The following is a 52,585-nucleotide window of genomic DNA, read 5'->3' as shown; positions in this document are numbered from 1 at the left end:
TGTTACAGGTCATGTATTCTAACGAGCCTTTAATGGCCGTAACATTTGCTGATTTCAGTTTAATTTTTGCGTAAAAACAACCTCTTTTTCAAAGTAGCTTACATTCATTTTAAAAGCATCCTCATATTTGGTTACTGGCTTAGGCTCTATGGCTTTACCTACCAAAGTATAATCTTTTGATTTAGCAAAGGTAAACGATGTTTTAATAGGCCCGCCGTCTTTAACATTTTGCGAGTAGATGTGCCAGCCGGCATCAATCGTCGCTTTTAATAATACGGTTACTTCTGTAGCGCTGGTTTTTTTAGCCGCATACGCCCATTTAACCGGGGTTAAAACCTGCGCATAAGCGCCTGCTGTCAAAACCAGGGGCTATCGCCACTGCAAATACTTTTTCATGGATGTTATATTATTCTTTATTTAAAAATTCTATTTCTTTCAGGTTATAGGTTGTTTCTTCGCCGTTTTTATTGACTACAAGTAACCCGTTTTGTTTAACACCGGTAATAATACCGTTAAATATTTCGCCGGCTGCCTTAAAACGTTTGTTTTGATTAAACCAATATAGTCGGTCTAAATAGGTATTCCTTACAAAGTTTATTTTACCTGCTTTAAGTGCAAGATAATAAGCTTCAATGTGGTTGCAAATGTCTGCTAATATATTTCTTATATCGTAATCCTTCTGTAATATCTGTTTTACAGAGGTTGCATTAGTTGCGCCTTCGGGGAAGTTTTCCGGTTTATATTTATGCCTAGACCAATTATGGCGTTTTTTATAACGCTGCCCTGTAATAAGTTCTCAATCAGCATCCCGCCCAGCTTTTTATCGCCATAATAAATATCGTTGGGCCATTTTATTTTTAACTGATCGCCCAGTATCGGACACAGTGTATCATAAACGGCCAAACTTATGGCGCGTGTTAGATCAAACTGATCGGCAACGGCTAAAAAAGTTGGTTTTAACAACACACTGAACGTTAGGTTTTTGCCCGGCTCGGCATGCCATTGGTTGTTTTGTTGCCCGCGGCCGGCAAACTGGTGTTCTGCCATAATGACCGTTCCCTCTGGTACTGGCTTAGAATTTGACAATAACTTTTTAAGGAAATTGTTGGTCGAGTCAACTTCTTTTAATGTCAGTAAATTTTGTCCAACAAATAATCCTGAAAATATGTTATTTTGCAATGTTATATTTATAATAATGCTTAACTAAAAAACGTTCAAAACTAATTCTTTTTGATGGTAAAAAATAAAGCGACGAGTGAATCAGCTTATATTTCTGAATTAGCCATTCATGGCATACAGGAAAAAAAGGGTAACGACATTGTCAGGTTAGACCTGCGAAACCTTAACAGTTCGGTGACAGATTATTTTGTAATATGTCATGCCGACTCAACCACACAAGTTAAAGCAATTGCCAATAGTATTGAGGACGAGATCTTCAAAGCCGTTAAGCAGGAGCCCTGGCGTAAAGAGGGCCTTGAATATGGCGAATGGATATTATTAGATTATGTAAATGTGGTGATCCACGTTTTCCGTACAGACAAGCGTGAATATTATGGTGTAGAGGATCTGTGGGGCGATGCCGAAATAAAAACTACAAAAGCGCTTAACCGCCGGTAGTTTAATTAATTACAAGTGAGATAAAATAAAAATGGAAGATAAGAAATTGGATAAGCCAAAACCTATAAGAAAGATCCCTAATAAACGAATAGCCCCCAAACCTCCTAAGTTTAATTTCATGTGGTTATATGCTGTTGCTATAGCCGCCTTTGTTGGTGTGGCGCTTTATTCAAATAATAATGCTTCTACCCAAATTGATTTTAAGCAGTTTGAAAACGAAATGCTTAAGCCGGGTGATGTAGATTATGTAGAAGCTTACAAAACCGCTGATTATTTAATTGCGGAAGTACATATTAAAAAAGATAGCCTAAACAAACCGCGTTATGCCGATGTAAAAAAGCACAACAACGTTTTGGTTCAACCGGGAACGAAGCACAATATACTTTTACTGAAGGATCATACGAAAGCTTAAATCAAAAAATAGCTAACGCGCAAAAAGATGTCCCTGACAACCAAAAAGTAAGTGTTAAATATGTACCGCATGACAGCCTGCTGTCAAACGGCCTGGTGCAAAGCGTTATCATGATCATCCTGTTTGCTGCAGTGCTGATGTTCATTATGCGCCGCATGAGTGGTGGTGCAGGTGGCGGCCCCGGCGGCCAGATCTTCAACATAGGCAAATCAAAAGCTACTTTATTTGATAAGGAAGCACAGGTATCAGTAACGTTTAATGATGTTGCGGGCCTTGAAGAGGCTAAGCAGGAAGTTATGGAGATTGTTGATTTCCTTAAAAATCCTAAAAATATACTAACCTGGTGGTAAAATACCTAAAGGCGCGCTATTGGTAGGCTCGCCGGGTACAGGTAAAACCCTATTGGCCAAAGCAGTTGCCGGCGAGGCGCAGGTGCCTTTCTTCTCGTTATCAGGTTCTGATTTTGTGGAAATGTTTGTAGGTGTGGGTGCATCACGTGTGCGCGATCTGTTCCGCCAGGCAAAAGACAAAGCGCCTTGTATCATATTTATTGATGAGATTGATGCCATTGGCCGCGCCCGTGGTAAAAACAATATTGTAGGCGGTAACGATGAGCGCGAAAACACCCTGAACCAGCTATTGGTTGAGATGGATGGTTTCGGTACTGACTCAGGGATCATCATTCTTGCCGCAACTAACCGCCCTGATGTATTGGATTCGGCATTATTGCGTCCCGGACGTTTTGATCGCCAGTATCTATTGATAAACCTGATTTGATTGGTCGCGAGCAGATCTTTAAAGTACACTTAAAACCGGTTAAACTGGCCGAAGGTGTTGACGCCAAGAAATTATCAGCCCAAACTCCCGGCTTCGCCGGTGCAGAAATAGCTAACGTTTGTAATGAAGCAGCCCTTATTGCTGCCCGCCGTAACAAAGAGGCTGTTGATATGCAGGATTTTCAGGATGCTATTGATCGTGTAATTGGCGGCTTAGAGAAAAAGAATAAGATCATATCACCCGAAGAAAAACGCATCGTGGCTTACCACGAAGCCGGCCATGCTATTGCGGGCTGGTTCCCCGGAACATGCCGATCCGTTGGTTAAAGTATCTATTGTTCCGCGTGGTGTTGCAGCCTTAGGGTATGCGCAGTATCTGCCTAAAGAGCAGTTTTTATACACTATTGAGCAATTAGAAGATGGCATGTGTATGACCATGGGTGGCCGCGTTGCCGAGGATATTACTTTTGGTAAGATCTCTACCGGTGCACAAAATGACCTGAACGCATCACCAAACTATCATACGCCATGGTTACCATTTATGGTATGAATGAGAAAGTTGGTAATGTATCATTCAACGATACACAAGGCGAATACCAGTTTAACAAGCCATATTCTGAAAAAACATCAGAACTGATTGATAGCGAAGTACGTAACCAGATAAATGCTGTGTATGCCCGTACCAAACAGTTGCTGTTGGATAAACGCGAAGGCCTGATAAAACTGGCCGACAAGTTGTTGGAAAAAGAGATCCTGTTCCAATCGGATCTTGAAGAGATATTAGGCAAGCGCCCGTTTGAGCACCGCACTACTTATGATGAGTTTGTGAACGGCGCTGCTGAATCAAACCAGAGCCTGCCGCACAAGGCATAGCACATGAAGGTGTTGTTGACCACTCAGGAACGTTTAACCGTAATCCTGAAGAGAAAGAAGCAACAGGCGAATAATTTTTGAGTCCTATAGTCTATAGTCCGAAGTCTTTAGTCAGTTGATTTAAGATTTCGGACTTTTTTATTTATAATTGCCAAACACATTAGACTTAAGACTTCGGGCTTAAGGCTCCGGAATAAATGAGAGACATTACTACATCAAAAGAAAAGCTGCTTAAAAAGATCCGCCAGGCATTGCTGGAGAAAAGGGATAACCCTTACCCCAACCTCGGAGAATTTGCCGCATTATCCGCCGGCACCCGATCATTTGGATGTAATGTTTGCTGAAGAGTTTATGGCCGTAAAGGGCCAGTTTGCTTTTTGTGAGGATGAGGTTGAATTTATTGAAACCCTTTTAGAACTGGCCGAACAGCGCAACTGGCGCAAAATATACTGCTGGGAACCTGCCCTGCAGGAAATACTGGCCCGTTATGAATACCCTTATTTTGAGACCGACAAAGACTTTGAACAAGCCGAAGTAGGGTTTACCTTTTGCGAAGCTTTAATTGCGCGTAATGGCAGCATACTGCTGTCAAACGGCAATGCAGCGGGCCGTAGGCTAAGCATTTACCCCGGGGTGCATATTGTGTTGGCCTATACTTCGCAATTAGTGCCTGATTTGAAAGACGGCTTCGCGTTGATCAAGAAAAATATGGCGCAAATATCCCATCCATGATATCAAACGTTACCGGTCCAAGCCGTACTGCTGATATTGAAAAACACTGGTATTGGGCGCCCACGGGCCTAAAGAAGTGTTTGTGTTTTTGTTGGAGGGATAATACCGCCAAACCCATTAATTTCAAAATGCTTATCTTTGCGCCATGGAAATTTTGCCAGGCGACTTACAATCCTATCTTGATGACCATTGCGAACCCGAGCCCGGGGCGCTACAGTTTATAAACAGGGAAACCTATTTAAAGGTGCTAAAGCCCAATATGCTATCGGGCCATTACCGGGCAGGGTGTTGAGCATGCTAAGTAAAATGATGCAGCCAAAACGCATTTTGGAGATAGGCACTTTTACCGGCTATGCCACTATTTGTTTGGCCGAAGGGCTTGCCGAAGACGGAATAATCCATACCATTGAAGTTAACCACGAATTAGAAGAAATGCTTAAAAAGCACTTTTCGCTAACAGATGTGGAAAAAAAAATAAGGGTCCATTTTGGGCCTGCAGAGCATGTAATAGCCACTTTAAGCACCGAAATGTTTGATATTGTGTTTATTGATGCGGATAAAAAGAATAATTTACTTTATTTTGAGTTAATATTTGACAATGTCAGATCCGGAGGATTAATAATAATTGACAATGTTTTATGGAAAGGCAAAGTATACGGCGATGAAAAAGATGCCGATACGGAGAGTTTCAGAAAACTAAATGACAGGATAGCTGTTGACACACGAGTTGAAAAACTCATTTTACCAGTGCGCGACGGCATACTTATCATCAGAAAAAAATAATTATGAAGAAAACCTTACTGATTACAACGCTGCTAATATCATCTGTTACCGCGTTCGCCCAAAAGAACACTTCAAAATCTTACATCGAACAATTCAAAGATAATGCCATACAAATTATGCACGAAACGGGCATACCCGCCAGCATTATTTTAGGCATAGCTATGCATGAGTCGGGCAACGGCAACAGTGCAATCGCTAAAAATCTTAATAATCAATTTGGCTTTAAAGGCGGCAGTACTACTGTATACTATAAAAACAATAAGAAGGTAAAATCGGCCTATAAAAAGTACGATTCAATATTGGAGTCGTTCGACGATTTTGCACGCGTCATTACCCATCGCCGAATTGGGTCGCATATCAAGTGAATTAAGCCAGTACGATTACGAAAAGTGGGTTAAAGGTATCCAGCGCAGTGGCTATGCCAGCAGTAAAAAATGGGCATCGCAGGTATTAGGCATTATACGTAAATATCAGCTGAATGATCTTGATAAAACCCCAACCGAGCAAGCACAGACAGCGCAAGCAACACAAAGCGCTACAGAAAACCCGTATTTAAAGTAATAAAACCTAATTTGGCGTTATGATATATCCCGGGCAGCGCCCCTTGTTTTAAAAAGAAATATAATTTTTTTATTGATTGCTGCAGCTGCATTAACCTCATGCTCGGCACATAAAAAGGCAACTGTTTACAGGCCGCCAGTGCGTGCTGTCGTCCCCTTAATTTCTGATACAGAAGCTAAAAAAAATAATGAAAAGGTAGAGAAAGTGCGCAGCGTAGCTATTGCTGCTTTTGTGCCTTATACCGTTACAACGTATATTGACAGGTTTAAAAACATTGCCATCCAGAAATGAACACTTACGGTATACCCGCCAGTATAACTTTGGCACAGGGGCTGTTTGAATCGGGCTTTGGTAACAGCGATCTTTCAAAAATTGCAAACAATCATTTCGGCATAAAATGTACCAGCGACTGGAAAGGCAAAAGTTATTACAAAGATGACGACCAGGAAAACGATTGCTTTAGGGTATACGATAAGCCGGAAGACTCGTACCGAGATCATTCAGAATTTTTAAAAAGAAAACGTTACGCGCCATTGTTTGAGCTGGATAAAAACGATTACCAAGGCTGGGCGCAGGGTTTAAAAGACGCGGGCTATGCCACCAATCCAAAATATCCGCAATTATTGATAGGTGTTATCGAAAAATATCATCTTGACCAGTTTGATCGGCCCGAGGGCGAAGAGCAAAAAATTAAGCGCGAGGACCGTGTGCTTGCCCAGATTAACCAAAACATCGGCAAAGAAATAAAAGACTCATTGGTACAGGTTACCCCCACCAATAAATTATATACCATAAAAACCGGCGATACACTATACAACGTTTCTAAACGTTTTGGCTTAACTGTTGATGAGCTTAAGACATTAAATAGCATGGGCGATAACAATATTAAGATTGGCCAAAAGCTGATAATTGCTAAATAGGCCTGTTAATTATTGTTAAATATTATGCCGCAACGTAAGCAAACGTTTAGTTTTAGCTGTTAATGAAACCAGTACTAACTTTCTTTTTCTGTATACTAATAAGCATAAAGGCGCTTGCCCAGAAACCTCTGTGGCGGGTATCATCTTTGATAAGGATAGTAAGGACAGGTTATCGCGGGTTAATGTGATGAACTTAAATACCGGCGCAAGTACCTACAATAATATCAACGGTGTTTTCACCATAGATGCCAAACCAGGAGATAGGATCGTTTTTTCGCAGGTAGAGCATTTTGCAGATACCGTAACTATAAAAGACTATATCCCGCTGGCTATTTATCTGCGCCGGATAGCTATCCAGCTTAAACAGGTTAATATATATGATTCGTTGCCCGATCCGCAAAAACGACTGGCCGCCAGAAAACGGGATAACAGCAAGATCTTTAGCGGATCATTAGGAAACAAGGATATGTTTTCGCTTACGCCCGGCATTGGCGTAGGGCTAAGTATTGACGCCATATACAACGCCTTTAGCAAAGCCGGCCGTAATGCCGCTCATTTGCGCGAAACCATTGAGGCAGACTATAGGGACGATGTTGTTGATTACCGGTTTAACAAGGGCTTAGTAAGCCGCATTACGGGGCTGAAAGGCTTTGAGTTAACCGACTTTATGGCCAAATACCGGCCCGGTTACTATTTCCCCGGCAAATGCAAGCGAATATGAGTTTATAAATACCATTAGGAACAACTTAAAAAGGTACCGGCGAAACCCAGCTGCCCATAAAGTAATGCCCCCGGTTGAAACAAAAAAGAATAAAAGTTGTTGGTGTGATTAAACCAATGGCGACAGAATTAATCTGATTTAAAGGAAAAATGCGTTTCTTTGTCTATCTATGTTAAAAAACAGACCCGGATATATAGTTTTAGTTCTGTCAATGGTGGCTTTATCTGCATCCGCCCAAAAGTAGACTCTTTAAAAAAGAGGTTACAATTGATACCGCCGCTCTTAAAAAATATCACATAGATCCTCCTAAAAACTCCTTACCTGTACGTACAAAAATATTACAGATAAGGCAGGAAGCCGTGCCGGTTTCCATGCTTGATTATAATGTAAATTACTGGCGTAAATGGATAAGTATTGGGATAGGCTTTAGTCAGTCGGCAAATAGCAATCACTATAGTTCGGGCGGTGGATCAAGCTCTATTGCCTTAAATGGCGATTTTGACTATAAGACAGAGTATAATAAAGCACCTTTTGACTATGTAGGCGAACTAAGGTTACAATACGGAAGCTCAAAAAATAAAGATCAGGGCTCGCGCAAAACAGTCGACCGCATATTTCTTGATAACAAACTGGCTACACAATTGTCAAAATACTGGTTTTTCTTTGGGTCATTAACGTTTGAGTCGCAGTTTGATAAAGGATATATTTATAATAACAATAATGGCCCATCGCTTTTAATATCAAGGTTTATGGCTCCGGGTTACTTAACCGAGTCGGTGGGTTTTGAGTTCAAGCCATCCCGCTTTTTAGATGTAAGATTTGGTACAGGTACCGCACGCCAAACGTTTTTGATAGATACTACCCTCTACAAAAACAACCCGGCTAACTACAATGTAAAAAGAGGTAAAAAATTCAGGAACGACCTTGCTTTCCAGTTGGTAGCAACTTTTGTTAAGGATATTGCTAAAAACATGAACTTAAATACCCGTTATGCTTTATTCATCCCTTACGAAAAGCATATCTCATTTATAACCCACCGGGTTGATGCCACACTTGTAGCACAGGTTAACCGATTGGTTAAGGTATCAGTAGGTGGTACGTTTGTTTATGATAAAAGTATAAACGGTAAGCCACAGGGCACAGAGGGCATGGCACTGGGCATAGCGTATAGATTTCCTAATTAGCAATTAGCTTCACTTTTTTCTTTAGGTTCTGATAGTCGATATAATACAATATCTTGATGGAAAAGTTATTGTTTTTTGGCTGATTTAGCGTATTGTCGAAATTATTAAAATAACAATACCGCCGGGGCTGTGTTGTTTAGCGACGAACTTTTCCGGGCAACGCTGATTTCGCTTCCCGGGGAGAATTGCCATTGATAGATCATATCAATGTTCCACACATTATAATTTTGATAGTTATTTTTATTAAAGGCTGATGATGTTAGGTCGGCCAGCTCGCCATTTTGTGCCAGTCATAATAGTAAGTTCGAAAAAACGTTACATGGTTTTTGTTAAAGAGTAGTTAAGAAAAGTTAAAAGATGTGAAAGGATCTGGTATTCTTTAAGACATAATTGCCGTAAAATCATACCTTTGTAGCCTCAAAAAGATTAAATAAAGTACGACAACAATATGTTTGAAAATCTTTCGGATAAACTCGACAGGGCGTTTAAGGTCCTTAAAGGGCAAGGAACCATTACAGAAATAAACGTGGCCGAAACCATGAAGGAGATCCGTAAGGCACTCCCGGATGCCGACGTTAACTATAAAACAGCCAAATCATTTACAGACGATGTAAAGCAAAAGCTATTGGTGCCAACGTATTAACCGCGGTATCGCCGGGCCAGTTGTTAATCAAGCTGATGAACGACGAGTTGGCGGCCCTGATGGGTGGTACAACTGCCGAGCTTGATCTCGCTAAATCGCCAACAATTATTTTGATAGCGGGGTTGAACGGTGCGGGTAAAACAACCTTTACCGGCAAATTGGCTAACTTTTTAAAAACGCAGAAAAACAAAAAGCCTTTGTTGGTTGCCGATGATATTTACCGCCCGGCGGCTATAACCCAATTGCAGGTTTTAGGCGAGCAGATAGGTGTACCGGTATATGCCAATTTAGAGTCGAAGGACCCTATCGCGATAGCAAACGAAGGTATTGCTTATGCCAAACAACATGGCCATAACGTAGTAATTATTGATACCGCGGGCCGCTTGTCTATTGACGAGGCCATGATGGTGGAAATAGAGCAGGTAAAAGCCGCTGTTAATCCGCACGAGATCCTATTTGTGGTTGACGCCATGACCGGCCAGGATGCCGTTAACACTGCCAAAGTATTTAATGATCGTTTAGATTTCACCGGTGTTGTATTAACCAAGCTGGATGGCGATACCCGTGGTGGTGCCGCTTTATCTATCAAATCGGTGGTTAACAAACCGATCAAGTTTATTGGTACAGGCGAGAAAATGGAAGCGATTGACGTTTTCCACCCCGATCGTATGGCCAGCCGTATATTGGGGATGGGTGACGTAGTATCCCCGGTTGAGCGTGCGCAAATGCAGTTTGACGAGAAGGAAGCGGCCGAACTGCAAAAGAAGATCCGCAAAAATAAATTCGACTTTAACGACTTTTACAGCCAGATCCAGCAGATCAAAAAAATGGGTAACATGAAGGACCTGATGGGAATGATACCGGGTGGTAAAATGATGAAGGACGTAGAGATCCGAGGATGATGCCTTCAAAAACATTGAGGCCATTATCCAGTCGATGACGCCGGGAGAAAAAGAGAACCCCGATAGCATAAATCAAAGCCGCCGTAACCGTATAGCTAAGGGCTCGGGTACCGAACTGGCCGAAGTAAACAAACTGATCAAGCAGTTTGAGGATATGCGTAAGGTAATGAAGCAAATGAGCAACCCCGCCGCTATGGCAAGCATGATGAAAAGAATGCCGAGGTAGGAAAGACACTCCTCCCTCTCGCGTGTCATTTCGACCGAGGTACGAGGGAGAAATCTTATACGAGCGATATTAACCGACTTATTGGGACGTGACGTGGAACTATAACTTTTATGTTTATATCACAACAAACCCTGATAAGTCGGTTTTGTATGTAGGGGTTACCAATGACCTTAGTCGCCGTTTGTTTGAACACAATGAAAATAAGGGAAGCAAGCAAACTTTTGCAGGAAAGTACTTCTGTTATAACTTGGTTTACTACGAACATTTCACTCACATAGAATATGCCATTCAGCGGGAAAAGGAAATAAAAAAATGGCGTAGAGAAAAGAAGACTTTATTAATAGAGTCATTAAATCCAGAGTGGCGTTTCTTAAACGGGGATGTGAGTAGTTAGCTACCTGTCTGGTGTATAAGATTTCTCCCGTTGGTCGAAATGACAGTCGGTGTGTTTTTATTACAAACAAAATAGCTTATTATTACGTAAGATAATAAAGCTATGAACAAACTGAGATTATACTTTATTGCAGGATTAACATTGGCTACACTTGCTGCCAATGCCCAATCGCCCGGTGCGGTTATTGATGTACAGCATTATGGTTTCCATATTCAGCTAAGCGACGCTACTGATAATATTAAAGGTAAAGCAGACATCCTGGTTAAGTTTTTAGCCACGCCCGGATCATTTCATATCAATCTGGTAAAAAAGGAATTAACGGCAAAGGCATGACCGTTAGCCGGGTGTTGGAGAACGGCAAGGCTGTTCGCTTTCAACAGGATAGCGACGTTGTAAACATTCATACAAAAGCCGTAGCCAATGCTACCAAAACATATACCATTACCTACGAAGGCGTCCCGGCCGATGGCCTCATCATATCAACAAATAAATTTGGCCATCGTACTTTTTTGGCGATAACTGGCCCAACCGTGCGCATAACTGGATACCCTGCGTAGACGAGCCCGCCGATAAAGCGGCCGTTGATTTTACCGTTATCGCGCCGGACCATTACCAGGTTGTAGCCAACGGATTAAAAATCAGCGAAACAGCTTTACCCGGTCAGCTTAAAACAACCCATTGGCAGGAGACGGTGCCTTTATCAACTAAAATAATGGTTATTGGCGTTGCCGATTTTGCTATCGATCACCCTAAAGATGTAGATGATATCCCGGTTTATACTTATGTATTCCCGGAGAGCGCTAACGCCGGCTTTAAAAGTTATGCTGTAGCGGGTGAGATACTGCCGTTTTATATCAAACATATTGGCCCGTATAGTTATAAAAAATTGGCTAACGTACAATCAAAAACCATATTTGGCGGTATGGAAAATGCCGGGACCATATTTTACTTCGAAGACTCACCAGAAAGCAAAGGCATAGAAGAACTAATGGCGCACGAGATTGCTCACCAATGGTTCGGTGATTCTGCAAGCGAAACAGATTTCCATCACCTATGGTTAAGCGAGGGTTTTGCCACTTATCTAACCCATTATTACCTTGAAAATAAATATGGGATAGACACCCTGAAAAAACGTTTAAGTGATGACCGCACTCTGGTAATAAAATTTGAAAAGAAACGCTACACGCCCGTTGTTGATACTACCATAAAAGCAAATTATATGCCTTTGCTAAATCCCAATAGTTATCAAAAAGCCGGTTGGTTTTTGCACATGTTACGCCGCAAGCTTGGCGATGGCGCGTTTTGGAAAGGCATTAACACTTACTACCTGAAATACCAAAACAGCAATGCTAATACAACCGACTTTCGCGAAGTAATGGAACAGATAAGCGGGCAGGACCTGAAAGCATTCTTTAAACAATGGCTAAATACCGCCGGCCATCCGGACATAGCGGTTAGCTGGAAGTACGATACAAAAACTCATGTAGTTGATTTAAAGGTCGACCAAAAGCAGAAGGTACCATATGTGTTCCCATTAGAAGTTGCAATAGATGGTAAGACCTATACAGTTAATATGACTGCTCCATCTGCAACTATGCATATAGCCGCCGGCAAAAAAACGCCGGTTATTGAGGTGGACCCAAATGTTAATTTACTGGCAGGTTTTACGGTTACCGGGAATTAAATTAAAGACTAATTATATTCGGATAACAGTCAATAGCGTTTTTTCCTAAGGGATCGAACAACTTGTTTGTCTAATACATTATTTGGCCACGGCCTTCTCAACCCTTAACCCAACATCACTCACCTCTTTCAACGGGTTATCACGCATGTTTTGCTCTATCTGGAAAATATAAGTGCCCTTAGCGGGAAATTTATAGTTGGTTTTGAAAGGTGTTTGGAAACTATACAAGTTACCGGACCCATCACCCAGCCACTCGCCGTCTGGATTAGCCAGCTTAACTTCGTAACGGGTTGCTGCCGAATGCTTATTAGGGTTGATCTGCTGAATCAACACAAACATATTCGAATACTTATAATCGGCGGTAACCCTTAGGTTAAGGTATAGGTTATACGGAATTTGTTCGTCGTCTATCTTAACCTCAAATTTTACTTTGTTGGTATAGGCCCAATTATTATTGACGATTTCGATATTCTTATCAATAACAGCATTAGGGTCTGCACAACCCGACCATGACAACATAACAAAGGCCATCATAACGGGGAAGAGATATTTAAAACCGGGTTTCATTACTTACTCTTTTGGTGGTTCGCCACCGCCGCGGTTTCCATCAGGGCGTGGGCGGTTACGGTTATTCCTGTTCTTGTTGCGATCTCTGTTTGGATTACCTCCGCCGCCTTCCGGCCTCGGGCCTTGTGGACGGGGTTGTCCGCTATTGTTATTAGTCTGCCCACCTTCCGGTCTTGGGCCTTGCGGACGAGGCTGTGCGCCGTTATTATTGGTTTGTCTCGCAGCATTTGCCGGTCGCGGCTGGTTACCATTAGGATTTACGGTCGCGTTTGGATTATTAGGATTCGGCCTGTTTTTGTTCCGGTTTTTATTTTTCTTTTTGTTGTTATTGCGGTTGCGCTCATCCAAACGGGTAAGGCTATCCTGCCCAACAACGTTTTCGTAATCAAGGGCTTTTATTACCTCTTTTTCAACCTCAACAAATACCAAAAGATCATCGGGTAATACCCCATCCTTGTTCATTTGCTGGATCTCTTTAACCCGGGCCAATGGCACAGCTATCCAGCTTTCTTCGCGCGGGTAGCTAAACCACATTTGCTTTTTAAAGATGTCTGTCTTTTGCAAGCGGGCATCGCCTTTAAGCGTTTTAAGGTAATTTACATTATCAGGGATATGCTTAAGCGCATCCATATAAGTGTCCAGCTCATAATTTAAGCAGCACTTTAATTTACCACATTGCCCGGCCAGTTTTAATGTATTTAACGACAGATTTTGATACCTCGCTGCCGAAGTTGAAACAGTTTTAAAATCCGTTAACCGGTAGAGCAGCATAGTTCGCGGCCGCAAGAGCCTATACCGCCAAGGCGGCTTGCTTCCTGCCTCATCCCTATCTGGCGCATTTCTATCCGAATACGGAAGGTCTCGGCCATTTTCTTGATCAGCTCGCGGAAATCCACGCGACCCTCGGCCGTATAATAAAATGTCGCTTTACTTTTATCGGCCTGGTAATCAACATCGCTTAACTTCATTGATAAGTTAAGGCTAAGGGCCAGCTTGCGCGCGCTATGCATGGTTTCCCATTCCATATCTTTGGCGGCTTTCCATTTGTCTACATCAGCAGGCGTAGCCCGGCGATAGATCTTCTTTAAAACATCCTCTTCTTTAACACGGCGCTTTGTCATTTGCATGCGCACCAGTTCGCCGGTTAATGATATATGGCCAATATCGTAGCCGCCGGTTGTAGCTTCAACCACAACCAGGTCGCCGTTTTCCGTAAATATTATCGTTATTTAAGAAGAACTCCTTGCGTGAGCCTTTAAATTTTATCTCGACGATTGGAAACGGCTTATAATTTACCGGCATGTCCATATGCGACAGCCAGTCGTAAACATCTAATTTACTGCATCCGTTTGTGAGGCATGAGCCATTACTTTTGCAGCCTGCCGGCGAGCATCCGCCCCCCGTTGAGCAACTTCCACATCCCATAATTTAGTTCGCTATATATTGATTCCCTTGCGGGCTTGTCTTAAGCTTTAAAAAGCTTATAATTTGTAAAGATACATCTAAAAATAAAATTTTAGGGTTTGCATTTCTTTCTACGTGATAATGTGCCTTTTCCAGCTCGGTTATAATGGCGTTATTCATAGAAATATTCATTATCGCGCTTAGTTTTTGCGCGGTTTCCAGTTCGGCAGCAGGCAAATGTACCAGCTCGCCGGCACCGGCAATTAATAAACAGCACTCCCTTATAAAGCTTATGCCGTAACGTAAAAAATTCTTTTGGTTCTCCCGACCCATCTTTGACAGCTGGTCAACAAAACCCACTATCTCTGTCCCCTTATTGCCAAAACAAAGGCGCAGCCATTGCACAAATAAGGTATGATAGTTTTTATTGTCCTGCTGTAACATTAAAAGCGCATCAGTTAAATTTCCGTTGCTTAAATAGGCAACCTCGGCAGCGGCATGTTCTGTTTGATGATGATGCGTTATCAATTCGGATTTAATATCCTCGTACCCCAACGCCGGCACTTTTATTAGTTGCGTACGCGACAGTATAGTGTTCAATATCTGGTCCTGATTTTGGGCCACCAATAAAAATAGGGTATTAGGTTGCGGCTCCTCGATAATTTTTAGCAGGGCGTTACCTTCTTTATCCAGATATTCGGGCAACCAAAGAATCAACACTTTGTAGTCAGACTCAAACGGCTTAAAGCTTAATTTTTTTATGATCTGGTGGCACTCAGCAATGTTAATGTTGGCCTGCTTATTCTCCGCGTCTAAATATCCGCGCCAAATATCCAGGTTAATATAGGGCGATGACAGGAAAGCTTCGCGCCATTGCTCAATAAAAGTAATGGCAGTATCGTCTTTATGCTTTGCGAAGAACGGATATGAAAAATGCAGATCAGGATGTGTTAACTTTTGATACTTGCGGCATGATGAACATTCGCCGCAGGAATCGTCTTCCTGCTTATCTAAACATGACAAATACTGCGCGTAAGCTACCGCCAGCGCCAAACTTCCCGATCCCTCTGGCCCTAAAAACAGCTGCGCATGGCTAACCCGGTTCTCCTTCACCGAGTTGATCAGCCGCTGCTTTATAGCGGCCTGTCCTACTATTTGTTTAAACTGCATTGGTGCAAAATAGTAATTAGATATGAGATGTGAGATATGAGAAGTGTGACATATGGGCTTTTATGACAAAAATGTGTTCGGATAAAGGTTGGCGGAGCCGAGAAATCATGATTTAATTAACCCTATATTTGAAACTATGCATCTAATCTCATATCTCACATCTCATATCTCACATCTGCTATGAGAATTATGGCTTTTGATTACGGTACCAAACGCATTGGTATTGCGGTAACAGATCCAATGCAGATCATCGCGACCGGGCTGGATACGATACACCCGAACCTGATCATCGACTTTCTTAAAAAATATATGTTAACCGAGCAGGTGGAACGCTTTGTTGTAGGCGAACCCAAACAGATGGACAACACCCCATCGCAATCGGCTCCACATGTAAAAGGTTTTGTTAATTTACTGAAGCGGACCTTTCCGGAAACTCCCATCGAAATGCTTGATGAACGTTTCACCTCAAAAATGGCCACGGCAGCCATAATGCAAAGCGGGTTTAAGAAAACAGACAGGCAGAATAAAGAAAGGGTTGATACGATATCGGCTACGATACTGCTGCAGAGCTGGATGGAGCAACGGCGATTTTAAACATTGCACTATTGTATGCTAAAAAACAAGCTTAGCACAAAACGGCTAACGACGAAGATTAGTATGACAGCGTCAATTCCGCAACATTTTCACCTACCAGGCTCCCCATAGCAACCCCCATCCCATTACACCGCACCGCGCAAAAAACATTAGGTTGTATTTGTTTAACTATGGGGTTTATGTCCTCGCCAAAACCCATGATACCGCTCCACCAGTAATCTATTTCGACATGTTGATTAGGTAGGATCATTTTATTAAGATAAGTTACCAGTTGTTGTTTAACACTCTCGGTATTACCAAAATCATAACTCTCTTCAGCCTTAAAGTTAATATTACGGCCGCCACCAAAAAGCACGCGATCATCAATATTGCGAAAATAATAATAGCCCTCGTTAAAATGATAAGTACCATTCAGCTTTAAGTTAGCGATGGGTTTGGTAACCAGCATCTGCCCACGACCGGGGATAACTTCCAATTCCGGATATAATTGTGACGCAAACGCGTTGGTCGCCAATATCACTTTTGTGGCCTTTAAATCACCATGCGAGGTGATAAGCTGTACATTACTACCTTCCGGCTTAAGTTGGTTTACGCTGCAATCATTTAAAACCAACACCCCTGCATTATAAACCTTTTGCAATAGCACCCGCATCATCTTCCCGGTATTTAACTGGCCCTCAAAGCGGTTAACTATCATTCGGCTCACCCCGGCCAAGCCAAAATCTGCAATTTTATCATTGGCGACTGCATAAATGTCAGGTTCGCCAATAGCTTGCTTTAGTAAATTGTTAAAATATGTTAATTGATCAAGGGCTTCTTCGGCTTGCTTTTGTTGGTGGTTGCCGAACAATTCATACCCACCGTTTTGCTGAAAATCAATTGCGGAATCGCCCGGTTTTGGCGCAGTAGTTGCAGTCCGCGCCATTTATAATCAACCATGCCCAATACTTCGGCTTCTGATGATCGCCCCGGGTAGCTTATTTGTTCTGAAATAGTGCCAAAGCAGGCAAATCCGGCATTTTTTGTGCTTGCGCCGCTGGGTAAAAATCCGCGCTCCAATACCAGCACTTTCAGCGTAGGTTGTTGCTTTTTCAGATGCAGCGCAGCACTTAACCCCACAATGCCGCTGCCAATGATAATTACATCAGCACTATATACAAATTCGGTTTGCTCCCAATAGGAATAGTTGTGTGGCATGGTTAATCAAAAGTAAAAATTCAAAGTCAAAACAGGGCTTTTTACTTTTGAATTTCACCTTTGACTTGACAACTGGAATGCTTTTGAAATACCTGTTTCATACAATTTAACATTCATTTTAAACAAGATAAGAACATGGGATCAGCACGGTTATTAATGATCGTAATATTTATAGTAAGCTTAATTGTGCAATGGCGCTTTAAGAGCAAGTTCAAACAATATTCGGAAATTGGTTTACAATCCGGTATGTCGGGGCAGGAAGTGGCCGAACGGATGCTGCGCGATAACGGCATTTACGATGTGCAGGTAATATCGGTAGAAGGCCAGTTAACCGACCACTACAACCCCGAAAATAAAACCGTAAACTTAAGCCCTGATGTTTTTACAGCCGCAGTGTTGCTTCGGCAGCAGTAGCAGCGCATGAGTGCGGGCACGCGGTACAACATGCACGGGCCTATAGCTGGTTAAACCTGCGCAGTACTTTGGTGCCGGTAACTAATGTAGCATCAACCATAGTCCAGTTTACGTTGTTTATTGGAGTAATGCTGTTAGCGTTTGCGCATAATCCTTTGGTGCTGCTTATCGGAGTAGCCGGGTTGGCAGTAATAACGGTGTTTGCCTTTATTACCCTACCGGTAGAGTTTGATGCCAGCAACCGCGCTTTAGCCTGGTTAAATAACAACTACACCGTAATGCAAACCAGCGAAGAGCATCAGCAAGCCAAAGATGCCCTATGGTGGGCCGCTATGACTTATGTGGTTGCTGCATTAGGCTCGTTAGCTACGTTGTTGTATTATGCGTCGATGTTGAACAGGCGTGATTAAGAGTTAAGAAGCAAGAGTCGAGAATAAAGACTTAATCATAAAAGCAAAAGCCAGTTTGAAATTCAAACTGGCTTCTTTATATCTTATTTCTTGGCTCTTAATTCCTAATTCTACCAAGCCTAATTCAACCTATAAGGCGCTATCAAATAAAACTCGGGAATTTGTACATCAAACCTGGCGTTATCCATCAGGCGCATCATTTGGTATTCGCCTTTCATGCTGCCCATATCTGTTTTTAGGTTACAGCCTGACACATACTCGTGCGAGCTACCCGGCTCAATTACCGGCTGCAAGCCAACTACACCTTCTCCCTCAACCTCGCGCTTGGCACCGTTCGAATCAAAAATATACCAGTGGCGGCTCATCAGGCGTACTGCGTAGCTGCTCATGTTTTCAATATTTACTTTATAAGCAAACATAAAATGGTCGTTCCCCGGGTTTGAGTACTCCGGCTGATAAATAGTTTCGACAGAAACTTTGACCCCTTCTGTTATAAATGTAACCATATTAATAGTGTCGTTTAATCAATATAAACCCTGCTACTTCAAAAACTAAGCCATATTAATGGCATAATTTTCAGCAATATATATCTTTTAATGAAAAAGAAAAAAAATTGAAATGTTAAATTTCTATAGCAGATACGGAATTTTCGAACCTTGGGTTGTGTTCGATCTCATGTAATATGTCTTCCAACTCCTCAAAAGTGCCTGCTGTTACCAGCTTCATACGGTATTCTTTAAAGTTATCAATCCCCTTAAAATAGTTAGAATAATGCCTGCGCATCTCAAAAACGCCCGTTTTTGGGCCTTTCCATTCTATTGATTTTACCGGTGGGTACGGCAGGCGTCGATCCGCTCGGCAAAAGTTGGTTTGTCGGTGTTCGCCGGTTTTAAAGTAATGTTTTATCTCTCTGAAAATCCATGGGTAACCAATAGCAGCTCTGCCAATCATCATGCCATCTACGCCATATTCAAGGCGCCAGGCTGCCGCTTTTTCAGGCGAGTCGATATCACCATTGCCAAAAATAGGGATCTGGATCTGAGGGTTCCTTTTAATCTCGCGGATCAGGGACCAGTCGGCCGAGCCTTTATACATCTGCGCGCGGGTGCGGCCATGTATGGTTAAGGCTTTTATGCCAACATCCTGCAAACGCATGGCAACTTCCTGCACGTTTTTGGTGTTATCATCCCAGCCCGGCGCGGTTTTAACTGTTACGGGTAGGTGGGTGGCTTCCACAACCGCTTTGGTCATGGCTACCATTTTATCAATATCCTGCAGCAAGCTTGCCCCTGCACCGCGACAAGCCACATTTTTAACCGGGCAACCATAGTTGATATCGATCAGATCAGGACCTGCCTGCGATGAGATTTCGGACGCTTCACGCATATGCTCAATATCGCTGCCGAAGATCTGGATGCCTATAGGACGCTCATACTCAAAAATATCAAGTTTCTTGCGGCTTTTGGCAGCGTCACGAATCAACCCTTCAGACGAGATAAACTCGGTGTACATCATATCCGCGCCATGCTGTTTACATACGTAACGGAAAGGCGGATCGCTCACATCTTCCATCGGTGCCAGCAGCAGCGGGAACTCTCCTAAATCAATATTTCCTATTTGTACAGACATGGCTTATCTTTAACCGCTGCAAAAATACGAATTTAAAGCCAAATGATAAAAAACACTACTGCACAGGCACATCCATCCTTACAATTTGTAATATTTATAGGTATAACCATAGGCATTATTGGTGTCGGTTATTTAGCAGGGGCGGCTATCGTTATAGGGTTATATGGGATTGACACCTTATTAGCCATCTCCAAATTAAACTTCACTAATCCAAACGTAGCCAATGCGTTATGGATAATACAGATACTAAGTACCACCCTTCCTATTTTTGTTGCGTCGGTTGTTTTTGCCTATTTTATTGTAAAAAACCCAAAGAGTATTTAAAACCAACTTCCAATATACCCGGCTTATTATGGTTAGTTGTTTTTTGCGTGATGGTGATATCAACGCCGTTAATTGAGTGTTTAAGCAACTTTAACCAACGGCTGCAATTACCCCATTTTTTAGATGGTGTGCAGCGATGGATGCGCGAAACCGAGGACCCGGGGCCAAAAGCTTACAGCCGTATTGCTGAAAATGAAAACCATCTCAAGTATGATATTTAAACTAATAGTTGTTGGTTTGCTAACAGCTATTGTTGAAGAATGTATGTTTAGGGGTTGCATACAAACGATATTTACCAAGTGGACAAAAAACTATCACGCTGCTATTTGGGTAACCGCGGCTTTGTTTAGCGCCTTCCATATGGAGTTTTTTGGCTTTTTACCAAGGATGATGCTGGGTGTACTGTTTGGCTATTTTGTAGTTTGGAGCGGCAGTATCTGGACAGCCGTTTGGGGCCATTTTATAAATAATGGCACTGCTGTTGTGGCAAGTTATATGTACCAAAATAAAATGGTAAAGATAAATCCTGAAGATCAGCATATATTTAATTGGGGCAGCTATCTGTTTAGCCTGATAATTGTATTATTTTTGCTGTACCTGTACCGTTACATCGCTACGGGCAAGGTAAAAACACCCGTGGTTTAAATGGAGAAAAACTGGATCAAAATTTTTTCGTCGGCTGATTTTTACAGATCGGAGATCATAAAGCAGGTGCTTTGTGAGCACCAGATTGATGCGGTATTATTAAACAAGCAGGCTTCTTCTCACCGCGATTTTGGTGATGTCGAGGTTTATATACACCAACAGGATTTTAGTCACGCCATTGAGGTGATGATCCTGAACCAGATTTAAATATGAGAATACGCGCCATAACGGGCTTCTTTTTTATTATTGTGATGCTCGGTTCTTTACTACTGGATCATGATGTATTCGGAGCATTTTACTTATTGTTAAGCAGCTATTGTTTATGGGAGTTTTACGGGCTGATAAAAAAGGCCGGCTTTAAGCCCAATTTAACAACCGGCCTGTTAAACGGCGCTTTTATATATATCGTGTTTGCGTTGATAACTTACCCGGGCGAGAATGATTACCATAAGCTGCTATTCCTGTTGCCTGTTACGCTTAGCACCATATTTATACAAGAGCTGTTTACCAAACATACCGCGCCCTTTACCAATATTGCATACACATATTTGGGATTGATATTTACTATTATCCCTTTTACCTTCTTCCACGCGCTGGCTTATGTTGGCGGTACATTTAACTTCCATTACCCTATGGCGTTTTTATTAATGCTTTGGGCCAATGATACCGGGGCATATTTAGTGGGCAGCAAACTGGGTAAAACCAAATTGTTTGAGCGCCACTCGCCTAAAAAAACACGGGAGGGCTTAATTGGGGGTATCCTCATTACGGCATTAGCCGCACGGGGTATCAGCCAGTACTTTGCTGATGTAGCTTTAGCGCATTGGATCTGGATAGGCCTGCTCATAAGCTGTTTTGGCACTACCGGCGATTTGATAGAATCTATGTTTAAACGGAGCATCGATGTTAAAGACTCGGGCGGGATACTACCCGGCCATGGTGGCTTGCTGGATAGGTTCGACGGATTATTAATTGCCGCACCAATTGTTTATACCTATTTATACTTCATTGTAAATTCGTAATTTTGCTTATATGAAAAAAATGACTTTCCACAAAGAGGGGTATACATCGCTTGCATTATGTATCTTATTCATCTTTGTTTTAAATGCTGTTATACAGTTTTATGACCTGCCTGCGGCTGTACGATGGATAGGTTATATCCTGTCATTTGTACTGTTTGTTATTATCGTTCAATTTTTTCGCAACCCGCATTTTGATATTTCGCAGGATGATAAAGTTGTATTATGCCCTGCTGATGGAAAAGTTGTTGTAATTGAAGAAACTACCGAAACCGAGTTTTTAAAAGATAAGCGCATCCAGTTATCTGTTTTCATGTCGCCGGTAAATGTGCATGTTAACCGCCACCCTATAAGCGGCGTTATTAAATATTTTAAATATCACCCCGGTAAATATTTGGTTGCCTGGCACCCAAAATCCTCTACCGAAAATGAGCGCACCACTGTTGTTACCGAAAATAAAGTCGGCACACAGGTACTGTTCAGGCAAATTGCCGGGGCTTTGGCCCGCCGCATTGTTTGGTATGTAAAAGAAGGAGATAAAGTTGAGCAAGGCGATCAGTTTGGGTTCATCAAATTTGGCTCAAGGGTTGACTTGTTTTTACCATTAGGTTCAAAAATAAACGTAGAAATTGGCGAGGTAGTTAAAGGCGGCCAAACCGTATTAGCAGAATTACCGGCATAAATGCCATTTCAGCAAGACGCGAGTAGAAATCTTATACCATTCGCAAAAATCGATCGTACAAGATTTCTCACTACGTCTAACAACCAATCCCTTTATTTATTATAAAAAGTATCCAGCATTATATACCTTTTCGCATTCTTTTCGGTCTGCGATTTACTTTCGGTATCAATAACCATAACCTTAGGGATACTGCTTTGCAGGCCATACCAGGTTGGCAGACCCGGGCCGTTTGGGTTGCCTGTTTTAACAAAGTTCACAAAAAGTTTTGCATGGTTTCTGAAGCTTTATAATCGTCGGCTGTCCAAGCGTAAACTTTATTGGTTGACAGGTTACCCAGTGCATATTCAATATCCGACGCATGCGACGCGCCTATGGAGTGATCGACAGTACCCGCCGGTGCATTAACCATCACCGGGCGTTTTTTAGCAAACAGGTAACGGTAAACCGGGTGACCATTGGTTTTGCTATGCAGATCAATAAACTTCCGAGGTAGCATAAGCTATAAAGCGGTCTGATGCCGGGTCGGTTGCTACCTGTAACACATCGGCATCTGTATTGGCCGGGTATACTTTCAGGATATCTTCGGTGCGGTCGCCATATAGTTTTTGCACTGCGGCTTTATAGTTCTCAACCGTTGGTTCGGCCCTGCCTAATACATTGCCGGCGCCAACTTCGGCGGTGGTCCAGCCGGCCAGTAACGGCACATCCATTTGCCTGCCGGTAGAGAATATCGCTTGCGGAGATTCGGGCAGGAAATAACCATCAATAGTGGTTGGGAAATATCCGCGGGTTGATAATTTTAATAAAGTATCGGCAGAAATTTTGCGCAGGTCGACTAAAGATTTCGCGTTAATCTCTGTCGCAAATTTAACCCCGTTCTCCTCAGCTTTCGCCAAAGGCACCGGCGTCAGGTTACCCGGGGAACGAGCCGCTTTCGCCTATCGCGCCAACAAATAAGCCTTTTGATAAGGGTGATGCGACCTGCCCGCAGACAGACATGGAACCTGCCGATTCACCGGCTATCGTTATCTTATTCGGGTCGCCGCCAAAAGCTGTGATATTTTTCTTAACCCATACCAGCGCAGCATGCTGATCAAGCAAACCATAATTCCCTGATGCATGATGAGGAGATTCGGCCGTTAATTCCGGATGTGCCAAAAATCCAAATATGCCTAAGCGATAATTTATCGTAACGGTGATAATTCCTTTTTTAGCCAGCGCCTCCCCATCATAACGATATTCTGAACCATCGCCCGCATTAAATCCTCCACCATAAAAATAAACCAGCACCGCTAATTTTTCTGTTGATGATTTTGCAGGCGTCCAAACATTCAGGTACAGGCAATCTTCGCTTTTGCCATCGCTCCTAAACATCATATCGCTATATATTGCGCGCTGCATAGCCTGCGGGCCAAAATGATCTGCCTTGCGTACGCCTTTCCAGTTTAACGGGGCTTGTGGTTCTTTCCAACGCAGGTCGCCCACGGGTGGCTGCGCAAACGGGATACCTTTATAAGATACCACACCGCTTGCTTCGGTAACGCCTTGCAATACGCCATTGGCTGTTTTAGCCTGTTGCGCGTAAGTTTGTGCGCCCAACAGGGTCAACATTAAAACAAATATCTTTTTCATAATAACTCAGGTTGGAAAATACTGGTTAAACAAATCTACTATTACCAAACATAGGTAGCAACTGATGCTGCACTTAATTGCGCTGTCACTGTTTTATCCTTGTAAACGATTTTAAAAGTTTGTACCGATTTGCCTTTGTTGGCAACAACTAAAACCGTCCTGCCATTCGGCGTAGTAAAAGCTACGTCAGACAGGCCATCAGGTAATGTACTCTCTACCCTCACCGAATTTGGCGGAACAAACTTTGACACATGTCCAATGGTATAATAAGCCAAGTTACGGCTTACCTTATCGCCATCAATAGTAATAGCACCCTGGCAGCTGGCGCAGCCGCCGTTATCGGTATGCGGTTTATTTTGCGGATCGGCAGCTATGTTCCATAGGATCACATTACGGCTCCAGTTGCGGGTGGCGCCAATAACTATCCGTTCGGTAGGGTTAGCTACATTAAAATCGTTACGGCTTACGGCCATCATCTCGGTAAAATAAAGGTCCTTATTAGGGAAGGCCTTATGCACCTTGCTCATTGCGGTAATTGGCCCGGCATATAGGTGAAAGCCTGAGCCAGCTATATATTGATTGGCACCCGGGTCGGTAAGGATAGAAATTGGGTATTCCGGCGCGTCGCAATTATGGTCGTATAAAATAATTTTAGTGTTAATACCTGCCGCTTTAAAGCTCGGCCCGAGGTTGTTTTTTATGAACTTCAACTCTTCCTTTGCCAGGGGAACTGGTTGCTTGGCGTATTGCCATCATTAAACGGTTCGTTTTGTACGGTAATTGCATCAATGGTAATACCATGCTTTTTCATCTCCCGAATATATTTTACAAAGTATCGCGCATAAACATCGTAGTATTTATCCAACAACCTGCCGCCCCGGATATTATGGTTTGATTTCATCCACAAAGGCGGCGACCATGGCGAACCCGGGATCTTAATATTGGGGTTAACCGACAGGATCTCTTTTAATACCGGTATTACATCCTGCTCATCTTCTTTCAAGGTGAATTTCTCAAGGTTCATATCGGTTTGGCCGACAGGGATATCATCATAAGAGAACGTATGATCATTCAAATCAGACGAACCAATGCTTAACCGCAGGTAACTGATGCCTACATCGTTAGGCCCCGAGCCAAATAGTTCCTGTATAATTTTTTTACGCTCGGCTGCCGACATGCGGATCATATTTTGCGCGCTGCCGCCGGTAAGTGCAAAACCAAATCCATCAACCGACTGGTATTTTTTAGCCGGGTCAATCGTAATAACAGGCACGTTATCACTGGTGCCCGCAGTAAAAGTTAATGGCGCCTGTTTGGTCAGCAACGCTGATTTCTCATTATTTGTTAACCACCAGTTCACAGCGTTTTGCGCGTAGCATAACGAATTAAGCAGCAAACCGCCTGATAGCAATAATAGTCTGGAGGATTTCATAATTTGGTTTCTTAGGCCTAAAGTACAAAATCTTAAGGGTTTAAGCGTAGATTATATAACAGCCGGGTTGGTTACCCCACCTATTATAATAATAGCCGGATGCGTTAGTTGCTTACTTTCGGCCAATGCTGTCAGATCTTTCACCGGGCCCTTTACAGATTTTTGTTTACTTGTTGAAGCATGCTGAATAATAGCGGCCGGTGTATCGCCAAGCCCGGCGTCTATATAAGTGGCGGCTATGGATGCCAGTTGTTTCATCCCCATATATATTACTACGGTAGCGTTGCTTTGCATAGCCAGTCGCAAGTCGGCAGATAGGGTACCGTCTTTTTTTGTACCCGTAACCACCCAGATACCTTCGCTTACTGCGCGGTGTGTAAGCGGGATATCCTCTAACCCTGAGGCCTGCATACTGGTAATACCCGGTATATAATAGGTTTTAATGCCCTGTTCACGGGCGAATAGTATTTCTTCGAACCCGCGGCCAAATATAAACGGGTCGCCGCCCTTTAGGCGCACAACGCTGCCTTTACTAAAAGCAAAGTGCTTAATTAAACTGTGGATCTCTTCCTGTGAAGTATATTTTCCGTAGGGTTGTTTGCCCACGTAGATCTGCTCGCAATCCGGCGGGGTAAGGTTCAGCAATTCGCTATTAGCCGGGTTATCATACAATACCACTTTGGCCTGTTGCAAAATTTTATATCCTTTAACCGTAATTAGTTCCGGGTCGCCGGGGCCGGCGCCTAAAACATATAAATTGGGCTGAGGAGGGGTATTTGTCATAATTATACCGACTTATTAAAAAATCAACGATTTATATGACCAAAGTAACAACAATCAGGGCTTATTAAACCAGATATGTGCAATAAAATTATAAGGCGTGAGTAAAAATAAGATAGCCGTCTACGCTATATCCTCGGTTAGTTTTACAAGCTGCCCCGGGTTTGCAATAGAAATACTTTTACCAGACAGCACCAGCAGTCCTTCGCTTATCAGTTCGTTGATTACCCGGAAAACAGTTTCGTAAGTGGCGCCCGAGTATGATGCCAGTCCTGGCGGCTCAGTTCGATATTTATAAAACCATCGCTGGTTAAGCCAAACTGGTCCTGCAGCATAATTAAAGCCTCGGCAACGCGCCCTTTAACCGGCATATGGGCGGGTTGCGCATTTTCCGTTCGGATACGCGCAGATCATGGGCGAAAAACATTAACAGATTGAAGGTGAAATCGGCGTTAACTTTTAATGTCGCCTCAAAAAACTCCATATCAACATAGCTTACAATGCCTGCCTGCACCGCAGTTGCCGATATAGCATAAGTGCCATTACCTCCCAACGCGCGATGCCCGAATATTTCGCCCTCTTTGGCAAACCTTAAAATAAGCTCTTTATCTGCTCCCCAGCGTTTGTGAACTTTTACAATCCCGGTATTTACAAAGAAAATCCCGTTTACAGGGTCGCCTTCTTTAAAAATAACCTCGCCCTTTTTTACTTTATAGTTTTTTTGTGCGCTAAAATTGCCGGAATCCATTCTTTAATGCAGCCGGAACACAAAAAACAACCTTTTTCATTATCGGGCAGGGTTATTTTTTTCATTTTTTATTAATAAGATCAGTTAATAACACAATATTAATCAATTTTAAATTAGCTTTCATCAAATTATTAATAGTTTTTACAACTTTATAGAAAAATATTACAATAATTTAATAATTTTCTTTCTGAAATTACATTTAATGTAAATTACATTAGCTAAATTTATAAAAAACAACACAAATTAGGTTTTTCTTTCCTGCAGGAAAGAAAAATAAGTTTTACGTATAAGATGGCCTATTGTTACTTAACAATAGGCTTATTTTAAACAAGGTTATGTGCAGGCAGATAGGAGTTGGCGCCTTACTAATCTTTTACCGCATCAACTATTAATGATGTATAGCCTAACTTGCCGCCACGGTTTCTTGGGTCGAACCTGCGCGATCGGTGGATCATGCCCCGTCGAGTGTCCAGTCGGTATAATTAAATTTTCCGTTCTCATCCCAATATTCCAAAAGCTCCACCCTAAAGCCTGCTTTCTCCGTGCGGGCCTTCATTACGTCGTAGGTATATAATATTTTATGATCGTCGGCGCCAATACCGGTACCCCCAACACGCACCCATTCAATATATTCTTTGTCGGGATTATTACCATCGGGCACAGCTATGCGCAGGCGGCCACCTTTTGCCAACCAATTATAACAGTTTTGGTTCGACAGGCGGGTTTCCTCATCAGGGATGTGCTCCCAAACGTGCTCGGCCAGGGATATTGGTTAGGCGCTCATCGCCAAAAAGGCGTTGCCAGTCTGATGCTTTACTTGCATCCAGCGCGTCATATTCAGATAAGATCCACTCTTTCCCCAGTTTAATTTTTGATGAGCCAATGGTAAGCTTCCTTTTTTAAGAACATTAAAATTGAACTTAATATCCAACGTTCCTATCATCCTCATTAAAATATGCTTTATCATATTGGGTACTACTTTATCTGGTGCGGTTTTGCAGGTTCAATAATAGGCATTTTTTATTACCCTTTTGAAACAGAAAACTACTTTTCGCTACCCTCTTATTATCTAAAAATTATGGCGGATTGAAAATTAAAAAATATTGTTAACCATTAGTATATTTGTTTCGCAGTCGTATTAATTCGCTGTCCCTTAATGTCTAAACTAATCACGCTAAATAGTTTTTTTATTTCCGTATGGCTCCCGGTAAGCGTATCGGCATGCAATAACTCCGGCGATCCGTTAATCAATAAGCAACCCACCCACGGCTACACTTCCGAAATTAACAAGCTGATAGCTGCCGGTAGCCGCGTAGAAAGTACCAGTAACGATTCATTACAACTAATCGCCGCCAGGCTATATGAGATAAATAAGGCATCGGACAGTAAACAGGCGTTGGTTTATGCCGAGCTGTTTGAAACAAAATACTACTGGCAAGGCGCCGATCATAAAAAGGCAATGACCACGCCATAAAATGCCCGGCCGATGCTGAAAAATACAATATAAGGCCCGCGCTCTCGCATATTTATAGCACAATTGCCAATCTACACAAAGAAACCACAAACTACACCATGGCTTTTAAGGCGGCCGAAAGTGGCTTAAGGGCGGCGGTAGCTAATAAAGACTCTTCACAAATCATTGCATTGCTAAGTTTAAAGGCCATGTTTACCCGCGCAGTAAGCCTGGGCGGGGGACGGCCCGGTCCTGATAAAAGCATTGATTTAAACCCGGCGGCATTGAAAATTGCCGAATCTAATCCGAAGTATGAGCGCCTCCGGATCCGCTTTTATGATAACATTTGCCAGTATTATAAAGACCAGCGCGATTTTGCCAAAGCCTACTATTATGGCAATAAGGGTGTTGAGCTGGCCACCAAATACAATCAGCAACGATCATTAACCTACGCTTATTCTGGCTGGGCCAGGCTAATTATTTTGAGGGTAAACATGCCAAAGGTATTGCATTGCTGGATTCGGCGCTAAAGATTGCTACCCGATTAAAAGAGCCCTATCGCATAATGGAGATCCATGGTCACATTTATGATTGTTACATCTCAACCAAAGATTATAAAAAGGCATTAGCCCACTATACCCGCATGCGGGTGATGCGCGACTCGCTTAAAGTATTGGATAATGTTAAACAGATAAGCGAGCTTCAGGTAAAATACGAAACCGCAAAAAAGGACAACGAAATAAGCCAGTTGAATGACAAGGCCCAGATGGATGCCCTGCAACGGAACGCTATTATTTTGGTGCTGATTTTACTGGTGACTATAGCGGTATTGTTTTATGTCAAGGAAAAAAAACGGAAGGACCTTTTAATATCAGAAAAGCTTTTACTTGACGAGGAGTTGAAAAACGCGGGCCTTGAATTACTGTATTTTACAGAGAACCTTAAACAAAAAAACGAGGTTATAGAAAAATTTAAAGCCGAAATAGAAAACTTACAACTGCAACACATTAGCACGGCCGACAGGGAAAACCTTGACAATTTGATAAAGGCCCACATCATGACCGATGAAAACTGGGACAGCTTCAAAAAACTATTCGCAAAAGTACATACAGGATTTTTTGACGCAATAAAACAAAAGTTCCCAAATATCACTGCTACCGACGCACGGATACTGTCGTTAATTAAATTGCAGCTCAGTAATAGTGAAATGGCAAATATGCTGGGTATTACCGTTGAAGGGGTAAAGAAATCAAAACAACGCCTCCGTAAAAAAATAGACCTTAATAAAGACGAAAGTATTGAAGCCATTGTTGCTGCAATATAGCGAAGTATAACTTGCTATGTCCACCCCGAAACCGCTTAAAATACACTAAAAATATATTCGCTGTCCGGGCCGGGCTTTTGTTTATTTGTCCATTATTTGTCCACAGCCAAAATAGTGCAAACTTTACTTTATACGTTATTTTTACATAATAGTTAAGCCCCTGTTATAGTAGCCGCAACGCTCTAAAAGTTTATAACCTCCCAAATTAATACTAAATAATGTTAAAACTGAACATTTTTATTGTTGAAGATTCGCCGATAATAGCGGCCGGGCTTAAACACCTTGTGGGCAGGCTTGGGCATACTGTGGTTGGTATATCCGAATCATATGAAGATGCAATAGTTCAGTTAGAACTTAGTAATATAGATATGGTTATTACCGATATTATGCTTAGCGGCGAAAAGAACGGCATTGACACGGGCGCTTATATCAAAAAGCACTTCAACATCCCGGTGATCTATCAATCATCAATTACCGACACCACTATTATATGCGACGCTATGCGTACAAAGCCAATTGCTTATTTGGTAAAACCGGTTAGCCGTGTTGAATTATCAACAGCTTTATTAGGCGTAGAGGCTGCCTAACTCCAAAGTTTAAATATTTATTTGCTATCCTGATCTGCCTTAATAGTTGCAGCCAGCTTTTCAACGCTCATATCTATACCGTTTACAATATGGGTAGCCTGCTCATAAAAGCTTTCGCGCTCGGCTAGCTTTTCGGCAATAAAAGCAACCAGTTCATCCCCATGTAACCCGGCAATTAAGGGGCGGGTAGTTTTGCCCTTGTCTAATCGCTCGGCCAGTGTTTTAGGCGATAGCTTGATATATAGTGTTTGCCCATTTGCACCCATCCACTCCATATTATCAAAAAAACAGGCAACCCACCACCTGTTGATACGACTACATTCTCAGGGTACCCGGTATCTTTTAATATAGATGATTCTAAGCGTCTAAATGCGTCTTGCCCATGCCGGTCGAAGTATTCAGCTATGGTCATACCCACCTTATCTTCCAATACATGGTCAAGGTCTATAAACTCATAGCCCAGATGGTTAGCTAGTTTGCGGCTCCGGGTAGTTTTGCCGCATCCCATAAATCCCACAAAAATATCTTCATTTTAATTTTACTCTTGGGTCAATCCAAACATAAATAACATCAACCAAAATATTTATCACCACAAAAATAAAGGCAATAAATAATATGGAACCCATTACTACCGGGAAGTCAGACATCTCTAACGCGTTAACCGTAGTTTTGCCCAGCCCATTATAGCCAAACACATACTCCACAAAAAACGATCCCGCCAGCAACGAGGCAAACCAGGTGGCAATAGCGGTAATAACCGGGTTAAGGGCATTTTTTAAAGCATGCCGGTAAATAATGGTATTGTTATTTAATCCCTTTGCTTTAGCGGTACGGATATAATCCCGCCCAACACGTCTAACATGGCGTTACGGGTAAGCTGTACAATTATAGCCAACGGTCTAAAGCCCGGGGTAACCATGGGCAGTATCAAATTTTTCCGTGTAACTACTTCGCCCTTAAACGGGTCATAACTATATAAGCTGCCCGACATATTCAAGCCCGTATATTTACTTAACACAAAGCCAAAAAGCCATGCTACTATAATGCCCGCGAAAAACGACGGGGCCGAAATCCCTAATGTTGAAAAAGCCAGTGCCGACCGGTCTATCCGGTGTCTTTATGTACCGCGCTTATTATCCCCAAAAATACGCCTATCAAAATGGCAAACAGCATAGCTGTTGTAGCCAATATTAACGTATTGGGCACCACCTCTAAAAGCAAGGACACCACGTCTTTACTGGTTTGGTATGACCTGCGAAGGTAGGGCCACTTTAACGCTACCACCCTATATTGCGATACGGCGAATATCTTTACATAATGATAGCGTTGCTGCTCGGCACGTGTATTTAAATGTATGCCAATAGCCGACAGGTCATTCATATAATAGGCAAACTGCACCGGCAGGGGTTTGTCCAGCCCAAACTCTTTACGCACGGTTTGTAATGATTGCACATCGGCACGCTGGCCCTGAGTCATGCGGGCAGGGTCCACCGGTAATATATTAAACAGGAAAAACACTACCACCACAATACCCAGCATTACTGCCGAGCCATAAAAAAACTTGCGGATAAGGTAGCTGATCATTTATTGCTTCAAAAGTATTCTTTAGCCAAATGGTCATAATCAGGCACGGTGTGGAAATGCCATTTGTTAACTATGGTTCCGTTTTTCAGCAAAATTATACCGGGATTGGCACGGACCATCGATTTTAAAGGCACCCCATCAGCATAAAATATCTCGCTGATCAGCCGGTGCTTTTTTGCAAATGCAGCAGCATCTGCAGCCGAATTTGACGTAAGCAAAATGGTGCGTGTATTAAAATTTTGTGTAAGGTTTGCAGCCAGCGCGTTTAAACGGTTAATGGCGCTTGTATCTGTTTTTTTCAAATCATATGCTACAATTACCAAGCTATAAAACGGGTTGCTTAGCAGCTCTTTCGTGTAATCGGTACGTTGGGCATCCCGGATAGAAAGGTCAGCTATTTTAGGCGTAAAACCTTTTTCACCAACCTGCTTTCAGGTTCGCCTGTCACCTGCCAGTTGGTATCTTTCCATATGCCCGACTTGATATACTCCTTATCGGTCATGGTTTTGGCTTCGCCGGATTTTTTATTTTTTAAGCTATAGGTCAACTCATACTCGTCGGGCATGGCGCCGGGTGGGGTTTTCATCTCGTCGGGGATGTTGGCGCCAATTTTATAAGGCAAAAAATCCACCACCGGCGAAAAGCTATAGGTAAAACAACCAAAGCCTACCGCAAACACCATAGATAACATTAATAAACGCTCGCCTGTCTCTTCGCTAAATAGTGGTGTTATGCTTTCTTTGTTTTTAAACAGCACCACAATCAGCAGCAGCAACGCCAGGTCCTTGCTGAATGATTGCCACGGTGTTAACGGTATAGCGTCGCCAAAGCAGCCGCAGGTTTGCACCACTTTAAAAAATGCCGAGTAAAATGTTAAAAACGAAAAGAATATGATGATCAGCAACAAGCCCCGGGCCACCAGCTTTTTATAAACACCTATTAACAGCGCGAACCCCAATATCATTTCCATAGCGCAAAGCAATATGGCAAAGCATAAGGCTAAGCTATCTAAGAATGTGATGTGGAAAACTTCGAAATACTCCTGGAGCTTATAGGAGAACCCCAACGGATCGTTAGCTTTTATAAGGCCCGAGAAGATAAACAGCAAGCCTACGCTAATCCTACAGAACCATATTAAGCCGTTTTTCATTTTACGTCCAGTTTAATCAATGCAAATACCGAATAGTTTAAAATATCCCGGTAGTTGGCTTTTATCCCTTCTGATGCCGGGGTTAGGCCCTTATTGTCTTCAATTTGTTTTACCCGCAGCAGCTTCATCAATATCAGGTCGGTTAATGAGCTAATGCGCATATCGCGCCAGGCCTCGCCATAATCATGGTTTTTGGCAAACATCAGCTCTTTGGTTTCATTAACCTTTTCGTCAAATAACCGGCCTACATGGTCGGGCGCCAATTCAACCGGGGTTTCAGCATCGCATTCTAACTGCATCATAGCTATAACACAATAGTTTACTATGCCAATATACTCGCCGGTAATATCTTCGCCAACTTTTGATATCTTTTTCTCTTCAAGCGTACGGATACGCTGCGCTTTGATAAAGATCTGGTCTGTGATGGATGCTAAACGCAAGATGCGCCAGGGCGGTACCATAATCATGCGTTTTCTTCATGAAAAGGTTTTTGCAAACATTAATTACGGCTTCGTATTCGGCTGCAGTATTATTCAAATCTTTGTATCATAGTGAAATACTTTACAACATTAAGCGATAGCAGGGCCGTTTTCAATCCCTTTGATGCTCCAAATAAGGTGTCGCTTATTCAATTAATTATGGATTATGATTTTGCTTTAAGTAGACTTACCTTTATCAGCTCATAACAATGGCTAAAGATACATTTTTTCATAAAAAACTGACGCTAAACGCCGGCGGTAAACTCATTGATTTATCCACACCCAAAGTAATGGGCATAATTAACCTTACGCCCGATTCTTTTTATGCCGATAGCCGCCAACCTGCTGTAGCCGATGCGCTGCGGCAAGCCGAAAAAATGCTGGCCGATGGTGCCACTTTCATTGATCTTGGCGCTTATTCTTCACGCCCCGGTGCCGATGACATTTCGGTACAGGAAGAAACGGACAGGCTCCTGCCGGTTGTTGAAGCTATTGTTAATAGTTTTCCTGATGCGCTGTTATCTATAGATACCTTCCGCGCCCCGGTTGCCGAAGCAGCTGTTAAAGCCGGGGCACATATTATTAATGACATTTCGGGCGGGCAATTAGACGCCGACATGTTTGCTACGGTTGCGCGGCTGCAGGTGCCGTACATCCTGATGCACATGAAAGGCGACCCCAAAACCATGAATAGCCTCGCCCAGTATGATGACGTATTTAACGAGGTGCTGGATTATTTTACCGCACGCTATCAACAATTAAAAACCTTAGGCGTAAATGATGTGATACTTGACCCGGGGTTTGGATTTGCCAAAAAGCCGGAGCATGGTTACGCGCTGCTAAACCGGTTAGAGGAGTTCGACCAGCTGGGCCTGCCTATGTTAGTTGGCGTATCCCGCAAAAAAATGATCTACAGCCTGTTAGGCGGCACCGCTGCCGACGCTTTAAACGGCACCACCGTACTAAATACCATCGCCCTAACCAAAGGGGCCAATATTTTAAGGGTGCATGATGTAAAAGAAGCGATACAAGCCGTAAAGCTGACTGGTTATTTGCATAACAATATATAACTTAGCAACATGCCCGCAGGGCTAACCTTAATATAACCTGTTAATTCATGAAAAAGTTAGCCTATTGGCCAGTGTATTTTGCGCATGTGCGGCTGTTGCCTGCTTATTAGCCTGGAAAGAAAAACCAGTGCCGGTAAAGCAAAAGACGGCCAATCGCCCCAACATTATTATCATATTAACCGATGATATGGGTTTTAGCGATGTTGGCTGCTTTGGCGGTAATTTTGTACCCACGCCTAATATAGATCGTATAGCAAAAAACGGACGAAAGTTTACCCAATATTATAGCGCGGCCCCTATCTGTTCGCCATCGCGGGCGGGGATGTTAACCGGCATGAACCCGGCAAGGTGGAACTTCTCTACCTTCCTTGATAATAAGAAACATAATAAAAATGCAGAACAGGCCGATTTTCTTGACCCGGGTGCCCCATCTATCGCCCGCATTTTCAAAAACGCAGGCTATGCTACCGGCCATTTTGGTAAATGGCACATGGGTGGCGGCCGCGATGTAAAAACGCGCCGGGCTTTGAACAATATGGTATTGATGAACATAACAGCACTTATGAAAGCCCCGACCCAGATCCGCTGTTGACGGCTACAAACTGGATCTGGTCGGACAAGGACAGCATTAAGCGCTGGGACCGTACCAAATACTTTGTAGATAAAACCACGGCTTTTATGCAAAAGCACAAGGGTCAGCCCTGCTTCATCAATCTTTGGCCGGATGATGTGCACACTCCACGGGTACCGCGCAAGGAAACCGAATACACCGGCAAATATCCCATGAATCCCGAGGAGGAAGCAGCTTTTAAAGGCGTGCTGAAAGAGTACGACGTACAAATTGGCCGCCTGCTTGATGGCCTGAAAGCTATGGGTGCCGATAAGAATACCATCGTGATCTTCACCAGCGATAACGGCCCGCTGCCAAGTTTCAGGGGTAGCCGGGCAATGGGACTGCGTGGGTCGAAATTGTCTTTATATGAAGGCGGCACACGTATGCCATTCATCATCCAATGGCCGGGCCATATCCCTGCCGCAACGGTTGATGAAAGCTCAGAACTAAGCTCGCTCGACCTGATGCCAACCCTCACTAAATTTGCCGGCATTACGTTACCTGCAGCATATAAAGGTGATGGCATGGACCGGGGATCGGTAATTTTAGGCAAACCATCGCTGCGGGGTAAAGATCTGTTTTGGGAGTATGGCCGCAATAATATCGCTTTCAATTATCCGCGCCCGATAGATAAAAGCCCTAACCTGGCTGTACGATCAGGGGAGTGGAAGTTATTAATGAACAGCGATGGCACGGATATCCAACTCTACAATATCTTAAAAGACAAAAAGGAGTCGACCAACCTTGCCACCAATGAACCTCAAAAGGTTGCCGAGCTAAAAGATAAATTGATGGCTTGGTGGAAAACTATTCCGCATTTAAAATAAGGTTATGATGATGATTAATAAACGACACCTTATAAAAGGCGCGCTGATCTCGATAGTGTTTTTAGGGACAGGTGCATTACTGGCTTTAAAACCATCGCCAACAAAACCTGCACAACAAAAAAGGTCGCCGGCCGAACATTGTATTTATAATGGCTGATGATTTGACCATGACCGACATTGGCCCCTACGGAAGCACGCAGGTGCACACACCAAACATGGACCGGCTTGCACGCGAAGGTGTTTGTTTAGATAACATGTTTAACATGGTGCCGGTTTGCTCGCCAACCCGGCAATCTATTTTAACGGGACTTGGCCCCGTGCGCAGCGGCGCCTATCCAAACCATACCATGATTTATAAAGGCATAAAAACCTTGCCTTTATATTTGAAGCAATTGGGTTACAATGCTGCCATTATAGGTAAACGGCATTACGCACCCGATGAATCATACCCATTTGATTTTTTAGGCGGGCGTGAAGGTGACGACGGCCGGGGCATCGATGTCGACTTAAGTAAAGCCGAGGATTGGTTGAAGACACATACCGATAAACCCTTCTACTTAATGTTTACCAGCAACCAGCCGCACGAGCCCTATACCCGCGGTAATCAATCGGCTTATGATCCGGCTAAAGTAAAACTGGGGCCAAATATGGTAGACACCCGCCTTACCCGTAACCGTATGGCCAAATACTTTGCTGAGATAACTTACCCGGATAGTCTTATCGGCGTTACTTTGGATATTGTAAAACGCACCGGCCAGCAAGATAATACCATTATCATGTTCGCTACCGAACAGGGCAATTCGTTCCCGTTCTCTAAATGGACTTTGTACGATCAGGGTCTCCACTCTGGTTTTATAGCCAAATGGCCGGGCAAAATTAAGCCAGGCACCCGCAATCCTGCTATGCTGGAATATATCGACATCCTTCCAACATTGATAGATATTGCAGGTAGTGATCCCACCAAAATAAATACCGGATCAAAAGACGGAAATGGTAATATGGGCTTTGATGGCCTAAGCTTTAAAAAGGTTTTATTGGGACAAACAAGCCATATACGCGATTATGTTTTTGCCGAGCATACTACCCGCGGGATTATCCGGGGTAGCGATAATTACCCCAGCCGTTCTGCCCGTAACAAGCAGTTTTTATACATCCATAATCTAAACTTTAAAGGCACCTTTAAGAATACGGTAGTTAACATGCCCTTTTTTAAAGAGTGGAAACAAACGAATCCTGTGCGATCTGCCTATTACCAGTACGCCCGGAGTTTGAATTGTACGATGTGGTTAACGATCCTTTCAACCTGAAAAACCTTGCCGATGACCCTAAATACGCTAACGTTAAAGCCGAACTGGACGCGCAGTTAACCGCCTTTATGAAACAGCAGAATGACAAAGGCATCGAAACAGAAATGGAAGCATTAACCCGCCAGCCTAAAAATGGCGCCGAGGATTAATTAATAAATAAATAATAAATTAGGCACTTTGTAAACTATTGTAATGAAATATAATAAATTGTACCTGCTGTTGCCGGTTATTGGCGCCTCTGTAGCGCTGCTGGCCTGGACGGTAAAACCAAAGCCCAAAATGCCCGCTGCACCAAAGCGGCCAAACATTGTAGTAATTTTGGCTGATGATATGGGCTTTAGTGACTTAGGTTGTTATGGGGGAGAGATCAATACACCCAACATCAATTACCCGGCGCAAAACGGTATAAGGTTCACTAATTTTTATAATGCTTCGCGATGCTGCCCAACCCGGGCCTCATTGCTTACCGGTTTGTATAACCACCAGGCGGGCATAGGCAAAATGAGCGACGAAGAAGATGCACCGGGCTACCCGGGCCATCTTACAGATAATGCCGTAACCCTTGCCGAGGTGTTAAAAACAGCAGGCTATCATACCGCCATGTCGGGCAAATGGCATGTCAAACACGCCGGGGCAGCCTGATCCTAAAGAGCAGTTAGCCCGGTTAAATCACCATAAGGAATACCCGGAGTTTTCGCCTATCAGCCAATATCCAACCAGTCGCGGGTTCGAGAAATATTTTGGAACGATATGGGGCGTGGTTGATTTTTTGACCCCTTTAGCTTAGTGAGCGGCACCAAACCTATCACCAGCGTACCAAAAACTATTACCATACCGATGCTATAAATGATACGGCAGTAGCTTACATCAATGGTTATGCTAAATCAAAACAACCCTTCTTTTTATACGTAGCCGAGAATGCCCCGCACTGGCCGCTGCATGCCAAGCCGGAAGACATCGCTAAATATAAAGACACCTATAAAGCCGGTTGGGATGCCATCCGCGAAGCGCGCTACCAGAAAATGATCAAACTGGGGTTGATCGACCCAAACACAACCAAACTATCGCAACGCTGGAAAGATGACCTGAAATGGGAAAACAACCCCGACAAAGATTATGATGCCCAACTTATGGCTGTACATGCGGCTATGATAGATTGTATGGACCAGGGGCATTGGCCGCATTATTGCCGCTTTGAAAAAGAATGGCCAGTTAGATAATACATTGATAGTTTTCCTATCAGACAACGGTGCCAGCGCAGAAATCGCGCCCCAATACGGCCCTCGGTTTTGACCGCCCAAGCGAAACCCGCGACGGCCGCAAGATCAGTTACTCGTTAAAGAAAGACAATGTACCGGGCTCTGAGCTGGTGTATTCATCAATAGGGCAGCGTTGGGCAAATGTGGCTAACACGCCATATCGCTTATGGAAAGCCGAGTCGTACGAAGGCGGAGCACACACGCCGATGATCGCGTTTTGGCCCAAAGGAATCACTGCACCAAAAGGCAGCTTCAGCAAACAGGTGGGCCATGTTATGGATTTCATGGCCACATTTAACGAATTGGCCGGTGCTGTTTATCCTGCAACTTATAAAGGGCACGCTATCCCCGCGACACCGGGGATCAGTTTAGTCCCATCGTTTGAAGGGAAAGCTACTGCCGGTCACCGGGAATTGTTTAATGAGCATTTCCGGCGCGTTATGCACGCTCAGGCGATTGGAAGATCGTATCAACCAACGATCATGTTTGGCACCTGTTTAACCTTGCCGAGGATCGCAGCGAAACAACCGACCTTGCAAGCCAATATCCTGATAAGGTAAAAGAATTAAACGATAAATGGCAAACCCGGGCCACCACACACATGGTATTGCCCAAACCGGGGCCACGTAAAAAGTAATTAGCAGACAATGATATTTAACAGAGGGGCAGGATTTAAATGTGCGATAGTCGGTTTATTGACTATCGCGGCATCGTGTAAACAAAAGGCAGCGCCGGTTGTGAAAAAGCCGGTTGCAGTAGCGGCCAAAGGCAAATCGGCAGTATGCTGCGAATCAAACATCCCGGCACGTTTCCCGGGATTAGCGGGCTCAGGCAACGGTAAGACATTGGACGACCATTCGCACAAAGGCATGGTTTGGATAAAGGCCGGCACATTTGCCATGGGCGGCGATAACAAGCAGGCCGGTCCGGATGAATATCCTAAGCACAAGGTATCTGTTGATGGTTTCTGGATGGACGCCACCGAGGTTACCAACGCCCAGTTTGCGGCATTTGTAAAAGCTACCGGCTATGTCACCACTGCCGAGAAAAACCCGACTGGGAGGAAATGAAAAAGCAGGTTCCGCCGGGGACACCGAAGCCGGACGAGAGCCTGTTGGTTGCCGCGTCGCTGATATTTAGCCAACCCAGCCATCCTGTTAACTTGAACGATTACAGCCAATGGTGGAGCTGGGCAAAGGGCGCCGACTGGAAACATCCGCATGGCCCCCAAAGTAACATTAAGGGCAAGGAGAACTATCCGGTGGTACACATTTCCTGGTTTGACGCGCAGGCTTATTGTAAATGGGCCGGCAAGCGCCTGCCTACCGAGGCCGAATGGGAATGGGCCGCGCGCGGTGGTTTACATAACGAGATCTATCCGTGGGGTAATGAACCGGTTGATGCCGGCGCGCCGAAAGCCAATACCGGCAGGGCGATTTCCCTAATAAAAATACCATGAAGGATAAATTCTTCCTTGCTGCGCCCGTAAAGTCATTTAAGCCGAATGGTTATGGCCTGTATGATATGGCCGGCAATGTTTGGGAGTGGTGCTCCGACTATTATAAGAACGACTACTATACTTCCATCAACAGATCGGGCGGGGTGAACAACCCGCAGGGGCCGGCTGACAGTTATGATCCTGATGAGCCCTATGCCAAAAACGGGTTATCCGCGGCGGCTCTTTTTTATGTAACGACAGTTATTGCTCTGGCTACCGTGTTGCCCGACGGATGAAAAGCACCGAGGATAGCGGCATGGAGCACCCGGGTTTCAGGTGCGTGCAGGAGAAATAAATTCACACCGGCATGCGGCCTTAAGATGGTAGTAAAAACGGGGCCTTTCGGGGCATTGGGCGTAATGCCGGTAGTAAAAATGGGGTCCTTTGGGGCATTAGGTGTAATGCCGGTAGTAAGACTGGGGACTTTTGGGGCATTGGGCATAATACCGGTAGTAAAATTTTTAGTTAAACATCTGTATATCAGTCAAATAAATAAAACAAACTCAAAGAACAGGTAAAATTATGTTTTGAAAAAAATGATATTTGCGATGTGAAACCGCGACGGATGGATTGATTCAAATATACTGAAATTACCGCAGTAAAACAACCCATGATGACCGATTACCTTCTTAAAGCTATCCTTCCCTACAAAGAATTGATTAGAAAGGCAGTTTAATTAATAGGCTATCCTTAAGCCGCTAAAGCATACAACACCGGCACTCATATAAGCGCCGGGCGACTTTTAACTTTAAGATGAGTTAATTACTGTAGCGACGTGGTAAAGGCTTTAGTCTGTAATCTTAATTAAATTATTAAAATACCTCGAAAAATACTGTCGGTATCGTAATATTTTACTAAGTTAGACGTTGCCGGGTAAATCTCAGTAAATCACGAGGGAACCCGCATCAACGGCGTAGTGCATGAGAGGGTTTTTACTAAAATATCAATCAATTATAAGGGCTAACGTTTCAGCGTCATTAGACAGTGATGAGCGTGGTCTTCGATATTGGCAGGATCAATTATTTTACACTTTCCTTGTTTATTGCTTTCCGGTAAGCCTGATAGCATTACTGCCCGGCGTTTTCATGGCCCTGAAGGATGGGTTTCCTGTTATAGCAGTGGTAGATCTGGTTAGTTTCGGGCTTGTTGTATTGGTAACCTTTTCAACTAATATATCACTGCGTAACAGAAAGATCTTTATCGTTACTATTTTTTATATACTGGCCATATTCCTCATCAATTCGCTGGGTTATTTGGGTCCGGGTGTATTCTATCTATTTTTTATTACGGTACTTGCGGCATTGATATTTCCCATACGCTTCGCTTACCTTTCGGTTTTAATCAATGCTGCTTTGCTGCTGGGCTTTGCCTTAATTATAGGTTTCAAACTTTTCCATTGCGCACTTATAACAGAGTATTCAGCAGGTAAATGGATAGCTTTCAGTGCTAACCCGGTCTTCGCCAGTATCGTAATTGTGGTGCTAATCAACAAGATCTTCGAGGGCTTGCAACTTACTATCACCAAAAAACGTATTTAAAAGAACGCTATAAAAGTATTTTTTTTTTAAAAGCCCGTTGCCTATGTGGTATTTTGATACCGAAACCTTAATGTTCCCGGATGTAAATGAAGCTGCTACGCGACATTATGGGTATACCAAAGATGAATTTTTGTCTATGTCTATCAGGGATATCCGGCCCGCTGAAAAAATTGCAGAAACTGAGGCGTTGGTAGCTGCAAACAAATTGTCGGGAAAGTATTATGGCGGCACTGCCCAACATGTTAAGAAAAACGGTGAAATGATCTATGTAAATATAGAAAGCAACCTGTTAGATATTGACGGGCGCCCGGTGCGCCTGGTGTTAGCAACTGATATCACGACCATGGTTGAGCACCAGTTAGAAATATTTAATGTTAACCTTAAGGTCAAGGAGTCGGAGTCTAACCTGCGGGCACTATTTGACAGCGCCATTGACGGGTTTGTTTTACTTGACTCCGAGGGTATCATCAAATTATTTAACCCTAAAGCTTCAAATTCCATAAGGTTTAACAAAGATCAAAGCCCCTTTGAGATAGGAAGGAGTATTTTTGAATATATTGAAACATCGCGACTGTCTTATTTTCAGGAGCTAATTGCCAAGGTATATAACGGTGAAACGATTGATTATGAACGGATGTTCAGGGCTGACGGCGACGTTAACTGGATAAGGTATACCCTTACCCCCGTACGCGAGGACGGCAAAATTGCAGGTGCATGCATTACCGGCAGGGATATTACTGCCAGAAAATTATACTTGCGGTCGGTTGAAGAACAAAACAAAACTTTCCGTGAAATATCCCGGATGCAATCACACCGGTACGCGCACCACTGGCCCGTATTATGGGTTTGTTGCCTATGTTAAATAATGTTACTGATGAACGGGAAAGAGCGCAGATAATTAAGTACCTCAATCTATCTGCTGCCGAACTGGACAATATTATCAGGGAGATCACCCAAAAATCCACCCAGATAATAGAAAAATACCCTACCCACCTTACTGAAGCCGGTACGTCAGGTCAGCATCAAGATTAGTTATGCGTTTTGAAAATCATCAAAATCGTCAAATACAAACTCGCCGTCGTCTTCCCTGAGGCGTCCGGCGTCAAATGCTAATTCTTCTAAATTGGTTATCATTTTAGCAACAACTACCGATAGCTCATCAATTTCCTTTTCAATACTTTCAGCATCGTCGTTTTGCAGTGCAATTACAATCTTCTCTTTTAAAACACTTAAAGATTCTTTTATAATTTCTTTGATATCGGTTTGTTCCATGGTGCTGTTTATTTAGCAGATTAACCAAAGTTATAAAACTTGCAGTGTCTCAAAGCCTATTTATAATAATGTAAACAGTTAATTTACAGGCGCTAATAATTTGCTATAATTGAATGGCAAGGATGAAGCGCGAAACCTACAACTTAATTTGGAAATAAACGTACAATTAAAGGGTAGAAGCCAACAATAAAAACAATATCTTTATAATTAAAGTTGTTATAAGACCCTAAAGGACCGTTACATAAATGCATTTTAAAAAAATATTTTTACTGCTTTTCATGATGATAAGCTTGCGTACCATGGCGCAGGAAACCATTGTACAAGATCTTGCTGCTGATACTTATATCAACAAACTTGTTGATACCGCAATAAAAAACTACCCACGGTTACGCACCTATCAATATCGTATAGACGCTGCCAAAGCCAATGTTTCAAAAACTAAAGCTTCATGGCTTGATGCATTAACAGTTTCCTATGTATATCAACCCGAGCAAGCTACTATTAACCCTGTAAACCCAACAACAAGTTATTTTAAAGGCTTGCAGGCAGGCGTATTTTTAAACGTTGGTACTTTAATGGCCAAGCCCGCGCAAATACGCCAGCAAAACTGGAAACAGCCGTTATAAGTAGTGAGTTTGACGAATACCGCGTAACTTTAACTACCGAGGTTAAAAAGCGGTACTACCTGTACCTGCAGCGCGTTGCCGAACTTAAATTGCAGATAAGGGCCCTGACCGAGACAGGAAACTCATTAAAAGACTTTAAATTTAAGTTTGAAAAGGGCGAAGAAACTTTTGATTCTTACAATAAAGTACAAGTACAGTACAGCGAGCATCAGCAAACAAAGGTACAGGCCGAGGCTAATGTTTTTATCGCGAAAGCAGATCTTGAAGAATTGCTTGGTACAAAAATAGAAAATGTGAAGTAAATGGAGTTTGGCAATTTTTTAAAGATACTTAAAAAGCACAAGTTCACACTTGTTCTTGTTCCGGTATTCGCGGTGATTATAGCCTATTTTTTGGTTCGCAACCAGCCTGATGTTTATTCATCGCAAGCTAAATTGGCTACGGGGATAGTTGATCAGACCCAAAGCATCTTAAGCGACATAGCTGATCTGCAGGAGTCAAAAATCAACCAGCAGTTTAGCAATATCATAGAGATGATCAAATCTAAACGCACGCTTGATCAGCTTAGCTATAAACTGATCATACATGATCTTACCAGCAATAAGCCCTACCGTAAACCCAGCGCGTTATTTAACCAGTTAAATGCAAGCGCAAGGCAACACGCCTTAGAAACCTATACCAATCTTTATAATAAAAGGCAGGCGCTCTCTTTATTTAACCCCGACCAAAACGGGTTGCACAAACTGCTTGAGTCGATGAAGTATGACGACCAGTCGATACTTAAATCTTTACTGGTATACCGTGTGCAAAACAGCGATTATATTAATGTGCAGTTTGATTCTGAAGGATCGGAGCTTTCTGCCGTAGTGGTAAATACCCTGTGTAATGAATTTATTAGTTATTATAGTTTATTAGTTAAGGAGAACCAGCGCAAGGCCGTAGACTTTTGGGTAACTTATTAAAAGTTAAAGAAGATACCTTAAACGCCAAAATGCTGGCATTAAAACAATACAAGATAAAGAACCATGTATTGAACCTTAATGAAAAAGCAAAAGCTTATATGGCCAAATGGCCGATTTTGAAACCAGGCGCGAAGAAGCCGAGCGCAGCGCGCACGCTACGGAATCGGCCATTAACAGCATCGATAAAAGTTTGACCCGGCAGACCGCCAGTATGTGGAGAGTAGCAAAGTGGCAGCGGCCCAAAAGTTATTGAGCACCCGTACACAATTACAGGCCGCTACAGATGCGTATGTGCAACACAATTTTGACCCCCGCTATAAACGAAGGGTTGATTCGCTTAACAACGTTATCACTGAGCAATTGGGCGATCTTTCAGACCGATATATCCTTAGCCCGCTGGCCACCAAAAAAGATCTTGTCGATCAAAAATTGCAGCTACAGCTCCAAAATCAATTATCTAAAAACAGCAGCGGGGCCATTAATAAAGAGATTGATCGGCTGAATACGAAATTTGACGCGCTTGTGCCACATGAGGCTGCAACACAGGCATTAGAAAGCGCCATAGATATTGCCAGCAAGGAATATCTGGAGGTACTGCAAAAGTATAACCAGGCCAGCATGGAGTCTAATTTTTCTACCCAATTAAGATTAGTAGAAATTGCCGAGCCGGGTAGTGCACAGCCTTCAAAAAAAATGTTGCTGGTTATCATCAGCGGTGTGGTAAGTTTTGTTTTTTGCGTCGCGGTATTATTTATCCTGTTCTTTTTTGACTATAGCGTAAAAATGCTTATGAACTGGCCGATAGGACCGGAACGCCGGTATTAGGCTATATCAACCTGCTGCGCAATAAGGAAATTGACCTTAAAGCGCTCTGGTACGATCATAGAACAACAGACGAGACCCGGCAGCTGCGTAACCTTATCCAATCGTTACGTTTTGAAATAGAGACCGAAATGGGCGATAGCCAGTACTACTTATTAACAGCATTGAAAAAGACGCGGGAAAAAGTTTTGTTGCTACTAACCTGGCTTATGCATTCGCATCAGTAAATAAAAAGGTACTGGTTATTGATGGGAATTTTAGCGATCCGGGGATCTCGAAATTCTCTAAAACACTGTTTTACCCGGAAGATCTGTTGCCCCGCGTGCTCGATAAATCTTTTATTGCTAATGATGCGCCGATAAGGGTAATAGGTAACAAGGGGGCGACTACTCGCTACTTGAAATAGGTGGCAAACAGATAGTAACCGAAAAGATAGCGGCCTTAAGGACCATGTTTGACGTGATCATCATAGAAGCTTCTGCGCTGGATACGCTTAACGTGTCAAAAGAATGGGTGCAGTTTTCGGATAAAATAATAACCGTATTTGAGGCAGGGCATAATATTACCGAAAAATACAAACGACACATCCAATATCTTAAAAACCAAAATGGCAAATTTATTGGCTGGGTAATTAATCTTGTACGGCCTGAAGGCGAGGAGAATTAAACTTAAGTAGCGGTTATGGCAGTGCTATCTATCATCTGGATCATATTTCAATTAATTATCGGGTACAATTTAGTGTTGCCGCTGGTGATTTATTTGATTGCTGTTGTAAGGCCCAATACAAATAACAGGATTAGCCAAACCATTGCAGATTACGCTATCATAGTTACCGCCTATGAGCAGGTGACGCATATCCCGGCGGTAGTAAGTTCTATTCTTAAGCTTAACTACCAAAACTACCTTATTTATATAGTTGCTGATAAGTGCGGCGATGCCGAACTGAGCTTTACAGACGAGCGTGTTATTGTGCTTCGCCCCGAAACTACGCTGGCAAGCAATACCCGATCGCATTTTTATGCTATTAAAAATTTTGCGCGCGCGCACGACCGGCTGACCATTATTGACAGCGATAACGTGCTTGACCCCGAATACCTGAACGAGTTGAACCAACTGTTTGATCAGGGTTATATAGCGGTACAAGGCTTGCGCGATGCAAAGAACCCGGATACTACCTATGCCTGCTTAGATGCCGCGCGCGATATCTATTATCATTTTTATGATGGTAAAATGTTATTCGGGGCAGGCTCTTCGGCTACACTGGCAGGGTCAGGGATGGCCTTTACTACCGACCTGTATGTGGAGTGCCCGGGCCAGCGTGATATTGTTGGCGCCGGGTTTGATAAAGTATTGCAGGCAGAGATTGTAAGCCGCAATGTACGCATAGCATTCGCAGAAAAAGCGATCGTGTATGACGAGAAAACCAGCAATACCGATCAATTGGTTAATCAGCGTTCGCGATGGATAAACACGTGGTTCAAATATTTTTCGCTGGGCTTTTCACTCATAGCCAAAGGCATTACCAATTTTAGCTGGAACCAGTTGCTGTTTGGCCTGGTGTTGTTAAGGCCGCCTTTGTTTATCTTTTTATTATTGTCGGCCGGCTGTTTGTTCGCGGATGTTTTTGTGAGTATAACAGCAGTACTATTATGGGTAACCGGCTTTATTTTATTTATCGGCGGGTTTTGCTTTGCCTTGTTCAAATCACATACCGACAGACGCATCTATCATTCGCTGATTAATATCCCCAAGTTCATGTTTTTCCGTGTATTATCCTTGTTAAAGGCACGCAAAGCCAATGAGCGGTCGGTGGCTACCAAACATTATTATGTACAGCAAGACGAGAAGCCATGAGGATAGACCCTGCCGAAGAAGTTGTTAAGAAAAAAGAACTGGATGAGCAAAACAAACTTAAAATCCAAAAGGTAACCCGTATAGTTGCTTTAGTGGTAGCATTTATCAGCACATTTTTTTCTTCATTAAAATATTATTTCTATAGTGAACGGCCCCATTCCACCATCAGGATATATCGTACGCCTTTCAAAAAAGGCAGGGGCTTTTTATGGAATTTGAAAAGGCGGTTCCTGATGGAAAAATTATATAACCCAATAGGTGTTGGGTTGCTGTTACTGCTTGCGGGTATTATTGCCATTGGCATAGCCAAGTTTGGCCTTGTATTCGGCGCGCTTGTGTTGGGTATGGCTGTAGTGCTCCCGTCTGTTTACTGCATTGTCGCCTATCCGCGGTTTGGCATTATTGTACTAATTGTGGTGGCTTACCTGTTGTTTTATTTGGGCAGGCTGGGTATAGAAGGGCCGATGGGTGTAGTGGCCGACGCCATCCGTGCACTGCTGATATTGGGCACATTATGGCGTCTGCGGCGCAATCATGACTGGGAAATATTGAAAGGCCCGGTTAGCATCATTATATTGATCTGGATTGGCTACAATATATTACAAATAGGCAACCCAAGCGCGGTATCAAGGTTAGCCTGGGTTTACACCATCCGTTCTGTGGCCATTGTAATGTTTAGTTATTTTGTATTTGTATACAACATACGTTCAATTAAATATGTAAGGCTGATATTTAAGGTATGGCTTGGCCTTAGTTTGTATGCCGCGCTTTACGGGATCAAACAGGAATACATAGGCTTCTCGGCCGTGGAAGATGCCTACCTGCACTCGGACCCTGAAATAGCCGGGCTGTTATTTATAGCCGGCCATTGGCGTAAATTCTCTATATTTTCCGATCCGGTTGCGTTTGCTTATAACATGAGTATGGCGGCCACTTTTTGTATAGCCTTAATGGCCGGCAAATTCCCCGGCTGGAAAAAATAATACTGGCCGTACTCACCCTAACGTTCCCGGTATCCATGCTGTTCTCGGGCACCCGTGGCGCATATGTTTTGGTACCGGCAGCTTTATTTCTGTTCGCTATTTTAAATTACAATAAAAAAGTGCTGTTGTTTACCGGTATCGCGGCAGTATTTTTTGTGGTGCTGGTAAACGTACCTACCGGCGATCCAAACCTCATGCGGTTCCAGACAGCGTTTAAACCAAATGACGATCCGTCCTACAAACTGCGCAAGTATAACCAAAAGCGTATCCAGCCTTATATTTTAACCCACCCTATTGGATTTGGCCTTGGCTCGGTAGGCGGCTGGGGTAAAAGGTTTGGCGATGGTGGCCTGGTGTCGCAGTTTCAACCCGATAGTGGTTATGTACGCACGGCTGTAGAACTTGGCCCCATCGGGCTGATTATTTTCTGCATCCTGATGTTTACGGTGATGAAAACCGGCATTAATAATTTTTACCGGGCGAAGGACCCTGAAATTAAGACCTATATTTTAGGTATAACCATGGTGATTTTTGCTTATAACATTGCTAACTTCCCGCAAGAGGCCCCGGTACAGTTTCCATCAAACGTACTTTTCTCGTTGGATATGGCGCTGGTTACGATATTATACCGGTTGGATAAGCAAAAGCAGCAGGACGAGGCGGCTCAATTAACAACTCAAATTTAACTTACAAAATGGCTGTTGAACCGATCATTAAAAACAGGGATATTATAGTAGTTGGCCAGCAACCCCGGGATGTTGAGATAGGCAGCAATTGCAAAAACATTGCCCTTGAGTTTAGCAAACATAACCGGGTATTGTACGTCAATTCGCCGTTAGACCGTATTAACCGGATAAAGTATAAAAACGATCCAAAAATTAAAAAGCGGATAGATGTGATCAATAAAAAAGCCGATAGCATCGTGTTGATCCGTGATAATCTCTGGAACTACTTTCCTGATGAGATTATAGAATCCATCAACTGGATAAAAAATGATACCATTTATAATTTCCTTAATAAAGTTAATAATAAACGCTTTGCCCGCTCAATCACAAAAGCTATTAAGCAATTGGGCTTTAGCAATGTGATATTGTTTAATGATAACGATATCTTCAGGTGCTTTTATTTAAAGGAATTATTAAAGCCTGCTATCAGCATATATTACTCGCGCGATTATTTATTGTACGTTGATTACTGGAAACTGCACGGTAAAAAGATGGAGCCTGAACTGATCAGGAAAAGCGATGTGTGTGTGGCCAACTCAACCTACGGCCAACTATTGCAGGCAATACAACCCTAATTCGTTTTACGTGGGCCGGGGTTGCGATCTGGAAGTGTTTACCAACAAACAGGATTTGCCTGTTCCCGCAGATGTAGCCAATTTAAAAAGCCCCATTATTGGTTATGTAGGCGCGCTGCAAAGTATCCGGCTCAATTTGGATCTGCTGGCTTATATAGCCCGGCAAAAACCAGCGTGGAGCATCGTACTGGTAGGCCCTGAAGACGAACAATTTAAAGTAAGCGAACTGCACCAGATCAATAACATTCATTTTTTGGGGAGTAAAGATCCTGATTCATTGGCAGCCTATATCAATTCGTTTGATATTTGCCTTAATCCCCAGATAGTAAATCAGGTTACCATTGGCAACTATCCGCGCAAAATTGATGAATACCGGCTATGGGTAAACCTGTTGTAGCTACCCGTACTGAAGCTATGAGCGTGTTTGAGCAACATACTTATCTTGGCGAGACAAAAGAGGATTATGTAACATTGATTGAAAAAGCTTTAGCCGAAGATTCGCCGGAGAAAAGACAGCAACGTATAGCCTTTGCCGCTACCCACACCGGGAGAATAATGTAAAGGAAATTTATAAGGCTATTAATCAGACAGAACAGTAAGTACTACTTCCCTCCCGGCCTATGCGGCTTAAACATAATCAAATCCGCAGTATGCTTTACATTACGATAGACGGCCCTTACCAGGCTGATAAAAAGTTGGAGCTTTGCCTCAAATCGCTGCGCGTCATGGTGCTGGGTTCATCGGCCGAGTTTACCCGTCAAATAATCCTTTAAAGTCTTCATAAAACATGGCCTTCCCTTTATTTTTCAGGAATGATTTAGCCATGGTAAATTCCGTTTTATCACCTTTTATTCCTTCGGGATATCTGCCGAATTTCTCAAAGAACGTCGTCCGGCGCAAATGGGGGTGATCGCTATACACATGGAACTTGCGGTAACCGGGATACCAGATCTTAAATATCATTTCAGAGAAGCCTTTCCTGAATGGTTTCAAATAAGGATATTTAAAGTAAGCGTAAAACCTTACCATATCTATATCCGGGCGCTCATCCATGATATCAAGCGCGTCTTTTAAATGTTCACCATAACCTGGCTTCGGATCAAAGTCTTCCTGGACGTAAAGGGTATAAGAGGTTTTAACTGCATCCTGCCCCTTGTTGATATTATTACCCAAGCCGGCATTTTTAGGCGTAGTTATCAACCGGAAATTATATTGTTTTTCTATGGCCTTTAAGTAGTCTACGTGCTCCGGCTTGCTTCCATCATCTGATACTACGATATCGCCAAAAATTATTTCCTGCGCAGCAAAGCTTTTCAGCAAACGCTCTAACGATTGGCTGCGGTTATAGTGGGTAATAAGCAAGGTAATCGTTTTAAACTGTTCCATTTAGTAACGTTTAAAAAGTACATCGGCGGTCCATTTCAGCAACTTAAACTGCAGGTAAACTGCCCGTGCGGCAAGGGCAAATATATTTTTGCTTTCGCGCCAGCCGGCACGGCCCATGGTGCTGGGCTCGTCAGACGAATTTTTCTGATAAAACAACGTGGTGAAATCATCAAATAAAATTCCCCTACCTTTTTTTTGAATAAAAGAGGCCGCCATGCTAAACTCAGTAAGGTCGCCTTTTATGCCTTCGGGATACCGTCCAAATTTTTCAAGAAAGCTGCTTCGCCGCAAATGCGGGTGGTCGCTATAAACATAAAACTTAAGGTGGTTATTGGCTAATGGAGAAATCTTAAACATCATTTCAGAAAAACCTTTGCCATACGGTTTGGTGTATGGATATTTAAAGTAAGCATAGAAGCGGGCTATATCCAGCCCCTTATCTTCTTCCATAAACTGCAATGCATCTTTAAAATGCTCAGCGAATATCGAAGTTGGCTCAAAATCTTCCTGTACATACAGGGTATACGGTGTTGTTACAGCGTCCTGTCCCTTGTTAATATTATTACCTAACCCTGCATTTTTTGGTGTTGTTATTAAATTAAAATTATAGGTTGATTGTAATTGCTTTAACTCTACAACCACTTCCGGTTTGCTGCCATCGTCAGATACAACGATACCACCGAAGGAAACACCCAGCACTTTAAATGCGTTTAACAAACGCTGTAACGACCTAACCCGGTTATAATGAGTAACTAATAATGCGACGTTATTAAAAGCAAATTTTTCCTGTTCCATAACTTAGATAAATATGCTTATAAATAATTTGCATACACATTATTTGTTTATATTGAAATGAAATTTTTTTACGAAACATGTGGCAAAAAGTTCTATCCCTTATAAAAAACAAGTACTTTCTCTCGTTAGCAGGCAATGTTATCATGTCCGGATTAGGGTTGGTTACCATGACACTGATATACCGGTCGCTTACCAAATCCGACGCCGGCACATGGGTATTCTTTCAATCAATACTGTTACTGGTTGATACTGTTAGATCGGGATTTTTGACCACTGCGTTTATTAAGTTTTATTCGGGAGCCACTAAAGAACGTACGGCCGAAGTAGCCGGCTCGGCCTGGTTCCTTGGGTTGTGCGTAACAGGACTGCTTGTAGTGGGTGGCCTGGTATCATACCCATTTTTAAATGATATTAAAGACGATGGCCTTATATTGTTTTTTAAATGGTCGGGGTTGTATTACGCGTTTTCATTACCCCGGTTTTTGGCAACGTGCGTAATACAGGGCGAGCAGCAGTTCGGCAGGTTATTAAATATCAGGCTAAGCAACCAGGGGCAGCTTTATAGTTTTTATTGTTGTGTTGCTGGTAAGCGGTAAAATAACGCTGCAATATGTTCTTTTTGCTTATCTGTTGTCAAACCTGATAACAAGCGTATATGCGCTTACAAAAGGCTGGACCCGCATTACCGACCTTGGGCGGCGCACCAAAGCATCTGTAAAAGAGATCTATGATTTTGGCAAGTATAGTGTTGGCACTTCATTAAGCGCCAACATGTTCAACACTTCAGATACATTCATTATCAACTTTGTGCTGGGTAAGCC

General features: G+C 43.0%; 89 protein-coding genes and 7 pseudogenes. 62 read left to right on the top strand and 34 right to left on the bottom strand.

Features of this window, described 5'->3' with window-relative positions; all coding sequences use genetic code 11:
- Positions 1–54 precede the first annotated feature (54 nt).
- Together HK413_RS02905 and HK413_RS16330 are read right to left on the bottom strand one after the other, a co-directional pair.
- On the bottom strand, positions 55–360 hold the full coding sequence (locus HK413_RS02905) for a protein-disulfide reductase DsbD domain-containing protein (protein WP_317169231.1): 306 nt from the start codon (positions 358–360) through the stop codon (positions 55–57).
- 333 nt (positions 361–693) lie between these two features.
- Positions 694–1,086, bottom strand: coding sequence for a biotin--[acetyl-CoA-carboxylase] ligase (locus tag HK413_RS16330; protein WP_246229598.1), 393 nt, complete (start codon positions 1,084–1,086; stop codon positions 694–696).
- Positions 1,087–1,233: 147 nt separating this feature from the next.
- On the opposite strand from HK413_RS16330, the gene rsfS reads away from it, so the two are divergent.
- The 11 genes and pseudogenes from rsfS to HK413_RS02850 all read left to right on the top strand — a co-directional run bounded on the left by rsfS (position 1,234) and on the right by HK413_RS02850 (position 8,579).
- The gene (gene rsfS, locus HK413_RS02895; RefSeq protein ID WP_175269067.1) at positions 1,234–1,617 is read left to right on the top strand and encodes a ribosome silencing factor; all 384 of its coding nucleotides are present in this window, start codon (positions 1,234–1,236) and stop codon (positions 1,615–1,617) included.
- Positions 1,618–1,648: 31 nt separating this feature from the next.
- The gene (locus HK413_RS21885; protein WP_175269066.1) at positions 1,649–2,029 is read left to right on the top strand and encodes a hypothetical protein; all 381 of its coding nucleotides are present in this window, start codon (positions 1,649–1,651) and stop codon (positions 2,027–2,029) included.
- A gap of 137 nt (positions 2,030–2,166) precedes the next feature.
- Positions 2,167–3,752 (top strand): annotated as a pseudogene (gene ftsH / locus HK413_RS20580) (ATP-dependent zinc metalloprotease FtsH); the annotation flags it as partial.
- Positions 3,753–3,972: 220 nt separating this feature from the next.
- Positions 3,973–4,410: a LutC/YkgG family protein gene (locus tag HK413_RS02880; protein WP_317169230.1), complete on the top strand. Its 438-nt coding sequence runs from the start codon at positions 3,973–3,975 to the stop codon at positions 4,408–4,410.
- Between the two features lie 189 nt (positions 4,411–4,599).
- Complete coding sequence (locus tag HK413_RS02875) at positions 4,600–5,193, top strand: O-methyltransferase (protein ID WP_317169229.1); 594 nt, start codon at positions 4,600–4,602, stop codon at positions 5,191–5,193.
- A 2-nt stretch (positions 5,194–5,195) separates the two neighbouring features.
- Positions 5,196–5,558, top strand: a complete 363-nt coding sequence (locus tag HK413_RS02870) for a glucosaminidase domain-containing protein (RefSeq protein WP_175269065.1) — start codon at positions 5,196–5,198, stop codon at positions 5,556–5,558.
- Positions 5,539–5,754, top strand: coding sequence for a hypothetical protein (locus HK413_RS02865; RefSeq protein WP_175269064.1), 216 nt, complete (start codon positions 5,539–5,541; stop codon positions 5,752–5,754). The genes HK413_RS02870 and HK413_RS02865 overlap by 20 nt, the downstream gene beginning before the upstream one ends.
- 72 nt (positions 5,755–5,826) lie before the next feature.
- Entirely contained in the window at positions 5,827–6,045 is a 219-nt protein-coding gene (locus HK413_RS16320) for a hypothetical protein (protein WP_246229586.1), read from the top strand.
- The gene (locus tag HK413_RS02860; RefSeq protein WP_246229585.1) at positions 6,042–6,674 is read left to right on the top strand and encodes a glucosaminidase domain-containing protein; all 633 of its coding nucleotides are present in this window, start codon (positions 6,042–6,044) and stop codon (positions 6,672–6,674) included. The genes HK413_RS16320 and HK413_RS02860 overlap by 4 nt, the downstream gene beginning before the upstream one ends.
- A gap of 130 nt (positions 6,675–6,804) precedes the next feature.
- Positions 6,805–7,395, top strand: coding sequence for a peptidase associated/transthyretin-like domain-containing protein (locus HK413_RS02855; RefSeq protein ID WP_175269063.1), 591 nt, complete (start codon positions 6,805–6,807; stop codon positions 7,393–7,395).
- Between the two features lie 371 nt (positions 7,396–7,766).
- Complete coding sequence (locus tag HK413_RS02850; protein WP_246229583.1) at positions 7,767–8,579, top strand: DUF3078 domain-containing protein; 813 nt, start codon at positions 7,767–7,769, stop codon at positions 8,577–8,579.
- On the opposite strand, the pseudogene HK413_RS21880 reads toward HK413_RS02850, so the two are convergent.
- Positions 8,572–8,685: pseudogene (locus tag HK413_RS21880) on the bottom strand (DUF5916 domain-containing protein); the annotation flags it as partial. The gene HK413_RS02850 and the pseudogene HK413_RS21880 overlap by 8 nt on opposite strands.
- On the bottom strand, positions 8,684–8,869 hold the full coding sequence (locus tag HK413_RS21875; RefSeq protein WP_394353118.1) for a DUF5916 domain-containing protein: 186 nt from the start codon (positions 8,867–8,869) through the stop codon (positions 8,684–8,686). The pseudogene HK413_RS21880 and the gene HK413_RS21875, both read right to left, overlap by 2 nt.
- Before the next feature lie 158 nt (positions 8,870–9,027).
- Here HK413_RS21875 and ffh point away from each other — a divergent pair.
- The 6 genes and pseudogenes from ffh to HK413_RS14555 all read left to right on the top strand — a co-directional run bounded on the left by ffh (position 9,028) and on the right by HK413_RS14555 (position 12,428).
- Positions 9,028–10,350: pseudogene (ffh, locus tag HK413_RS02845) on the top strand (signal recognition particle protein).
- Between the two features lie 88 nt (positions 10,351–10,438).
- Positions 10,439–10,744, top strand: coding sequence for a GIY-YIG nuclease family protein (locus HK413_RS02840; protein ID WP_175269062.1), 306 nt, complete (start codon positions 10,439–10,441; stop codon positions 10,742–10,744).
- Positions 10,745–10,846: 102 nt separating this feature from the next.
- On the top strand, positions 10,847–11,077 hold the full coding sequence (locus HK413_RS14570; RefSeq protein WP_217451995.1) for a hypothetical protein: 231 nt from the start codon (positions 10,847–10,849) through the stop codon (positions 11,075–11,077).
- The gene (locus HK413_RS14565) at positions 11,074–11,301 is read left to right on the top strand and encodes a hypothetical protein (protein WP_217451994.1); all 228 of its coding nucleotides are present in this window, start codon (positions 11,074–11,076) and stop codon (positions 11,299–11,301) included. Before HK413_RS14570 ends, HK413_RS14565 begins: the two co-directional genes overlap by 4 nt.
- Positions 11,235–11,390: pseudogene (locus tag HK413_RS20575) on the top strand (hypothetical protein); the annotation flags it as partial. The gene HK413_RS14565 and the pseudogene HK413_RS20575, both read left to right, overlap by 67 nt.
- A 45-nt stretch (positions 11,391–11,435) precedes the next feature.
- Positions 11,436–12,428 (top strand): M1 family aminopeptidase, encoded by a 993-nt coding sequence (locus HK413_RS14555; RefSeq protein WP_217451993.1) that lies wholly within the window; start codon positions 11,436–11,438, stop codon positions 12,426–12,428.
- A 78-nt stretch (positions 12,429–12,506) separates the two neighbouring features.
- Here HK413_RS14555 and HK413_RS02830 read toward each other — a convergent pair whose 3' ends face one another.
- The 4 genes from HK413_RS02830 to HK413_RS02820 all read right to left on the bottom strand — a co-directional run bounded on the left by HK413_RS02830 (position 12,507) and on the right by HK413_RS02820 (position 15,569).
- Positions 12,507–12,995 carry a gliding motility lipoprotein GldH gene (locus tag HK413_RS02830; protein WP_175269061.1) on the bottom strand — a complete coding sequence of 163 codons (489 nt, stop codon included), beginning with the start codon at positions 12,993–12,995 and terminating at the stop codon, positions 12,507–12,509.
- 3 nt (positions 12,996–12,998) lie between these two features.
- Complete coding sequence (gene ricT / locus HK413_RS21870) at positions 12,999–13,766, bottom strand: regulatory iron-sulfur-containing complex subunit RicT (protein ID WP_394353116.1); 768 nt, start codon at positions 13,764–13,766, stop codon at positions 12,999–13,001.
- Positions 13,748–14,188, bottom strand: coding sequence for a regulatory iron-sulfur-containing complex subunit RicT (gene ricT / locus HK413_RS21865; RefSeq protein ID WP_394353115.1), 441 nt, complete (start codon positions 14,186–14,188; stop codon positions 13,748–13,750). Before ricT (HK413_RS21865) ends, ricT (HK413_RS21870) begins: the two co-directional genes overlap by 19 nt.
- A gap of 235 nt (positions 14,189–14,423) precedes the next feature.
- Complete coding sequence (locus tag HK413_RS02820) at positions 14,424–15,569, bottom strand: DNA polymerase III subunit (RefSeq protein ID WP_175269060.1); 1,146 nt, start codon at positions 15,567–15,569, stop codon at positions 14,424–14,426.
- Between the two features lie 180 nt (positions 15,570–15,749).
- On the opposite strand from HK413_RS02820, the gene ruvX reads away from it, so the two are divergent.
- Positions 15,750–16,163: a Holliday junction resolvase RuvX gene (gene ruvX / locus HK413_RS02815; protein ID WP_175269059.1), complete on the top strand. Its 414-nt coding sequence runs from the start codon at positions 15,750–15,752 to the stop codon at positions 16,161–16,163.
- A 58-nt stretch (positions 16,164–16,221) separates the two neighbouring features.
- Here ruvX and HK413_RS02810 read toward each other — a convergent pair whose 3' ends face one another.
- Together HK413_RS02810 and HK413_RS19150 are read right to left on the bottom strand one after the other, a co-directional pair.
- Positions 16,222–17,013 (bottom strand): NAD(P)/FAD-dependent oxidoreductase, encoded by a 792-nt coding sequence (locus HK413_RS02810; protein WP_217451992.1) that lies wholly within the window; start codon positions 17,011–17,013, stop codon positions 16,222–16,224.
- The gene (locus tag HK413_RS19150) at positions 16,962–17,360 is read right to left on the bottom strand and encodes an FAD-dependent oxidoreductase (protein WP_217451991.1); all 399 of its coding nucleotides are present in this window, start codon (positions 17,358–17,360) and stop codon (positions 16,962–16,964) included. The genes HK413_RS02810 and HK413_RS19150 overlap by 52 nt, the downstream gene beginning before the upstream one ends.
- Positions 17,361–17,495: 135 nt before the next feature.
- Here HK413_RS19150 and HK413_RS02805 point away from each other — a divergent pair.
- Positions 17,496–18,184: pseudogene (locus tag HK413_RS02805) on the top strand (zinc metallopeptidase).
- A 119-nt stretch (positions 18,185–18,303) separates the two neighbouring features.
- On the opposite strand, the gene apaG reads toward HK413_RS02805, so the two are convergent.
- Together apaG and dusB are read right to left on the bottom strand one after the other, a co-directional pair.
- Entirely contained in the window at positions 18,304–18,690 is a 387-nt protein-coding gene (gene apaG, locus HK413_RS02800; protein ID WP_175269058.1) for a Co2+/Mg2+ efflux protein ApaG, read from the bottom strand.
- 115 nt (positions 18,691–18,805) lie between these two features.
- On the bottom strand, positions 18,806–19,813 hold the full coding sequence (dusB, locus tag HK413_RS02795; protein ID WP_175269057.1) for a tRNA dihydrouridine synthase DusB: 1,008 nt from the start codon (positions 19,811–19,813) through the stop codon (positions 18,806–18,808).
- A 42-nt stretch (positions 19,814–19,855) separates the two neighbouring features.
- Here dusB and HK413_RS02790 point away from each other — a divergent pair, with 42 nt between their 5' ends.
- From HK413_RS02790 to HK413_RS02765, 6 genes are read left to right on the top strand one after another with little or no spacing between them, the layout of a single operon-like run.
- Positions 19,856–20,137: a hypothetical protein gene (locus HK413_RS02790; protein WP_175269056.1), complete on the top strand. Its 282-nt coding sequence runs from the start codon at positions 19,856–19,858 to the stop codon at positions 20,135–20,137.
- Between the two features lie 50 nt (positions 20,138–20,187).
- The gene (locus HK413_RS02785) at positions 20,188–20,358 is read left to right on the top strand and encodes a hypothetical protein (protein WP_217451990.1); all 171 of its coding nucleotides are present in this window, start codon (positions 20,188–20,190) and stop codon (positions 20,356–20,358) included.
- Complete coding sequence (locus HK413_RS02780) at positions 20,330–20,782, top strand: CPBP family intramembrane glutamic endopeptidase (RefSeq protein ID WP_175269054.1); 453 nt, start codon at positions 20,330–20,332, stop codon at positions 20,780–20,782. Before HK413_RS02785 ends, HK413_RS02780 begins: the two co-directional genes overlap by 29 nt.
- Positions 20,783–20,989: a hypothetical protein gene (locus tag HK413_RS02775; protein WP_175269053.1), complete on the top strand. Its 207-nt coding sequence runs from the start codon at positions 20,783–20,785 to the stop codon at positions 20,987–20,989.
- A 2-nt stretch (positions 20,990–20,991) separates the two neighbouring features.
- Positions 20,992–21,804, top strand: a complete 813-nt coding sequence (locus tag HK413_RS02770; protein ID WP_175269052.1) for a phosphatidate cytidylyltransferase — start codon at positions 20,992–20,994, stop codon at positions 21,802–21,804.
- Positions 21,805–21,823: 19 nt separating this feature from the next.
- Positions 21,824–22,483 carry a phosphatidylserine decarboxylase family protein gene (locus HK413_RS02765; RefSeq protein WP_175269071.1) on the top strand — a complete coding sequence of 220 codons (660 nt, stop codon included), beginning with the start codon at positions 21,824–21,826 and terminating at the stop codon, positions 22,481–22,483.
- Between the two features lie 92 nt (positions 22,484–22,575).
- Here the strand turns inward: HK413_RS02765 and HK413_RS14545 are convergent, their stop codons facing one another.
- The 11 genes from HK413_RS14545 to HK413_RS14515 form a co-directional block, all read right to left on the bottom strand.
- Entirely contained in the window at positions 22,576–22,740 is a 165-nt protein-coding gene (locus HK413_RS14545; RefSeq protein WP_246229581.1) for a hypothetical protein, read from the bottom strand.
- Complete coding sequence (locus tag HK413_RS14540) at positions 22,737–22,979, bottom strand: carboxylesterase family protein (RefSeq protein WP_217451989.1); 243 nt, start codon at positions 22,977–22,979, stop codon at positions 22,737–22,739. Before HK413_RS14540 ends, HK413_RS14545 begins: the two co-directional genes overlap by 4 nt.
- Positions 22,957–23,385 carry a carboxylesterase/lipase family protein gene (locus HK413_RS14535; RefSeq protein WP_217451988.1) on the bottom strand — a complete coding sequence of 143 codons (429 nt, stop codon included), beginning with the start codon at positions 23,383–23,385 and terminating at the stop codon, positions 22,957–22,959. Before HK413_RS14535 ends, HK413_RS14540 begins: the two co-directional genes overlap by 23 nt.
- A 10-nt stretch (positions 23,386–23,395) precedes the next feature.
- Complete coding sequence (locus tag HK413_RS14530) at positions 23,396–24,115, bottom strand: carboxylesterase/lipase family protein (protein WP_217451987.1); 720 nt, start codon at positions 24,113–24,115, stop codon at positions 23,396–23,398.
- Between the two features lie 41 nt (positions 24,116–24,156).
- Positions 24,157–24,825, bottom strand: coding sequence for a glycoside hydrolase family 30 protein (locus HK413_RS19145; protein WP_217451986.1), 669 nt, complete (start codon positions 24,823–24,825; stop codon positions 24,157–24,159).
- Positions 24,822–25,547 carry a glycoside hydrolase family 30 protein gene (locus HK413_RS19140; RefSeq protein WP_217451985.1) on the bottom strand — a complete coding sequence of 242 codons (726 nt, stop codon included), beginning with the start codon at positions 25,545–25,547 and terminating at the stop codon, positions 24,822–24,824. Before HK413_RS19140 ends, HK413_RS19145 begins: the two co-directional genes overlap by 4 nt.
- A 51-nt stretch (positions 25,548–25,598) precedes the next feature.
- Positions 25,599–26,330 carry a uroporphyrinogen-III C-methyltransferase gene (cobA, locus tag HK413_RS02750; RefSeq protein ID WP_175269051.1) on the bottom strand — a complete coding sequence of 244 codons (732 nt, stop codon included), beginning with the start codon at positions 26,328–26,330 and terminating at the stop codon, positions 25,599–25,601.
- Positions 26,331–26,450: 120 nt separating this feature from the next.
- Positions 26,451–26,597, bottom strand: coding sequence for a helix-turn-helix domain-containing protein (locus tag HK413_RS19135; RefSeq protein WP_262886752.1), 147 nt, complete (start codon positions 26,595–26,597; stop codon positions 26,451–26,453).
- Positions 26,598–26,664: 67 nt separating this feature from the next.
- On the bottom strand, positions 26,665–27,075 hold the full coding sequence (locus HK413_RS16295) for a Crp/Fnr family transcriptional regulator (protein ID WP_246229580.1): 411 nt from the start codon (positions 27,073–27,075) through the stop codon (positions 26,665–26,667).
- Between the two features lie 451 nt (positions 27,076–27,526).
- Positions 27,527–27,766 (bottom strand): hypothetical protein, encoded by a 240-nt coding sequence (locus HK413_RS02740; RefSeq protein ID WP_175269050.1) that lies wholly within the window; start codon positions 27,764–27,766, stop codon positions 27,527–27,529.
- Between the two features lie 81 nt (positions 27,767–27,847).
- Positions 27,848–28,042, bottom strand: a complete 195-nt coding sequence (locus HK413_RS14515; RefSeq protein ID WP_217451984.1) for a hypothetical protein — start codon at positions 28,040–28,042, stop codon at positions 27,848–27,850.
- A 189-nt stretch (positions 28,043–28,231) separates the two neighbouring features.
- Between HK413_RS14515 and HK413_RS02735 the strand changes: the two genes are divergently transcribed.
- The 4 genes from HK413_RS02735 to HK413_RS02720 all read left to right on the top strand — a co-directional run bounded on the left by HK413_RS02735 (position 28,232) and on the right by HK413_RS02720 (position 30,439).
- The gene (locus HK413_RS02735) at positions 28,232–28,549 is read left to right on the top strand and encodes a hypothetical protein (protein WP_175269049.1); all 318 of its coding nucleotides are present in this window, start codon (positions 28,232–28,234) and stop codon (positions 28,547–28,549) included.
- A gap of 98 nt (positions 28,550–28,647) precedes the next feature.
- Positions 28,648–29,058 carry a hypothetical protein gene (locus tag HK413_RS02730; RefSeq protein ID WP_175269048.1) on the top strand — a complete coding sequence of 137 codons (411 nt, stop codon included), beginning with the start codon at positions 28,648–28,650 and terminating at the stop codon, positions 29,056–29,058.
- Positions 29,040–29,852, top strand: coding sequence for a helix-turn-helix transcriptional regulator (locus HK413_RS02725; RefSeq protein WP_217451983.1), 813 nt, complete (start codon positions 29,040–29,042; stop codon positions 29,850–29,852). Before HK413_RS02730 ends, HK413_RS02725 begins: the two co-directional genes overlap by 19 nt.
- Before the next feature lie 218 nt (positions 29,853–30,070).
- Complete coding sequence (locus HK413_RS02720) at positions 30,071–30,439, top strand: response regulator (RefSeq protein ID WP_175269046.1); 369 nt, start codon at positions 30,071–30,073, stop codon at positions 30,437–30,439.
- Between the two features lie 17 nt (positions 30,440–30,456).
- On the opposite strand, the gene HK413_RS21860 is transcribed toward HK413_RS02720, so the two are convergent.
- The 8 genes and pseudogenes from HK413_RS21860 to HK413_RS02700 all read right to left on the bottom strand — a co-directional run bounded on the left by HK413_RS21860 (position 30,457) and on the right by HK413_RS02700 (position 33,653).
- Positions 30,457–30,714 (bottom strand): shikimate kinase, encoded by a 258-nt coding sequence (locus HK413_RS21860; protein WP_394353114.1) that lies wholly within the window; start codon positions 30,712–30,714, stop codon positions 30,457–30,459.
- Entirely contained in the window at positions 30,642–30,947 is a 306-nt protein-coding gene (locus HK413_RS21855; protein WP_394353117.1) for a shikimate kinase, read from the bottom strand. Before HK413_RS21855 ends, HK413_RS21860 begins: the two co-directional genes overlap by 73 nt.
- A 19-nt stretch (positions 30,948–30,966) precedes the next feature.
- Positions 30,967–31,236: an ABC transporter permease gene (locus tag HK413_RS16290; RefSeq protein WP_317169233.1), complete on the bottom strand. Its 270-nt coding sequence runs from the start codon at positions 31,234–31,236 to the stop codon at positions 30,967–30,969.
- Between the two features lie 11 nt (positions 31,237–31,247).
- Entirely contained in the window at positions 31,248–31,430 is a 183-nt protein-coding gene (locus tag HK413_RS16285; RefSeq protein WP_246229578.1) for a hypothetical protein, read from the bottom strand.
- 113 nt (positions 31,431–31,543) lie between these two features.
- Positions 31,544–32,023 carry an ABC transporter permease family protein gene (locus HK413_RS16280; protein ID WP_246229576.1) on the bottom strand — a complete coding sequence of 160 codons (480 nt, stop codon included), beginning with the start codon at positions 32,021–32,023 and terminating at the stop codon, positions 31,544–31,546.
- An 8-nt stretch (positions 32,024–32,031) separates the two neighbouring features.
- Positions 32,032–32,325 carry a hypothetical protein gene (locus tag HK413_RS20570; RefSeq protein ID WP_317169228.1) on the bottom strand — a complete coding sequence of 98 codons (294 nt, stop codon included), beginning with the start codon at positions 32,323–32,325 and terminating at the stop codon, positions 32,032–32,034.
- A gap of 92 nt (positions 32,326–32,417) precedes the next feature.
- Positions 32,418–33,173: a BT_3928 family protein gene (locus HK413_RS02705; protein ID WP_317169227.1), complete on the bottom strand. Its 756-nt coding sequence runs from the start codon at positions 33,171–33,173 to the stop codon at positions 32,418–32,420.
- Positions 33,170–33,653 (bottom strand): annotated as a pseudogene (locus HK413_RS02700) (DUF1599 domain-containing protein). Before HK413_RS02700 ends, HK413_RS02705 begins: the two are co-directional and overlap by 4 nt.
- A gap of 208 nt (positions 33,654–33,861) precedes the next feature.
- On the opposite strand from HK413_RS02700, the gene folP reads away from it, so the two are divergent.
- The 19 genes and pseudogenes from folP to HK413_RS02625 all read left to right on the top strand — a co-directional run bounded on the left by folP (position 33,862) and on the right by HK413_RS02625 (position 42,796).
- Positions 33,862–34,722, top strand: coding sequence for a dihydropteroate synthase (gene folP / locus HK413_RS02695; protein ID WP_175269045.1), 861 nt, complete (start codon positions 33,862–33,864; stop codon positions 34,720–34,722).
- A gap of 127 nt (positions 34,723–34,849) precedes the next feature.
- Positions 34,850–35,314, top strand: a complete 465-nt coding sequence (locus HK413_RS19130) for a sulfatase family protein (protein WP_317169226.1) — start codon at positions 34,850–34,852, stop codon at positions 35,312–35,314.
- Entirely contained in the window at positions 35,311–36,162 is an 852-nt protein-coding gene (locus HK413_RS02690; protein ID WP_262886750.1) for a sulfatase family protein, read from the top strand. The genes HK413_RS19130 and HK413_RS02690 overlap by 4 nt, the downstream gene beginning before the upstream one ends.
- A 4-nt stretch (positions 36,163–36,166) precedes the next feature.
- Complete coding sequence (locus tag HK413_RS02685) at positions 36,167–36,319, top strand: hypothetical protein (protein WP_175269044.1); 153 nt, start codon at positions 36,167–36,169, stop codon at positions 36,317–36,319.
- Positions 36,312–37,469: a sulfatase family protein gene (locus HK413_RS02680; protein ID WP_175269043.1), complete on the top strand. Its 1,158-nt coding sequence runs from the start codon at positions 36,312–36,314 to the stop codon at positions 37,467–37,469. Before HK413_RS02685 ends, HK413_RS02680 begins: the two co-directional genes overlap by 8 nt.
- Positions 37,445–37,618: a hypothetical protein gene (locus HK413_RS02675; RefSeq protein WP_175269042.1), complete on the top strand. Its 174-nt coding sequence runs from the start codon at positions 37,445–37,447 to the stop codon at positions 37,616–37,618. Before HK413_RS02680 ends, HK413_RS02675 begins: the two co-directional genes overlap by 25 nt.
- A 43-nt stretch (positions 37,619–37,661) precedes the next feature.
- The gene (locus tag HK413_RS02670) at positions 37,662–38,111 is read left to right on the top strand and encodes a sulfatase-like hydrolase/transferase (RefSeq protein WP_175269041.1); all 450 of its coding nucleotides are present in this window, start codon (positions 37,662–37,664) and stop codon (positions 38,109–38,111) included.
- Positions 38,086–38,256: a hypothetical protein gene (locus HK413_RS02665; protein WP_175269040.1), complete on the top strand. Its 171-nt coding sequence runs from the start codon at positions 38,086–38,088 to the stop codon at positions 38,254–38,256. Before HK413_RS02670 ends, HK413_RS02665 begins: the two co-directional genes overlap by 26 nt.
- Before the next feature lie 55 nt (positions 38,257–38,311).
- Positions 38,312–38,689: a sulfatase-like hydrolase/transferase gene (locus HK413_RS02660; protein WP_175269070.1), complete on the top strand. Its 378-nt coding sequence runs from the start codon at positions 38,312–38,314 to the stop codon at positions 38,687–38,689.
- The gene (locus HK413_RS21850) at positions 38,664–38,762 is read left to right on the top strand and encodes a sulfatase-like hydrolase/transferase (RefSeq protein WP_175269039.1); all 99 of its coding nucleotides are present in this window, start codon (positions 38,664–38,666) and stop codon (positions 38,760–38,762) included. Before HK413_RS02660 ends, HK413_RS21850 begins: the two co-directional genes overlap by 26 nt.
- The gene (locus HK413_RS02650; RefSeq protein WP_175269038.1) at positions 38,719–39,288 is read left to right on the top strand and encodes an alkaline phosphatase family protein; all 570 of its coding nucleotides are present in this window, start codon (positions 38,719–38,721) and stop codon (positions 39,286–39,288) included. Before HK413_RS21850 ends, HK413_RS02650 begins: the two co-directional genes overlap by 44 nt.
- A 177-nt stretch (positions 39,289–39,465) precedes the next feature.
- The gene (locus tag HK413_RS20565; RefSeq protein WP_317169225.1) at positions 39,466–39,798 is read left to right on the top strand and encodes a formylglycine-generating enzyme family protein; all 333 of its coding nucleotides are present in this window, start codon (positions 39,466–39,468) and stop codon (positions 39,796–39,798) included.
- Positions 39,795–40,187, top strand: coding sequence for an SUMF1/EgtB/PvdO family nonheme iron enzyme (locus HK413_RS20560; RefSeq protein ID WP_317169224.1), 393 nt, complete (start codon positions 39,795–39,797; stop codon positions 40,185–40,187). The genes HK413_RS20565 and HK413_RS20560 overlap by 4 nt, the downstream gene beginning before the upstream one ends.
- Positions 40,184–40,255: pseudogene (locus HK413_RS20555) on the top strand (hypothetical protein); the annotation flags it as partial. The gene HK413_RS20560 and the pseudogene HK413_RS20555, both read left to right, overlap by 4 nt.
- Positions 40,256–40,395: 140 nt before the next feature.
- Positions 40,396–40,521, top strand: coding sequence for an SUMF1/EgtB/PvdO family nonheme iron enzyme (locus HK413_RS20550; protein ID WP_317169232.1), 126 nt, complete (start codon positions 40,396–40,398; stop codon positions 40,519–40,521).
- Between the two features lie 25 nt (positions 40,522–40,546).
- On the top strand, positions 40,547–40,744 hold the full coding sequence (locus HK413_RS02640) for a hypothetical protein (protein WP_175269037.1): 198 nt from the start codon (positions 40,547–40,549) through the stop codon (positions 40,742–40,744).
- A gap of 402 nt (positions 40,745–41,146) precedes the next feature.
- Complete coding sequence (locus HK413_RS02635) at positions 41,147–41,764, top strand: hypothetical protein (protein WP_175269036.1); 618 nt, start codon at positions 41,147–41,149, stop codon at positions 41,762–41,764.
- 37 nt (positions 41,765–41,801) lie between these two features.
- Positions 41,802–42,626 (top strand): PAS domain-containing protein, encoded by an 825-nt coding sequence (locus HK413_RS02630; RefSeq protein WP_175269035.1) that lies wholly within the window; start codon positions 41,802–41,804, stop codon positions 42,624–42,626.
- Positions 42,614–42,796, top strand: coding sequence for a hypothetical protein (locus HK413_RS02625; RefSeq protein WP_175269034.1), 183 nt, complete (start codon positions 42,614–42,616; stop codon positions 42,794–42,796). Before HK413_RS02630 ends, HK413_RS02625 begins: the two co-directional genes overlap by 13 nt.
- On the opposite strand, the gene HK413_RS02620 is transcribed toward HK413_RS02625, so the two are convergent.
- Complete coding sequence (locus HK413_RS02620) at positions 42,797–43,036, bottom strand: hypothetical protein (RefSeq protein WP_175269033.1); 240 nt, start codon at positions 43,034–43,036, stop codon at positions 42,797–42,799.
- A 245-nt stretch (positions 43,037–43,281) separates the two neighbouring features.
- Between HK413_RS02620 and HK413_RS19125 the strand changes: the two genes are divergently transcribed.
- The 12 genes from HK413_RS19125 (at position 43,282) to HK413_RS16260 (ending at position 50,144) form a co-directional block, all read left to right on the top strand.
- Complete coding sequence (locus tag HK413_RS19125) at positions 43,282–43,662, top strand: TolC family protein (RefSeq protein ID WP_175269032.1); 381 nt, start codon at positions 43,282–43,284, stop codon at positions 43,660–43,662.
- Positions 43,590–43,964, top strand: a complete 375-nt coding sequence (locus HK413_RS19120) for a TolC family protein (protein ID WP_175269069.1) — start codon at positions 43,590–43,592, stop codon at positions 43,962–43,964. Before HK413_RS19125 ends, HK413_RS19120 begins: the two co-directional genes overlap by 73 nt.
- Positions 43,965–44,624: a Wzz/FepE/Etk N-terminal domain-containing protein gene (locus tag HK413_RS02605; RefSeq protein WP_175269031.1), complete on the top strand. Its 660-nt coding sequence runs from the start codon at positions 43,965–43,967 to the stop codon at positions 44,622–44,624.
- A gap of 106 nt (positions 44,625–44,730) precedes the next feature.
- The gene (locus HK413_RS02600) at positions 44,731–44,877 is read left to right on the top strand and encodes a hypothetical protein (RefSeq protein ID WP_175269030.1); all 147 of its coding nucleotides are present in this window, start codon (positions 44,731–44,733) and stop codon (positions 44,875–44,877) included.
- On the top strand, positions 44,853–45,449 hold the full coding sequence (locus HK413_RS02595; RefSeq protein WP_175269029.1) for a hypothetical protein: 597 nt from the start codon (positions 44,853–44,855) through the stop codon (positions 45,447–45,449). The genes HK413_RS02600 and HK413_RS02595 overlap by 25 nt, the downstream gene beginning before the upstream one ends.
- Positions 45,450–45,896: 447 nt before the next feature.
- A complete protein-coding gene (locus HK413_RS02590; RefSeq protein ID WP_175269028.1) occupies positions 45,897–46,112 on the top strand; it encodes a hypothetical protein in 216 nt (71 codons plus the stop codon).
- A gap of 15 nt (positions 46,113–46,127) precedes the next feature.
- On the top strand, positions 46,128–47,300 hold the full coding sequence (locus HK413_RS02585; RefSeq protein WP_175269027.1) for a glycosyltransferase: 1,173 nt from the start codon (positions 46,128–46,130) through the stop codon (positions 47,298–47,300).
- On the top strand, positions 47,297–48,283 hold the full coding sequence (locus HK413_RS02580) for a hypothetical protein (RefSeq protein WP_175269026.1): 987 nt from the start codon (positions 47,297–47,299) through the stop codon (positions 48,281–48,283). The genes HK413_RS02585 and HK413_RS02580 overlap by 4 nt, the downstream gene beginning before the upstream one ends.
- Complete coding sequence (locus tag HK413_RS02575) at positions 48,238–48,969, top strand: O-antigen ligase family protein (protein ID WP_175269025.1); 732 nt, start codon at positions 48,238–48,240, stop codon at positions 48,967–48,969. Before HK413_RS02580 ends, HK413_RS02575 begins: the two co-directional genes overlap by 46 nt.
- 8 nt (positions 48,970–48,977) lie before the next feature.
- Positions 48,978–49,583, top strand: a complete 606-nt coding sequence (locus HK413_RS16270) for a hypothetical protein (RefSeq protein ID WP_246229572.1) — start codon at positions 48,978–48,980, stop codon at positions 49,581–49,583.
- A complete protein-coding gene (locus HK413_RS16265; RefSeq protein ID WP_246229570.1) occupies positions 49,534–49,980 on the top strand; it encodes a glycosyltransferase in 447 nt (148 codons plus the stop codon). Before HK413_RS16270 ends, HK413_RS16265 begins: the two co-directional genes overlap by 50 nt.
- The gene (locus tag HK413_RS16260) at positions 49,962–50,144 is read left to right on the top strand and encodes a hypothetical protein (protein WP_246229568.1); all 183 of its coding nucleotides are present in this window, start codon (positions 49,962–49,964) and stop codon (positions 50,142–50,144) included. The genes HK413_RS16265 and HK413_RS16260 overlap by 19 nt, the downstream gene beginning before the upstream one ends.
- 189 nt (positions 50,145–50,333) lie before the next feature.
- Here the strand turns inward: HK413_RS16260 and HK413_RS02565 are convergent, their stop codons facing one another.
- Together HK413_RS02565 and HK413_RS02560 are read right to left on the bottom strand one after the other, a co-directional pair.
- Positions 50,334–50,969 (bottom strand): glycosyltransferase family 2 protein, encoded by a 636-nt coding sequence (locus tag HK413_RS02565; protein ID WP_246229566.1) that lies wholly within the window; start codon positions 50,967–50,969, stop codon positions 50,334–50,336.
- A complete protein-coding gene (locus tag HK413_RS02560; RefSeq protein WP_175269024.1) occupies positions 50,970–51,764 on the bottom strand; it encodes a glycosyltransferase in 795 nt (264 codons plus the stop codon).
- A 77-nt stretch (positions 51,765–51,841) separates the two neighbouring features.
- Between HK413_RS02560 and HK413_RS02555 the strand changes: the two genes are divergently transcribed.
- Complete coding sequence (locus HK413_RS02555) at positions 51,842–52,360, top strand: lipopolysaccharide biosynthesis protein (RefSeq protein ID WP_175269023.1); 519 nt, start codon at positions 51,842–51,844, stop codon at positions 52,358–52,360.
- A 34-nt stretch (positions 52,361–52,394) separates the two neighbouring features.
- On the top strand, positions 52,395–52,585 hold a 191-nt coding region (locus HK413_RS02550), incomplete at its 3' end, for a hypothetical protein (protein ID WP_217451982.1).

It is taken from the genome of Mucilaginibacter humi (assembly GCF_013087555.1).
This window is presented reverse-complemented; position numbering and strand designations above follow the sequence as displayed.

Coding starts and splice junctions, on each gene's coding strand:
- HK413_RS02665 (WP_175269040.1), top strand. CDS start 38,086: ATGTCAAACACGCCGGGGCAGCCTGATCCTAAAGAGCAGTTAGCCCGG.
- HK413_RS16270 (WP_246229572.1), top strand. CDS start 48,978: ATGGCTGTTGAACCGATCATTAAAAACAGGGATATTATAGTAGTTGGC.
- ricT (WP_394353116.1), bottom strand. CDS start 13,766: ATGCTGCTCTACCGGTTAACGGATTTTAAAACTGTTTCAACTTCGGCA.
- HK413_RS02860 (WP_246229585.1), top strand. CDS start 6,042: ATGAACACTTACGGTATACCCGCCAGTATAACTTTGGCACAGGGGCTG.
- ruvX (WP_175269059.1), top strand. CDS start 15,750: ATGAGAATTATGGCTTTTGATTACGGTACCAAACGCATTGGTATTGCG.
- HK413_RS02640 (WP_175269037.1), top strand. CDS start 40,547: ATGGTAGTAAAAACGGGGCCTTTCGGGGCATTGGGCGTAATGCCGGTA.
- dusB (WP_175269057.1), bottom strand. CDS start 19,813: ATGTCTGTACAAATAGGAAATATTGATTTAGGAGAGTTCCCGCTGCTG.
- HK413_RS02685 (WP_175269044.1), top strand. CDS start 36,167: ATGATGATGATTAATAAACGACACCTTATAAAAGGCGCGCTGATCTCG.
- HK413_RS21885 (WP_175269066.1), top strand. CDS start 1,649: ATGGAAGATAAGAAATTGGATAAGCCAAAACCTATAAGAAAGATCCCT.
- HK413_RS02850 (WP_246229583.1), top strand. CDS start 7,767: ATGCTTGATTATAATGTAAATTACTGGCGTAAATGGATAAGTATTGGG.
- HK413_RS19150 (WP_217451991.1), bottom strand. CDS start 17,360: ATGCCACACAACTATTCCTATTGGGAGCAAACCGAATTTGTATATAGT.
- HK413_RS02765 (WP_175269071.1), top strand. CDS start 21,824: ATGACTTTCCACAAAGAGGGGTATACATCGCTTGCATTATGTATCTTA.
- HK413_RS21860 (WP_394353114.1), bottom strand. CDS start 30,714: ATGGAGTGGATGGGTGCAAATGGGCAAACACTATATATCAAGCTATCG.
- HK413_RS02820 (WP_175269060.1), bottom strand. CDS start 15,569: ATGCAGTTTAAACAAATAGTAGGACAGGCCGCTATAAAGCAGCGGCTG.
- HK413_RS02635 (WP_175269036.1), top strand. CDS start 41,147: ATGAGAGGGTTTTTACTAAAATATCAATCAATTATAAGGGCTAACGTT.
- HK413_RS14540 (WP_217451989.1), bottom strand. CDS start 22,979: ATGCTACCTCGGAAGTTTATTGATCTGCATAGCAAAACCAATGGTCAC.
- HK413_RS02790 (WP_175269056.1), top strand. CDS start 19,856: ATGATAAAAAACACTACTGCACAGGCACATCCATCCTTACAATTTGTA.
- HK413_RS02720 (WP_175269046.1), top strand. CDS start 30,071: ATGTTAAAACTGAACATTTTTATTGTTGAAGATTCGCCGATAATAGCG.
- HK413_RS02560 (WP_175269024.1), bottom strand. CDS start 51,764: ATGGAACAGGAAAAATTTGCTTTTAATAACGTCGCATTATTAGTTACT.
- HK413_RS02600 (WP_175269030.1), top strand. CDS start 44,731: ATGGCCGATTTTGAAACCAGGCGCGAAGAAGCCGAGCGCAGCGCGCAC.
- HK413_RS14565 (WP_217451994.1), top strand. CDS start 11,074: ATGACCGTTAGCCGGGTGTTGGAGAACGGCAAGGCTGTTCGCTTTCAA.
- HK413_RS02775 (WP_175269053.1), top strand. CDS start 20,783: ATGGAGAAAAACTGGATCAAAATTTTTTCGTCGGCTGATTTTTACAGA.
- apaG (WP_175269058.1), bottom strand. CDS start 18,690: ATGGTTACATTTATAACAGAAGGGGTCAAAGTTTCTGTCGAAACTATT.
- HK413_RS02830 (WP_175269061.1), bottom strand. CDS start 12,995: ATGAAACCCGGTTTTAAATATCTCTTCCCCGTTATGATGGCCTTTGTT.
- HK413_RS16280 (WP_246229576.1), bottom strand. CDS start 32,023: ATGATCAGCTACCTTATCCGCAAGTTTTTTTATGGCTCGGCAGTAATG.
- HK413_RS02565 (WP_246229566.1), bottom strand. CDS start 50,969: ATGGAACAGTTTAAAACGATTACCTTGCTTATTACCCACTATAACCGC.
- HK413_RS02555 (WP_175269023.1), top strand. CDS start 51,842: ATGTGGCAAAAAGTTCTATCCCTTATAAAAAACAAGTACTTTCTCTCG.
- HK413_RS14570 (WP_217451995.1), top strand. CDS start 10,847: ATGAACAAACTGAGATTATACTTTATTGCAGGATTAACATTGGCTACA.
- folP (WP_175269045.1), top strand. CDS start 33,862: ATGGCTAAAGATACATTTTTTCATAAAAAACTGACGCTAAACGCCGGC.
- HK413_RS02785 (WP_217451990.1), top strand. CDS start 20,188: ATGGTGATATCAACGCCGTTAATTGAGTGTTTAAGCAACTTTAACCAA.
- HK413_RS16295 (WP_246229580.1), bottom strand. CDS start 27,075: ATGGATTCCGGCAATTTTAGCGCACAAAAAAACTATAAAGTAAAAAAG.
- HK413_RS02590 (WP_175269028.1), top strand. CDS start 45,897: ATGTTTGACGTGATCATCATAGAAGCTTCTGCGCTGGATACGCTTAAC.
- HK413_RS02870 (WP_175269065.1), top strand. CDS start 5,196: ATGAAGAAAACCTTACTGATTACAACGCTGCTAATATCATCTGTTACC.
- HK413_RS02605 (WP_175269031.1), top strand. CDS start 43,965: ATGGAGTTTGGCAATTTTTTAAAGATACTTAAAAAGCACAAGTTCACA.
- cobA (WP_175269051.1), bottom strand. CDS start 26,330: ATGACAAATACCCCTCCTCAGCCCAATTTATATGTTTTAGGCGCCGGC.
- HK413_RS02670 (WP_175269041.1), top strand. CDS start 37,662: ATGAAATATAATAAATTGTACCTGCTGTTGCCGGTTATTGGCGCCTCT.
- HK413_RS16285 (WP_246229578.1), bottom strand. CDS start 31,430: ATGTCGGGCAGCTTATATAGTTATGACCCGTTTAAGGGCGAAGTAGTT.
- HK413_RS14530 (WP_217451987.1), bottom strand. CDS start 24,115: ATGAAAAAGATATTTGTTTTAATGTTGACCCTGTTGGGCGCACAAACT.
- HK413_RS02730 (WP_175269048.1), top strand. CDS start 28,648: ATGGCTTTTAAGGCGGCCGAAAGTGGCTTAAGGGCGGCGGTAGCTAAT.
- HK413_RS20560 (WP_317169224.1), top strand. CDS start 39,795: ATGAAAAAGCAGGTTCCGCCGGGGACACCGAAGCCGGACGAGAGCCTG.
- HK413_RS19140 (WP_217451985.1), bottom strand. CDS start 25,547: ATGAAATCCTCCAGACTATTATTGCTATCAGGCGGTTTGCTGCTTAAT.
- HK413_RS02780 (WP_175269054.1), top strand. CDS start 20,330: ATGAAAACCATCTCAAGTATGATATTTAAACTAATAGTTGTTGGTTTG.
- HK413_RS02735 (WP_175269049.1), top strand. CDS start 28,232: ATGTCTAAACTAATCACGCTAAATAGTTTTTTTATTTCCGTATGGCTC.
- HK413_RS02680 (WP_175269043.1), top strand. CDS start 36,312: ATGGCTGATGATTTGACCATGACCGACATTGGCCCCTACGGAAGCACG.
- HK413_RS02620 (WP_175269033.1), bottom strand. CDS start 43,036: ATGGAACAAACCGATATCAAAGAAATTATAAAAGAATCTTTAAGTGTT.
- HK413_RS02585 (WP_175269027.1), top strand. CDS start 46,128: ATGGCAGTGCTATCTATCATCTGGATCATATTTCAATTAATTATCGGG.
- HK413_RS21855 (WP_394353117.1), bottom strand. CDS start 30,947: ATGGGATGCGGCAAAACTACCCGGAGCCGCAAACTAGCTAACCATCTG.
- HK413_RS16260 (WP_246229568.1), top strand. CDS start 49,962: ATGGGTAAACCTGTTGTAGCTACCCGTACTGAAGCTATGAGCGTGTTT.
- HK413_RS02705 (WP_317169227.1), bottom strand. CDS start 33,173: ATGAAAAACGGCTTAATATGGTTCTGTAGGATTAGCGTAGGCTTGCTG.
- HK413_RS14515 (WP_217451984.1), bottom strand. CDS start 28,042: ATGATAAAGCATATTTTAATGAGGATGATAGGAACGTTGGATATTAAG.
- HK413_RS02770 (WP_175269052.1), top strand. CDS start 20,992: ATGAGAATACGCGCCATAACGGGCTTCTTTTTTATTATTGTGATGCTC.
- HK413_RS02580 (WP_175269026.1), top strand. CDS start 47,297: ATGAGGATAGACCCTGCCGAAGAAGTTGTTAAGAAAAAAGAACTGGAT.
- HK413_RS19125 (WP_175269032.1), top strand. CDS start 43,282: ATGCATTTTAAAAAAATATTTTTACTGCTTTTCATGATGATAAGCTTG.
- rsfS (WP_175269067.1), top strand. CDS start 1,234: ATGGTAAAAAATAAAGCGACGAGTGAATCAGCTTATATTTCTGAATTA.